Source organism: Pseudomonas sp. N40(2020) (assembly GCF_014472415.1).
GTDB lineage: Bacteria > Pseudomonadota > Gammaproteobacteria > Pseudomonadales > Pseudomonadaceae > Aquipseudomonas.
In genome coordinates this window covers 1-56,415 of the sequence record NZ_JACSZV010000039.1, presented here as the reverse complement: position 1 = coordinate 56,415, position 56,415 = coordinate 1, and the positions used below count along the sequence as shown (strand labels likewise).

The following is a 56,415-nucleotide window of genomic DNA, read 5'->3' as shown; positions in this document are numbered from 1 at the left end:
CTCCAGTTGAACGGTTCGTCCCCGGTATGCCGCACTGCTGGCTAGCATCAGCATTGATGATGCTGGCGTTCCCGAAAAAGCCTTCGGGCTGGCCTAGAAAGAGTGGAAAATCGTCTCCTATTCAAGTCAATCTGAGTTTCATTTTTGACAAGTATTTGAGTCGGAATGACGTAAAAAGCAAAATGCCGGAGTTTGATCGCAAGGTGCTGGAGGTACTGCGCGAACCGATGGAGTCCGGGCATATCGTGATTGCCCGGGCCAAGGATCGCGTGCGTTTTCCTGCGAGGTTTCAGTTGGTGGCAGCGATGAATCCGTGCCCCTGTGGATATCTTGGCGAGCCGAGCGGCAAGTGTTCCTGCACGCCGGACATGGTGCAGCGCTATCGCAACAAACTGTCGGGGCCGTTACTGGACCGAATCGACTTGCACCTGACAGTGGCGCGGGAAGCGACGGCGTTGAATCCGCAGGTGAAACCGGGAGAGGACAGCGCCAGCGCAGCGGCGTTGGTGGCCGAGGCGCGTGAAAGACAGCAAAAGCGTCAAGGCTGCGCCAATGCATTTCTTGATCTGCCGGGTCTGAAAAGACACTGCAAGTTATCCACAGCCGACGAAACCTGGCTGGAGTCCGCCTGTGAGCGACTGACGTTGTCGCTACGCTCGGCCCATCGTTTACTCAAAGTCGCCAGAACCCTAGCGGACCTTGAGCAAGTCGATGCAATCAGGCGTGAGCACTTGGCCGAAGCGCTGCAGTATCGGCCGGCGACGCCTTAATGCTCGGTCAGATCAACCAGTGGCGCCTGCCGCACTTCGGTTGCGCGCCCGGCCTGAATCTCGGTTACACGCTTCAAGGCGTTATCCACAGCATTTTTGTCGGCGAGCAGGCTGTAGCTGATCTGGAACTGTTTGTGTTCCTTCGGCGCAATGGTCGGCACCAGATTCAGCGGACGCTGATAGCGGCGGTTGTAGGAGAAACTGGTGCCCGGCTCCAGTCCCGTGACATAGCCCTGCCCTTGGGTGTCAGTGTTTTTCCACAGGGAAAACACCGGCAACTGCTGGGTGTTGAAGCCGACGGAAACACCGATGCTGCCGGCCTTGTTATGCAGAACGGTCAGGGTTTCGCCTTTGGCGTCAGCATAGGGCACGACGTTGTAGACGGTTTCGTCATAGTCCTTGGTCGGGGCGCGGTAGGTCTGCCAGTCGGGCAAATCACCCTTGGCCTTGTCGTTGAAAGGCGAGACCTGTTTCACCGGCGCAGCAAAACGGGCGCCCTGCTCAAGGAACGGCGTACTGAAGTTGCTGTGATACAGCGCCTGATATTCCTTTGGATAATCGCCGTTGTTGGTCAACTTATCGTTGAGTGCGAAACGCACGCTGCCGGGCTCGGTGACCAGTTCAGTGACGACCGTGAAGTCGACTTTCTTGAACGCCTGCTCTTTCAGTTCGCCGCGCAGACTGATGGCGTAGGGTGGTTCTTCATCGATGTGCAGCGTGACAGTGCTGGCCGGGATGTTGGCGGCGCGCCCGTGCAGGGTCAGCAGCTCACCATTGTCCATGCCGGGATGGCCGACCCATTCGTAACCGCAGCGGGTCACCAGTTCGTTGAAGCCTTCCAGCCAGCCCAGGCCACCGCGTCCGTTGAGTTCGATGAATGCCGGGTTGACCACATCCTTGACCGGCGAATCCCAGCCCATGCGCACGTTGCCAACGGAGGCGTGCAGGACATTCATGCCACGGGTCGGCACCACCGAGAGTTTCATCGTACCGTTATCGATATCCACGATGCTGACACCTTCCTGCCGCCCACCATGCAAGGTGCGCAGGCTTACCGAGAAGGGTTTGTCGGTTTTCACGCCGAGTTGCTCACTGGTGATGGTCCAGTTTTGCGCGGGCTTATTGGCATCGAGAAGGACGTAATCCCAAGCCATGGCATGGGAGGCAGCGGACAGTGCGCCGAGTGCGGCGACGAGTTTGAGCGGGGACATGGCAGCAGCCTTTATTGGAGTTGTGCCATTTTTATAGCGCTGCGGAAACGTTTCAGCAAGTGTATTAGATCGACAGATCGCATGTTCTGCCGAAGATCTTCAGTGATGCAATCGCGAGCAGGCTCGCTCCAACAGGGGATCCGGGTCTTCACAAAATCTGTGATTCGCACCGGACACTGTAGGAGCGAGCCTGCTCGCGATAGCTATTTCAGGCGCACATCAACGGAAGCGATCAACCTCGGAACGCAAGTCCGCCGCCAGTTTCTCAAGCTCCTTGGCGGTCACGGCCAGGTTGGAAACCACTTCACGCTGCTCGCTGTTGGCCAACGCAATACTTTGCAGGTTGCTGCTGAGCAACGTCGCGGTGCTGCTCTGCTCCTGCGTCGCCGTGGTGATCGCTGCAAATTGCTGCCCCGCCGAACGGCTCTGCTCGTCGATGCGCGCCAGCGCCGAAGCGACATTGGCGTTGCGCGACAGGCCTTCCTGCATCAGCACATTGCCCTGCTCCATGGTGCTGATCGCGTTGCCGGTTTCCTGCTGAATGCTCTGGATCATGCCGGAGATTTCATCGGTCGCCTGACGAGTACGCGACGCGAGGTTACGCACCTCATCCGCCACCACCGCAAAGCCGCGACCTTGCTCGCCCGCACGCGCCGCTTCGATGGCTGCGTTGAGCGCCAGCAGGTTGGTCTGCTCGGCAATCGAAGTAATTACGCTGACGATGCCACCGATTTCCTGGGAACGCTGACCAAGCGTGTTGATCACGGTGGCGGTGGTGTTCAGCGCGCCTGCAATTTGCTCCAGAGAGGACGAAGCCTCTTCCATCGAGCTGCGACCAATTTGCGTTTGCTGCGCGTTTTCCTGAGCCAATCGCTGGGTGGCGCCCATGTTGTCGGCGATGTCCAGCGAGGTAGCGCTGAATTCTTCAACCGCGCCGGCCATGCTGGTGATCTCGCCGGATTGCTGCTCCATGCCTTCGTAAGCGCCGCCGGACAAACCGGAGAGCGCCTGCGCGCGGCGGTTGACCTCTTCCGAGGAGCGGCGGATGTGCTCGACCATGGTCGACAACGCCTGGCTCATCTGGTTGAACGCGCGGGACAGTTGACCGATTTCGTCGTTGCTCGACACGTTCAGACGCACGCTCAGATCACCGGCGCCCAAGGCTTCGGCCTGACGCACCAGATCACTCAACGGTGCCAATTTGCTTCGAAGCAACCACACCACCGAACCGACCGCCAACAGCATCGCCAGCAAACTGCCGATGGCCAGTTGCGTACCCACGCTCCAGGTCACCGCACGGATTTCGGCTTTCGGCATGCTCGCCACGACCGCCCACGGCCCACCGTCGAACGGCACCGAAACGCTGTAGAAATCTTCAGCCTTGTCGCTCCAGAACTGGCCTTTGCCCGGGGTTTTGGCCAGGCCGCCAATCACCGTAACCGCCTGATCCAATGCTTGTACGCCCGCCGGGGCAACCAGCCATTTGTTTTGCTCATCCAGTAGCGCCAACGAGCCGGTCTGGCCGATACGGAAGCGCTTGAGATTGTCGAACTGGGCGTTCTGCGCGTCGGTGTAGTCGAAGCCGACAAACAGCACCGCGATCACCTTGCCGCTGCTATCACGCACCGGGGTGTATTGAGTCATGTAGGAACGATCAAACAACAGAGCGCGACCGACATAACCCTGGCCCGCCATCAATTTCGCATAGGCCGGGTGAGCGTGATCGAGCAAGGTGCCGATGGCGCGACTGCCATCCTGTTTGGTCAGGGAGGTGCTGACACGGACAAAGTCTTCGCCACTGCGCACGAACAGCGTGGCGACACCGGCAGTCATCTGCTTGAACTCGTCGACTTCCTTGAAGTTGTTGTTCAGCACTTCGCTGCCCAGGTGCAGGCCCGGTGTCTGAGTGCCTGCCACGCTCACGGGCTCACTCGGGTGAATGCTCAAACCTGCGCTGAAGCGCTTCTCGAACAGCCCGCTCAGGCGCTGGGTGCTTTCACGCAGCGTACCGTGGAAGGTGCTCAGTTGGTCGGCGAGCAGACGCGCCTCACTGGCCAAGTGCTCTTCACGGGTGGCGAGGTTGGCAGTATCCAGCGAACGTAAGGCAAAGACTGTACTGCCGCTGATGACAATCGCCAGTATCACGGCGAGCGCGAGACCCAGCTGTGAGGCGATCCGAGCGCGAGGTTGAGACATGGACAGCTCCTGGCCGAACTTGCCGATCCTCCTTGATCGCAGCTCGGATAATTTTCTAATGGGGGTGAATCCTGGATACCGGCACGACGGTTCCACATGCACGTATTCGGCGGCAAAACCGAATACTTGAGCGAACAGCAGGGTTATGGCACAAGGCCGGCATTGTGACGGCTCGATCGTTTCAGCTCAAGCGCGTAACGGCCGGCAGCGCCATGGCGCGGACTTCGCCTTGCAGGAAGTCACTGAGGCGGCGCAAACGTTCACCTCCCGGCCGGGTTTTTGGCCACACCAGGTAATAATTCAGTCCACTGGCGACGGCGGTTGGCCACGGCAGACTCAAACGTCCCTGCGCGACATCCTCGGCGACCATCAACAGATCGCCCATCGACACGCCGTAACCGCGCGCCGCTGCAATCATCCCCAACTCCAGCGTATCGAACACCTGGCCGCCCTTGAGCGAAACCTGATCAGAAAGCCCCATATGCTCCAGCCAACTGCGCCAATCACGGCGATCCGGAGTGGGATGGAGCAATTCGGCGGACGCCAGACGCGCCACGTCCCATGGCTGGTCATTCAGCAGGTTGGGCGCGCCCACCGGGATCAGCTCTTCGGGAAACAGCAGGCTGGCCTCCCAGTCCGGCGGAAAATGGCCGTCGCTCAGCAGCACGGCGCAATCGAAGGGCTCATCGTTGAAGTCCACCGAGTCCACGTCCATCCAGGCACTGGTCAATTGCACTTCGTTACCCGGCTGCAAATGACGAAAGCGACTGAGGCGCGCCAGCAGCCAGCGCATGGTCAGAGTCGACGGGGCTTTCATGCGCAGGATGTCGTCCTCTGCGCGCAAGGTGTTGCAGGCGCGCTCAAGGGCAGTGAAGCCTTCACGGATGCCCGGCAGCAGCATGCGCGCCGACTCGGTCAGTTGCAGATTGCGCCCGCTGCGGTGAAACAAGCGGCAGGCGAAATGTTCCTCTAGCGTACGAATGTGCCGGCTCACTGCGCTCTGGGTGATCGACAGCTCCTCGGCCGCGCGAGTGAACGAGCTGTGCCGCGCCGCCGCTTCAAATGCGCGCAGGGCATACAAAGGAGGAAGACGACGAGACATTCGGAAAGCTCCTATAGCGGGATGCGGCCAACTTATCAGAATCTGTTCAGGATGAGTTTTAATCATGCAACCCATCCTTTTTATCCCTTTGTGCATTCCCTGCCAAGCGTCGAGAATCGACGCTCTCCTGTTCCCTCTATTGATGAGTGGTGAAGACCATGCAGCATCCTGTGCGTACCGAACTCTGGGCCATCCTGCGGCTGTCGGGGCCGTTGATTGCTTCACAGTTGGCGCACATGTTGATGGTGCTGACCGACACCGTGATGATGGCGCGCATCAGCCCCGAAGCGCTGGCCGGCGGCGGCTTGGGCGCGGCAACTTATTCGTTCGTGTCGATTTTCTGCATCGGCGTGATTGCCGCGGTCGGCACCCTGGTGGCGATCCGTAAGGGCGCCGGCGACATCATTGGCGCCGCCCGCCTGACCCAAGCGGGATTGTGGCTGGCATGGCTGATGGCGCTGGGCGCAGGCTTGCTGTTGTGGAACCTGAAACCGGTGTTGCTGCTGTTCGGCCAGACCGAAACCAACGTCATCGCTGCCGGGCAATTTCTGATCGCCCTGCCCTTCGCCCTGCCCGGCTATCTGAGCTTCATGGCACTGCGCGGTTTCACCAGTGCGATTGGCCGGGCGACGCCAGTGATGGTGATCAGCCTTGCTGGCACGGTGGCCAACTTCCTGCTCAATTACGCGCTGATTACCGGCATGTTCGGCCTGCCGAAACTGGGTTTGATGGGCATCGGGCTGGTGACGGCGATCGTCGCCAACTGCATGGCGCTCGCGTTGGCCTGGCACATTCGCCGGCATCCCGCATATGACGCGTATCCGTTGCGCGCCGGCCTGTCGCGGCCGAACCGGCAATACCTCAAGGAACTCTGGCGGCTCGGTCTGCCGATTGGTGGCACTTACGCGGTGGAAGTCGGGTTGTTCGCCTTCGCGGCGTTGTGCATGGGCACCATGGGCAGCACGCAAATGGGCGCGCACCAGATTGCCCTGCAGATCGTTTCGGTGGCATTCATGGTGCCGGCGGGTATGTCGTACGCGATCACCATGCGTGTCGGTCAACATTACGGCGCCGGTCAGTTGCTGGATGCACGCATGTCCGGCCGGGTCGGCATCGCGTTCGGCGCGGTGCTGATGCTGGGTTTTGCGATGGTGTTCTGGCTGCTGCCGAATCAATTGGTCGGATTGTTTCTCGATCATAACGATCCGGCGTTTGCCGAAGTGATCCGCCTCGCGGTCAGTCTGTTGGCAGTGGCGGCGTGGTTCGAGTTGTTCGACGGGACACAGACGATTGCCATGGGCTGCATCCGTGGGCTCAAGGATGCCAAAACCACGTTTCTGGTCGGGCTCGGGTGCTATTGGCTGATCGGTGCACCGGCGGCGTGGTGGATGGCGTTCCACCTGAACTGGGGACCGACGGGTGTCTGGTGGGGCTTGGCGTTGGGGCTGGCGTTTGCGGCGGTGAGCCTGACGCTGGCGTTTGAATGGAAGATGAAGCGGATGATTCGGCGTGAGCCGCAATCGCAAGGCTTCAATATCCCCCAGCCTGAATGAGTTTCACCCCGTGGGAGCGAGCCTGCTCGCGAAAGCGGTGTGTCAGGCAAAAAGGATTTGCTTGATCTGGCGCCTTCGCGAGCAGGCTCGCTCCCACAGGCGTTATGTGGTCAGCTCACGACTTCCAGGGCTGGATGCTGACTCGATCCGAAGGTCAGGTACTCCACCAGCTCCGCCAACGGCAGCGGCTTGCTGATCAGGTACCCTTGAACCTGATCGCACCCGAACCCGCGCAGCAGATCCAGTTGCTCCGGGGTTTCCACCCCTTCGGCGACCACTTCCAGATGCAGGTTGTGCGCGAGGTTGATCATCGCGTGCACCAGTTTGCGGTTCTCTTCGCGCTGCTCCATGCCGCCCACGAAACTCTTGTCGATCTTCAGCAAAGTGATCGGCAAGCTATTCAAGTGCACGAACGACGAAAACCCGGTGCCGAAGTCATCCAGCGAAAAACGCACGCCGAGGCGGCCGAGGGCGTCCATGGTCTGTTTGACCAGATCACTGCGGCGCATGACAGCGGTTTCGGTCAGTTCGAATTCCAGCCACTGCGCCTCGACGCCACGCTCGGCAATCAACCGGCTGAGCGTCGGCAGCAACTGGCTGTCCTGAAACTGGCGGAACGACAGGTTGATCGCCATGTGCAACGCCGGCAGCCCGCGCTCACGCAAAGCCTGCATATCGCGCAGGGCCCGGGAAATCACCCAGTAACCCAGCGGCACGATCAAACCGCTCTGCTCGGCCAGCGGCACGAATTCGCTCGGTGGCAGCAGACCGCGTTCGCCGTGACGCCAGCGCACCAAGGCTTCGAGGCCGACGATCTGGCCGTCTTCAAGATTCAGACGTGGCTGGTAATGCAGCTCCAGCTCATCGCGACGCAAGGCCCGGCGCAGCTCGCTTTCGAGGTCGGCCATGCTCCGCGCGTTGCGGTTGATGCGTTCGTTGAAGATATGAAAGGTGCAGCCCTGGGTGCTTTTCGCCTGCTGCATGGCGATGTGCGCGTGCCACATCAGTGGGTCGGCGCCACCCTGTGCGCGGGCATGGGCGATGCCGAGGCTGGAGCCGATCAGCAGGCTTTCGCCATCGACCCAGTAAGGTTCGGCCAAGGCTTCGGTAATGCGTTCGGCCATCCACTCGGCGCGTTGCGGTGCGCGGCGGGTGTCGATCAGCAGGGCGAATTCATCGCTGCCCAGCCGCGCCAGTTGATCGCCGGCCTCGAGCTGACTCTTCAGCCGTGCGACGACTTGCAGAATCAAGCGGTCGCCGGCCTGATGACCGAGGGCGTCGTTGGCGTGGCGGAAGTTATCGAGATCAAGATGCCCGAGCGCAAGGCCCCGGCCGTCGTTTTCCGCGAGGCGCGCCGCCAGCAAGGTCTGAAAACCCTGGCGGTTGGCGATGCCGGTCAGCGGATCCTGTTCGGCGAGGCGTTGCAGGGTGTTTTCCAGCACGCCGCGCTCGCGCACATGGCGCAGGCAACGGCGGAGCATGTCGGCGTCGAGGGCGTCGAACACCAGCCAGTCGCTGACGCCAACGGGCGCGGTGGCCGGCTCGTGATCCAGCAGCAGCACCGTCGGCAAACTGCAACGGCCCGGCGCGGGTTGCAATGCGGGAAGGGTCAACAGCACCGCGTGGCGGTTGTCTTCGAACAAACTGCTGACCGACTCCCAGTTCGGCGCGCTGATCAGCACTGCCGCGCTCCCCATCGGAGCCAGACACTCGCGCAATAACGCTGTCCACGCTGGCTCTTCGGCCAGTAGCAGCAAACGCAAGGGTTCGACAGGCGTAGACAAGCTAGCTCCCTAGACTCTGCAATGATGTGGGCGGGGCATTATGCCGTTGCGCTGTTCAATGACCAAATGACAACGGTTATCAAAACGTTATTTTGTGTCACGAATGAGAACATTAGCCGCAAAATCTCCACGCATCCTGCGTGAAAGTAACAAAACCGGCAAATTTGAATCGCGTGGTGCGTCACAAGTCGGACAGAGCAGCACAAATCGCTGAGCCTGTTAAAATGCCGGCCCATTTCGTCAACGACTCCCGAATTTTCGTATGTCCCGACTCAATCCCCGGCAGCAAGAAGCCGTGAACTACGTCGGCGGCCCTCTATTGGTGCTCGCCGGTGCTGGCTCCGGCAAGACCAGCGTGATCACGCGCAAAATCGCGCACCTGATCCAGAACTGCGGCATCCGCGCCCAGTACATCGTCGCCATGACCTTTACCAACAAGGCCGCGCGCGAGATGAAGGAACGGGTCGGCACCCTGCTGCGTGCCGGCGAAGGACGCGGCCTGACGGTCTGCACCTTCCACAACCTGGGCCTGAACATCATCCGCAAGGAACACGTGCGCCTGGGCTACAAACCCGGTTTCTCGATCTTTGACGAGACGGATGTCAAGGCGCTGATGACCGACATCATGCAGAAGGAATACGCGGGCGACGACGGCGTCGACGAGATCAAGAACATGATCGGCGCCTGGAAAAACGACCTGATCCTGCCGCCTCAGGCGCTGGAGAACGCGCGTAACCCGAAGGAGCAGACCGCCGCCATCGTCTACACCCACTATCAGCGCACGCTCAAGGCGTTCAACGCGGTGGACTTCGACGACCTGATCCTGCTGCCGGTAAAACTCTTCGAAGAGCACGCCGACATTCTCGAAAAGTGGCAGAACAAGGTTCGCTATCTGCTCGTCGACGAATACCAGGACACCAACGCCAGCCAATACCTGCTGGTGAAAATGCTCATCGGCAAGCGCAATCAATTCACCGTGGTGGGCGACGACGACCAGTCGATCTACGCCTGGCGCGGCGCGCGGCCGGAAAACCTGATGCTGCTCAAGGACGACTATCCGTCCCTGAAAGTGGTGATGCTGGAGCAAAACTACCGCTCCACCAGCCGCATCCTGCGTTGCGCCAACGTGCTGATCTCGAACAATCCGCACGAATTCGAAAAGCAGCTGTGGAGTGAGATGGGCCACGGTGACGAGATCCGCGTGATCCGCTGCCGCAACGAGGACGCCGAAGCCGAGCGCGTGGCCATGGAAATCCTCAGCCTGCACTTGCGCACCGACCGGCCGTACAGCGATTTCGCGATCCTTTATCGCGGTAACTATCAGGCCAAACTGATCGAGCTGAAGTTGCAGCATCACCAGGTGCCGTATCGCCTGAGCGGCGGCAACAGCTTCTTCGGCCGTCAGGAAGTGAAGGACCTGATGGCTTACTTCCGCCTGATCGTGAACCCGGACGACGACAATGCCTTCCTGCGGGTGATCAACGTGCCGCGCCGCGAGATCGGCTCGACCACCCTGGAAAAACTCGGCAATTACGCCACCGAACGCAAGATCTCGATGTACGCCGCCACCGATGAAATCGGTCTGGGCGAACATCTGGACAGCCGTTTCACCGATCGCCTGTCGCGCTTCAAGCGCTTCATGGACAAGGTCCGCGAGCAGTGCGCCGGCGAAGACCCGATCTCGGCGCTGCGCAGCATGGTCATGGACATCGACTACGAGAACTGGCTGCGCACCAACAGCTCCAGCGACAAGGCTGCCGATTACCGGATGAGCAACGTCTGGTTCCTGATCGAGGCGTTGAAAAACACCCTCGAGAAGGACGAAGAAGGCGAAATGACCGTCGAGGATGCCATCGGCAAACTGGTCCTGCGCGACATGCTGGAACGTCAGCAGGAAGAAGAGGACGGCGCCGAAGGCGTGCAGATGATGACGCTGCATGCGTCCAAGGGGCTGGAATTCCCTTACGTGTTCATCATGGGCATGGAAGAGGAAATCCTCCCGCACCGCTCCAGCATCGAAGCCGACACCATCGAAGAGGAGCGCCGCCTGGCCTACGTGGGCATTACCCGCGCGCGTCAGACCTTGGCCTTCACCTTTGCCGCCAAGCGCAAGCAGTACGGCGAGATCATCGATTGCGCGCCGAGCCGCTTCCTTGATGAGCTGCCACCGGACGATCTGGCGTGGGAAGGCAACGACGACACACCGACCGAAGTCAAAGCCGTGCGCGGCAACAACGCATTGGCCGATATACGCGCGATGTTAAAGCGCTAGAATTGACCACTTTTTACTAGACCTTCGGCGCACAAAGCGCCAAATGAGGACAGCTTCATGGAAGCATTGCACCAGAAAATCCGCGAACAAGGCATCGTGCTTTCCGACCAGGTCCTGAAGGTCGACGCCTTCCTGAACCACCAGATCGACCCGGCCCTGATGAAGCTGATCGGCGACGAATTCGCCTCGCTGTTCAAGGATTCGGGCATCACCAAGATCGTCACCATCGAAGCCTCGGGCATTGCCCCGGCGATCATGACCGGTCTGAACCTCGGCGTGCCGGTGATCTTCGCCCGCAAGCAACAGTCCCTGACCCTGACCGAAAACCTGCTGTCGGCGACCGTTTATTCGTTCACCAAAAAGACCGAAAGCACCGTGGCCATCTCCCCGCGCCACCTGACCAGCAGCGACCGTGTGCTGATCATCGACGACTTTTTGGCCAACGGTAAGGCGTCCCAGGCGCTGATCTCAATCATCAAGCAGGCTGGCGCCACCGTTGCCGGCCTGGGCATCGTCATCGAGAAATCGTTCCAGGGCGGCCGCGCCGAGCTGGATTCGCAGGGTTACCGCGTTGAATCGCTGGCGCGCGTCAAATCGCTGAAGGATGGCGTTGTAACCTTCATCGAATAAACCCCGCATTACCCCTGTAGGAGTGAGCCTGCTCGCGATCGCTTAGTGTCAATCAACCATTTCGGTGACTGATACACCGCTATCGCGAGCAGGCTCACTCCTACAGTTGTTTTGGGGTGGGCAGTTATTGCGCGGTGGCCTTCAGGCCGGTGAGCAGCAGGCGTTGGAACAAGTCTTCCTTCAACCCTTCCGGATTCGTCAGCTGCATCCGCTCCAGATGCTCCGGATACAACGAAGCTTCCGGCGCATCCAGCGCTGCCTTGCCCAACTCCAGAATCTCGGTCAGCTTGAACTTGCTCTTCAGCCAGTTCAGCGCTCGCAACACATCCCGCTCGATCACCGTGAAATCACAGCCCAGCGGATATTCCGGAAACAGGTTCGGATGCCGCGCGGCAATCGCCTGCAAGCGTTGCGGCGTGTTCTCGGCAAAACGCGGATCGATGCGGAAATCCTTCGGCAGTTTGCCAACCTTTTGCGCCTGCTCGATCAGCCCCGACTGGAAGCGTGAGTCGCTGATATTCAACAATGCCTCGATCACCGCCGCGTCGGTTTTGCCGCGCAGATCGGCAATGCCGTACTCAGTGACAACGATGTCGCGCAGGTGCCGGGGAATGGTGCAGTGGCCGTATTCCCAGACGATGTTCGAACTGACGTCACCGCCGGATTCGCGCCAACTGCGCAGGATCAGAACCGAGCGCGCATCGTGCAGCGCATGGCCCTGGGCAACAAAGTTGTACTGCCCGCCGACACCGCTGAGCACTCGCCCGTCTTCCAGTTGGTCCGCCACGCCTGCGCCAAGCAACGTCATGGTGAACACGGTGTTGATGAAACGCGCATCGAGGCGCTGCAAGCGCTTCAACTCTTCCTGACCGTACAGCTCGTTGATGTAGCTGATGCGGGTCATGTTGAATTCGAGGCGTTTGTCCTGCGGCAGCTCACGCAGGCGCTCGTAAAAACTGCGCGGGCCGAGGAAGAAACCGCCGTGCACCGAGATGCCGTCAGTCTGCGCGGCCTCGTCGAGGGTGCCGGCGTTGGCCTGTTCCTGAGTCGGCACGTCGGGGTAAACCTTGCGCCGGATAATCCCTGCATCCGCCAGCACCAGAAGGCCGTTGACGAACATTTCGCTGCAACCGTAAAGCCCTTTGGCGAACGGCGCGGTGCCGCCCTCGCGCTCGATCAGTTGCGCCCACTGGCTGAGGTTCACGTCGGCGAGTAACGCTTGATACCCGGCATTATCGGCTTGGCGCGCCAGCAATGCGGCGGTCAGCGCATCGCCCATCGAGCCGATGCCGATCTGCAACGTACCGCCATCGCGCACCAGGGTGCTGGCGTGCAGACCGATGAAATGGTCTTGAAAACCGACCGGCATATTCGGCGTGGAAAACAGCGTGCTGCTGTCCTTTTCGTCGATCAGCAAGTCGAAGGTGTCGATATCAACCTCGGCATCGCCGGGCATGTACGGCAGATCGGTGTGCACCTGGCCGACCAGCAGAATGTTTTCCCCGGCGTCACGGCGCTTGGCGATCATCGGCAACAGGTCGAGGGTGATGTCCGGGTTGCAGCTCAGGCTCAGACGGTCGGGATGTTCGCTGCTGCTGGCGAGCAGTTGCGCCACGAGATTCAGACCGGCGGCGTTGATATCGCGGGCGGCGTGGCTGTAATTGCTGCTGACGTAATCCTGCTGGGCCGGCGCGCTGTGAAGCAGGCTGCCGGGCTGCATGAAGAACTGCTGGATGCGGATGTTGGCGGGCAGGGTGTCGCGTTGCAGGTCGGCGAGGAAATCGAACTCCGGGTAATCGCCAAAAACGCGCTCGACGAAAGGCTCGATAAAGCGTTTCTGCAAACCGTCGCCAAGATTCGGCCGGCCGAGGCACAGAGCGGTGTACATCGTCAGTTGCCGCTCAGGCAGCTCTTTGACGCGCCGGTACAGCGCGTTGACGAAGTGGTTGGGTTTGCCCAACCCCAGCGGCAAGCCCATGTGGATATGCGCCGGCAACCGCGCGAGCACGTCGTCCACTGCCTGTTCGATCGAACACAACTGCACCATCTGAAGCCTCCCGCCCGTTCCGTGAATAGAGGTAGACCGAGATTGCATCGACTTTGCTGCAATGAACAGCTTCAGAGTGAATGGTCGCTGTTCTTGAAATGTTTCCGACTCGAATTTGTTGCCCTCACCCTAGCCCTCTCCCGGAGGGAGAGGGGACTGAATGGGGGATATTGGGGAGATACGCCGACTTGAAACAGCTTTGCTGAATCCATAATCGCTAAGGTCTTTCAGGTCGATGGATAGCGAAAGACAATTCAGTCGGCCCCCTCTCCCTCCGGGAGAGGGCTGGGGTGAGGGGCTCTTGAATCGCGCCCACAAAAAAACCGTCCGAAGACGGTTTTTTTCGTCAGAAGCGCGCCTTACTTCAGGCCGGACATCTTCTCGATTGCGCCCTTCAGATCGGCGTCGGTGCAATCGGCACAGGTGCCTTTTGGCGGCATGGCGTTGATGCCGGTGATGGCCTTGGCCAGGATGCCGTCGAGGCCGCCCTGGTGATCGGCACGTTCTTTCCAGGCGGCGGTGTCACCGATTTTCGGCGCGCCCAACAGACCGGTGCCATGGCAAGCGTTGCAATGTTTGGCAATCACTTCGTCCGGGGTTTTCGCACCGCCGCCACCGCCGGCGGTCGCGACCACTTCCATCCCTTTGCATTCCTGACCCTGAACGCACACCTGGCCGACAGGCTCAAGGCGTTTGGCAATGTCGTCATTCGTCGCAGCTTGAGCGCTGACAGCCCAGAGGGCCAGTACGGTTGCTGGTGCGGCCAGCATTTTCATAATTAGGTTCACGCGTTCACCCTCAATGGTGGCTATTCACGCCTGCGGCCACGGTTCGCAGGCGGGCGCAAGTATAGCGGGTAGCCCGCCACTCTGAAACAACCCCATAGACAAAGGGGTTATACCGCGCTGTGGAAAAACGGTTCGGATGCCTTCGCCGTTATGGCTTGGCGTCTCTTTGTTTAAAAATTTGCCGGTGTTGCTGCGCTGATTAGCCGCGCCGGAGTATCGAACGGATTACGGAATCGATGCGGCTTGGTACTTTCAAAATAGTAGCTGTCGCCAGCTTCGAGAATAAAAGTTTCCACACCCACCACCAGTTCCAGACGACCTTCCACCAGAATCCCGGTTTCCTCGCCCTCATGGGTAAGCATTTCTTCGCCAGTATCGGCGCCCGGCGGGTAGATTTCGTTGAGGAACGCGATGGCCCGACTCGGGTGCGCGCGGCCGACCAGTTTCATGGTCACGGCGCCGTCGGAAATGTCGATCAGCTCGTTGGCCTTGTAGACGATCTGGGTCGGTTTTTCCTGCAGGATTTCTTCGGAAAAGAACTCGACCATGGACATGGGAATCCCGCCAAGCACCTTCCTCAGCGAACTGATCGAAGGGCTGACGCTATTCTTTTCGATCATCGAAATGGTGCTGTTGGTGACGCCCGCGCGCTTGGCGAGTTCACGCTGGGAAAGCCCTTTGAGCTTGCGGATCGATTGCAGTCGTTCACCGACGTCCAAGGCTGGAGCCTCCTGATATTGTAGAAATATTGAGCGTTATCATGGCGACAGCGTTCAGTATTTACAACACATGGGCTCCGTAGCGGCCTCAAGCCTCGGAATAGAGCCTTGGCACTCGACGCAGGTTGCAGAAAATCTGATATGGAATGGTGTCCGCCCACTTCGCCACTTCGCTGGCGAGGATGTTTTTGCCCCACAGCTCGACGGTCGAACCCAATCCGGCTTCCGGTACGTCGGTCAGGTCGATGCAGAGCATGTCCATCGACACGCGGCCGATGATGCGACTGCGTTGGCCGGCCACCAGTACGGGCGTGCCGGTCGGTGCCTGGCGCGGGTAGCCATCCGCGTAACCCATGGCAACCACGCCGATGCGCATCGGTTTGTCGGTGATGAATTTGGCACCGTAGCCAACGGGCTCACCGGCGGGCAATTCGCGTACGCAGATGACTTTCGATTCAAGCGTCATCACCGGTTGCAGGCGCTCGGCCACGGCGCTGGCTTCTTCGAACGGCGTCGCGCCGTAAAGCATGATCCCCGGACGCACCCAATCGCTATGAATTTGCGGCCAACCAAGCACGGCCGGCGAGTTGCGCAGACTGACCTCGGCGGCCAAACCTTGACGCGCCGCTTCAAATACCGCCACCTGATCGGCGCTGCTCTGCTCGTGCAATTCATCGGCACGGGCGAAGTGGCTCATCAGCACGATCTTCGCCACTTTGCCGCAGGCCAGCAGCCGTTGATACGCCGCTGGATAATCTTTCGGATGCAGACCGACGCGATGCATGCCCGAATCAAGTTTAAGCCACACGGTGATTGGCTTGCTCAGCGCCGCCTGCTCGATCGCTTCGAGCTGCCACAGCGAATGCACCACACACCAGAAATCATGCTCGACGATCAGCGCCAGCTCATCGGCCTCGAAAATCCCTTCAAGCAACAACACCGGAGCCTTGATGCCGGCAGCACGCAGTTCCAACGCTTCTTCGATGCAGGCCACGGCAAAACCGTCAGCCTCGGCTTCCAGCGCCTGGGCACAACGCACGGCACCATGGCCGTAAGCATCGGCCTTGATCACTGCCAGCGCCTTGGCACCGGTGACTTCGCGGGCAATTCGGTAGTTGTGACGCAGGGCTTGGAGGTCGATCAGGGCACTGGCAGGACGCATGGCGGCAGACTTCTAGGCGGTCATGGGAAGAAAAACCGGCGCTGGCTGACGGCGTGAACCGCCAACAGCACCGGGAGAGGGATCATTACAAAAGGTTTACGGCAGCGCGGCAACGATAGAGATTTCCACCAGAATGCTCGGCTTGGCCATCTTCGCTTCCACAGTAGCGCGGGCCGGGGCGGCGCCTTTGGGCAGCCACTGATCCCACACCGAGTTCATCCCGGCGAAGTGCGCCTCGATGTTGTTCAGGTAGATCGTCGCCGAGAGCAAATGCTGTTTGTCCGTCCCGGCCAGATCCAGCAAGCGCTCGATATTGGCGAGCACTTCGCGGGTCTGCTGCTCAACCCCGGCGTCGAAGTCGTCACCGACCTGCCCGGACAGGTACACCGTACCGTTGTGGCTGACGATCTGACTCATGCGCTCATTGGTGAGCTGGCGCTGGATTGCCATGTTTTGCGGACTCCTGTGGCTTGTTGCCGTAACGGGAAATATCGAGGCCTTCGGCGCTGATCTGCGGCTTTTTCTTCGCCATCAGGTCAGCCAGCAAACGACCGGAACCGCACGCCATGGTCCAACCGAGCGTGCCGTGACCGGTGTTGAGGAACAGGTTCTTGAAAGGCGTAGCGCCCACGATCGGCGTGCCGTCCGGGGTAGTCGGACGCAGGCCGGTCCAGAAACTCGCCTCGGCCAGATTGCCGCCCTGAGGATAAAGGTCGTTGACGATCATCTCCAGGGTTTCGCGCCGACGCGGATTAAGCGACAGGTCAAAACCGGCGATCTCGGCCATGCCGCCCACGCGAATGCGGTCGTCGAAACGGGTGATCGCGACCTTGTAGGTCTCGTCGAGAATGGTCGACGTTGGGGCCATGTCCGGGTTGGTGATCGGCACGGTCAGCGAGTAACCCTTGAGCGGATACACCGGGGCTTTGATGCCCAGCGGCTTGAGCAATTGCGGTGAGTAGCTGCCGAGGGCCAGCACGTATCGGTCGGCGGTTTCCAGCTTGCCGTCGATCCATACGCCGTTGATGCGATCACCGGCGTAATCAAGCTTCTGGATGTCCTGGCCGAAACGGAATTCAACGCCCAGTTTCACCGCCATTTCGGCGAGACGGGTGGTGAAGATCTGGCAGTCGCCGGTCTGGTCGTTCGGCAGGCGCAGGGCACCGGCGAGGATGTCGGTGACGCCAGCCAAAGCTGGCTCGACCCGGGCAATGCCGGCGCGGTCGAGGAGTTCAAATGGCACACCGGATTCTTTCAGTACGGCGATGTCTTTGGCGGCGTTATCCAGTTGCGCCTGGGTACGGAACAACTGAGTGGTACCGAGGCTGCGGCCTTCGTAGGCGATGCCGGTTTCCGCGCGCAATTCGTCGAGGCAGTCGCGGCTGTACTCGGACAGACGCACCATGCGCTCCTTGTTCACCGCGTAACGGCTGGCGGTGCAGTTGCGCAGCATCTGCGCCATCCACAGGTATTGATCAATGTCAGCGGTGGCCTTGATCGCCAGCGGGGCGTGGCGTTGCAGCAGCCACTTGATGGCCTTGAGCGGCACGCCCGGCGCGGCCCACGGCGAGGCATAGCCCGGCGAAACCTGGCCGGCGTTGGCGAAACTGGTCTCCATGGCCGCAGCGGGCTGCCGGTCGACCACCACCACTTCAAACCCGGCACGGGCCAGATAATAAGCACTGGCGGTACCGATGACGCCGCTACCCAAGACCATAACGCGCATTTTTGTATCCCTCGTCGCGGCGGATCGCCGACGTGTTGTCAGAGCAATGATGCGCGCAGTGTAAAAAATAAATGCCAGTGCTTTTCACTATATAAGCGCCTATATTTGGCGACAATTCTCGGCAAAAACCCTTTTCACGGAGGCGCATCCCCTATGCGTACCAACACTCAGACCAAACGTGAGCTGGACAAGATCGACCGCAATATCTTGCGGATCCTGCAGGCAGACGGGCGGATTTCCTTTACCGAACTCGGGGAAAAGGTCGGTCTCTCCACCACGCCGTGCACCGAGCGGGTACGCAGGCTGGAGCGCGAGGGGATCATCATGGGCTACAACGCCCGGCTCAATCCGCAGCACTTGAAGGGTAGTCTCTTGGTGTTCGTCGAGATCAGCCTCGACTACAAATCCGGCGACACTTTCGAAGAGTTCCGACGCGCGGTGCTGAAATTGCCTCACGTGCTGGAGTGTCACTTGGTATCAGGGGATTTCGACTATCTGGTGAAGGCGCGGATTTCCGAGATGGCCTCGTACCGCAAGCTGCTGGGCGACATCCTGCTCAAGCTGCCGCATGTGCGCGAGTCAAAGAGCTATATCGTGATGGAAGAGGTGAAGGAAAGCCTGAGCCTGCCGATTCCGGATTGATCACCACAATGATCGTACCCACGCTCTGCGTGGGAACGATCATGACTCGGTCCAGAATGGACGCAGAGGCTAAACCAACACCTGCCGATTCGCCGCCATGTACTCGAAGATTTGCTTTTCAGCGCGCGGATGAATCAGCTCCACCGGCCCCCGCCCATTCGGGCAAGGCAACGTCTTCGTCGTCCCGAACAACCGGCAAATCAGTGGCCGCTCGCCATACACCGTGCAGCCATTCGGTCCCAAGTGCACACAGTTCAGCGCCTCCATCGCCGCATCCTGCTCGGCGCGGGTCTTGCGCGGCAGGCGCGCCATCTCCTCGGGCGAAGTGGTTACCGGCCCGCAGCAGTCGTGGCAGCCCGGCACGCAATCGAACGTGGGGATCTGCTGGCGCAGGGTGCGGATTTTTTCGCTGTTGCAGCTCATCGAAGCGGTGACCAAGGTGAAATAGGCCGCAATTGTGCCGCAAAAGCCGTGATCCAGACACTGCAGGCCGACCAGTGTTGCCCGACCTCGCGCGAGCGGCTTATGCTCCGTCAAATTTTTTCGACACTTAGCCGTTGGATGATACTCATGCCTCACGTTGCCTCTTACTACGCCGCCAGCAGCCTGCCGCAACCGGATCATCCGCTGCTGCAAGGTGAAGTGATTGCCGACGTGTGCGTGGTCGGCGGCGGGTTTTCGGGGCTGAACACCGCGCTGGAACTGGCCGAGCGCGGCCTCAGCGTGGTGTTGCTGGAGGCGCACAAGATCGGTTGGGGCGCCAGCGGTCGCAATGGCGGACAACTGATTCGCGGGGTCGGCCATGGCCTCGATCAGTTCGCCAACGTCATCGGTGCCGATGGCGTGCGGCAGATGAAACTCATGGGCCTGGAAGCGGTGGAAATCGTACGCCAGCGGGTCGAGCGGTTTCAGATTGCCTGCGATCTGACCTGGGGCTATTGCGACCTCGCCAACAAACCTGCCGACCTTGAAGGGTTTGCCGAAGATGCCGAGGAGCTGCGCGGCCTCGGTTATCGCTATGAAACCCGCTTGCTGCAAGCCAATGAAATGCACACCGTGGTCGGTTCCAAGCGCTATGTGGGCGGCTTGATCGACATGGGTTCCGGGCATCTGCATCCACTGAATCTGGCACTGGGTGAAGCGGCCGCAGCGCAGCAACTGGGAGTCAAACTGTTCGAGCATTCAGCAGTCACCCGCATCGACTACGGCCCCGAAGTGAAGGTCCATACAGCGCAGGGTTCGGTACGCGCCAAGACGCTGGTGCTGGGCTGCAACGCTTACCTCAATGATCTCAACCCGCAACTCAGCGGCAAGGTGCTGCCAGCGGGCAGCTACATCATCGCCACCGAGCCTTTGAGCGAAGAACAGGCGCACAACCTTTTGCCCCAGAACATGGCGGTCTGTGACCAGCGGGTAGCGCTGGACTACTACCGACTCTCGGCGGATCGGCGTTTGCTGTTCGGTGGCGCCTGCCATTATTCGGGGCGCGATCCAAAGGACATCGCCGCGTACATGCAACCGAAAATGCTCGAAGTCTTTCCGCAACTGGCCGGGGTGAAGATTGATTACCAGTGGGGCGGGATGATTGGCATTGGCGCCAATCGTCTTCCGCAGATTGGCCGGCTCAATGATCAGCCGAATGTGTATTACGCCCAGGCTTATTCCGGCCATGGCGTGAATGCCACGCATCTGGCGGGCCAGTTGCTCGCCGAGGCGATCAGTGGGCAGCAAAGCGGTGGCTTTGATCTGTTTGCCAAGGTGCCGCACATCACCTTCCCGGGTGGCAAACATTTGCGCTCGCCGTTGTTGGCGTTGGGGATGTTGTGGCATCGGCTTAAAGAGCTCGTCTGATGGCATTGCTGCGACCCTGAAGCCGTCATCGCAGGCAAGCCAGCTCCCACAGAGTCTGCGGTGGACACAAATTTCGTCAACACCGCCAATCACTGTGGGAGCTGGCTTGCCAGCGATGAGGCCGGAGCAAACACCACACCCTTCAGATCCGCCAGAACGGCTTCAACCCCTCCTCCAGCGCTTGCTCACGCGTCAACCCGACATCCTTGAGCTGATCAGCCGTCAACCCCAACAACGCCTTGCGCGTGTGCAGACGATGCCAGATCAGGCCCCAGCGGCTCAGGCCGGATGGCGCGTTGCGCATGGCCGAATTCCACGCACTGTCCTCCTGCCCTGCCGCCAATTCCTGACTGTGTAACGTCAGCCGCACATCGCTCAAGCCGTTCATTTTTGTCGCTCCTGTTTACTTGGGTAGCCAGAGATTCCATGATGCGCGGGCCGGCAAAAGCATTACAGATTCAACCAATCTGTATTAACTCCATACAGATTTGCTGTTTCTGCTACTGAATTGTCGATTTACGCCGCATCTGTACTGGTTTTTCGAATCACCTGCATCGAGGCAGTGCCATGACGCTTTATGTGAACCTCGCCGAACTGCTCGGCACGCGCATCGAACAAGGCTTCTATCGTCCTGGTGACAGGCTGCCGTCGGTGCGCGCCTTGAGCGTAGAACATGGCGTAAGCCTCAGCACGGTGCAGCAGGCTTATCGCATGCTCGAGGACAGCGGCCTGGCCACGCCGAAACCCAAGTCGGGGTATTTCGTACCGGTCGGTCGCGAACTGCCAGAGCTGCCCGCCATCGGGCGTCCGGCGCAGCGGCCGGTGGAAATTTCGCAGTGGGATCAGGTGCTGGAGCTGATTCGCGCGGTGCCGCGCAAGGATGTGGTGCAACTCGGTCGCGGCATGCCCGACGTCACCTCGCCGACCATGAAACCGCTGCTGCGCGGGCTGGCGCGCATCAGTCGCCGCCAGGACATGCCCGGTCTGTATTACGACAACATTCACGGCACCCTCGAACTGCGCGAGCAGATCGCCCGGCTGATGCTCGATTCCGGCTGCCAGTTGAGCGCCGCCGACCTGGTCGTCACCACCGGCTGTCACGAAGCGCTATCGACCAGCATCCACGCGATCTGCGAGCCGGGCGACATCGTCGCGGTGGATTCGCCGAGCTTTCACGGTGCCATGCAGACGCTCAAGGGGCTGGGCATGAAAGCCCTGGAAATCCCCACTGACCCGCTCACCGGCATCAGCCTCGAAGCGCTGGAACTGGCGCTGGAGCAATGGCCAATCAAGGTCATCCAGCTCACGCCCAACTGCAACAACCCACTCGGCTACATCATGCCGGAGGCCCGCAAACGCGCCCTGCTCAACCTGGCTCAGCGTTTCGACGTGGCGATCATCGAGGACGATGTGTATGGCGAACTGGCCTACACCTACCCGCGCCCGCGCACGATCAAATCCTTCGACGAAGACGGCCGCGTGCTGCTGTGCAGTTCGTTTTCCAAGACCCTCGCGCCGGGGCTGCGCATTGGTTGGGTCGCACCGGGGCGTTATCTGGAACGGGTGCTGCACATGAAATACATCAGCACCGGCTCTACCGCGCCACAGCCGCAGATCGCCATTGCCGAATTTCTCAAGTCCGGTCATTTCGAACCTCATTTGCGGCGGATGCGCACGCAATACCAGCGCAATCGCGACATGATGATCGACTGGGTCACGCGCTACTTCCCTGCTGGCACCCGCGCCAGTCGTCCACAGGGCAGTTTCATGCTGTGGGTTGAATTGCCGGAGGGTTTCGACACCCTGAAACTCAATCGTGCGCTGCACGATCAAGGCGTACAGATTGCCGTCGGCAGCATCTTTTCCGCCTCGGGCAAGTACCGCAATTGCCTGCGGATGAACTACGCTGCCAAACCGACACCGCTGATAGAAGAGGCGGTACGCAAGGTCGGCGCGGCAGCAATCAAACTGCTGGCCGAAGCCGACTGACCTTTTTCCAGTGACCAGCATCCAAATGCCACCCCCTGCCGCCAACCGGAACGATCCTACGTGAGCCTCAGACAGCCCCTACTCGCTTTGTTGATGCTCACCGCGCTTCTGAGCGGCTGCGCCAGTCTCAATGTGCCGCGCGAACCGAGTCAGGCATTGCCCGCCTCCGACTCAAGTTTCGGCCGCTCGATCCAGGCTCAGGCCACGCCGTATCAGGGCCGTTCCGGTTTTCGCCTGCTGTCCAACAGCACCGAGGCGTTCACCGCCCGCGCCGAGCTGATCCGCAACGCGCAGAGCAGCCTCGACTTGCAGTACTACATCGTTCACGACGGCGTCAGCACGCGGATGCTGGTGGAGGAACTGCTCAAGGCTGCCGACCGTGGCGTGCGCGTGCGAATCCTGCTCGACGACACCACCAGCGACGGCCTCGACCAGATCATTGCCACGCTGGCAGCGCATCCGCAGATCCAGATTCGCCTGTTCAACCCGCTGCATCTGGGGCGCAGCACGGGCGTGACCCGGGCGGCCGGTCGCCTGTTAAACCTGTCGCTGCAACACCGGCGAATGCACAACAAGCTGTGGCTGGCGGACAACAGCGTGGCCATCGTCGGCGGGCGCAATCTGGGCGACGAGTATTTCGATGCCGAACCGAATTTGAATTTCACCGATATCGACATGCTCAGCGTGGGGCCGGTGGCCGAACAACTCGGGCACAGCTTCGACCAGTACTGGAACAGTGCCCTGAGCAAACCCATCGAAGAATTCCTCTCCAGCAAACCCTCGGCCAGGGATTTGCAGAACACCCGCACGCGCCTGGAGGAATCACTGGAAGAAACCCGCAAGCAGAATCATGCGCTGTATCAGCAGTTGATGACCTTCAAAACCGAACCGCGCATGGACATCTGGCGCAAAGAGCTGATCTGGGCCTGGAGTCAGGCGCTGTGGGATGCACCGAGCAAGGTGCTGGCCAAGGGTGAACCTGATCCGCAGTTGCTACTGACCACACAACTGGCGCCGGAACTCACGGGCGTCAGCAAAGAGCTGATCATGATCTCGGCCTATTTCGTGCCGGGCCAGCCGGGGCTGGTGTACCTGACCGGACGTGCCGATGCCGGTGTGTCGGTGAAACTGCTGACCAATTCACTGGAAGCCACCGATGTGCCAGCCGTGCACGGAGGTTATGCGCCTTATCGCAAGGCATTGCTGGAACAAGGTGTGAAACTGTTCGAACTGCGCCGCCAGCCCGGTGATGGTGGTGGTAGCGGCCCGCATATTTTTTACGGCAAGTCGTTTCGCGGGTCGGATTCCAGCCTGCACAGCAAGGCGATGATCTTTGATCGGCAGAAGTCGTTTATCGGCTCATTCAACTTCGACCCGCGTTCAGTGCTTTGGAACACCGAAGTCGGCGTGCTGGTGGACAGCCCTGAACTGGCCACGCACGTGCGCGAACTGGCCCTGCAAGGCATGGCGCCGGCGCTGAGTTACGAGGCGAAGCTTGAGAATGGGCAGATCGTCTGGGTAACCGAGGACAACGGCCAACTGCACACGCTGGCCAAAGAACCGGGGAGTTGGTGGCGACGCTTCAATGCGTGGTTCAGCACCACCGTGGGCCTGGAGCGGATGCTGTAGCCCCGGCGAGAGGTATTCAGGCAGGCTCGGCCTCCGTGCCGAACGCACCTTGACGCGACAGCAGAATCACCAGCCCGAATGCCCCGGCCGCCATCAGCCACGGCAGCGCATGCCCGCTGATCCACTGACTGCCCGCCCCCGCCGCCAAAGGCCCGACCAGACAACCCACACCCCACAACTGCGCAATATGTGCATTGGCTCGCACCAGCGCATCGTCGCGATATCGCTCACCGATGAGGATCAGTGACAAGGTGAACAAGCCACCGGCACTGGCGCCGAACAGCACCCACAACGGCCAGATCAGCAAAGTATCGATCAGCATGGGAATCGCCAGACTCGATAGCATCAACACCACCGCGCAGCCGGTAAACAGCGTGCGCCGCGACAGATAATCGGCCAGTGCGCCAATCGGTAATTGCAGCAACGCATCCCCCACGACCACGGTGCTGACCATCGCCAGGGCGATCTCTGCAGTAAAACCCTGTTGCAGGCAATACACCGGAAGCAGCGTCAGGATCATCGCCTCGAACGCGGCAAACAACGACACCGCCCAGGCAATCGCCGGAAGCTCTCGGGCAAAATTCCACAGGTCGCGGAAGGTCACGCTGCTCGCTTCACTGCTAGGTGCACCGCTGCGTCCCAGCAAGAGCAAGGGCGAAACCAGCAACAAACCGACTCCCACCCAGAAACCATAGTCATGCTCGGTGCCGAGCGCACCCAACAGCAGCGGGCCCGACAGTTGGCTCAACGCATAACTGCTGCCATACAACGCCACCAGTCGGCCGCGCCACTGCTCGACCACCAGTTGATTGATCCAGCTCTCGCCGAGGATGAAGACGATGGTCAGGATCACACCGATCATCAGCCGTAGCACCAGCCAGACCGGATAGCTCGGCAACAACGCCAGCAGCCCGATCGACAGCGCGCCGGCCCACAAGCACAGGCGCATCAGGTTCGCCGTGCCGAAACGCGCAGCCAGATGACTGGAAATCTTCGCACCCAACAGCACACCAATCGCCGGCATCGCCGCCATCACGCCAATGGCGAAGGACCCGTAACCCCAACCCTCCAGACGCAACGACACCAACGGCATGCTGACCCCCAGGGCCAGGCCGACACTCAAGACAGACGCCAACACGGCGAAATACGTCGCCCACCGCATGTTCCACGCTCCTGTGGATATTCTTGTTTTCATCTCAAAACCAATGTGGGAGCGAGCTTGCTCGCGAAAGCGGTTTCACACTCAGCAAATCTGCTGACTGTTGCACCGCCTTCGCGAGCAAGCTCGCTCCCACAGGGATCTCTGTATGGTTTGAGAGCCTGACAGGGCAGGCTCCCGCTAACGACTTACAGCTTGATCCACGTCGCCTTCAGCTCGGTGTATTTGTCGAACGCGTGCAGCGACTTGTCGCGACCGTTACCCGACTGCTTGAAGCCGCCGAAGGGTGCAGTCATGTCACCGCCATCGTACTGATTGACCCACACGCTGCCGGCGCGCAGTGCCTTGGCAGTCAGATGCGCCTTGGAAATGTCCTGCGTCCACACTGCTGCGGCCAAGCCATAAGGCGTGTCGTTGGCGATCTGGATCGCCTCTTCGGCGGTATCGAAAGCGATAACCGACAGCACCGGGCCGAAGATCTCTTCCTGAGCGATCTTCATCGCGTTACTCACGCCGTCGAAAATCGTTGGCTCAACGTAAGTGCCGCCGGTTTCCTGAAGAATGCGCTTGCCCCCGGCGACCAGTTTGGCGCCATCGGTATGCCCGGATTCGATGTACGACAGCACGGTGTTCATCTGCTGGGTATCGACCAGCGCACCGACGTTGGTTGCCGGATCGAGCGGATTGCCCGGTTTCCAGGATTTCAGCGCCTCGATGACCATCGGCAGGAATTTGTCCTTGATCGAACGCTCGACCAGAAGACGCGAACCGGCGGTGCACACTTCGCCCTGGTTGAAGGCGATGGCGCTGGCAGCGGATTCGGCGGCGGCTTGCAGATCCGGCGCATCGGCAAAGACGATGTTCGGGCTCTTGCCACCGGCCTCCAGCCACACGCGTTTCATGTTCGATTCGCCGGAGTAGATCATCAGTTGCTTGGCAATCTTGGTCGAACCGGTGAACACCAGGGTATCGACATCGTTGTGCAGGGCCAACGCCTTGCCGACGGTGTGGCCGTAGCCCGGCAGCACGTTGAGAACGCCTTTCGGGATACCGGCTTCAACGGCCAGTGCCGCGATACGGATGGCGGTCAGCGGGGATTTTTCCGATGGCTTGAGGATCACCGAGTTACCGGTCGACAGTGCCGGGCCGAGTTTCCAGCAAGCCATCATCAGCGGGAAGTTCCACGGCACGATGGCGCCAACCACGCCCACTGGCTCGCGAGTCACCAGACCCAATTGATCGTGCGGGGTGGCCGCGACTTCATCGTAGATCTTGTCGATTGCCTCACCGCTCCAGCTCAGCGCTTGTGCCGCGCCCGGAACGTCGATGTACAGCGAATCGCTGATCGGCTTGCCCATGTCGAGGGTTTCAAGCAGGGCCAGTTCTTCGGCGTGCTGCTTGAGCAGGCTGGCGAAGCGAATCATGGTGGCTTTGCGCTTGGTCGGCGCCAGGCGCGACCAGACGCCGGAATTGAAGGTGGCGCGGGCGTTTTCCACGGCGCGCTGGGCGTCGGCGGCATCACAGCTGGCAATCTTGCCCAGCAGACGGCCATCGACCGGGCTGATGCACTCGAAGGTCTCACCGGAGACGGCGTCGGTGTATTCGCCATTGAGGTAGGCGCGGCCTTCGATCTTCAAATCGCGGGCGCGTTGTTCCCAGTCGGCACGAGTCAGGGTGGTCATTTAAGTGTCCTCCTCTTGTTGAATACGAGCGCCGCGCGATCGTCGCCAGCGTCCTCAGGAATTCTGCCTGGCCAGCCTGCTTTTCGGCCCAAGGCACCCGCCACCCTAAACCAGCGGCCGGGGTTGTTTCAATATATTTGACATAAGCGCGCTATACGGCCTTGCGGTGTTCAATTTAATAAACATAGACTTTGGCCCTTTCCAACATCGCGCCGTCATTACGGGAGAAAACAACAATGAACATCCAGAACGTCGTCGACATCAGCCTGACCACCAGCGAAGCCGAGCGCTATCGCCCGGACCCGACCAAAGTGCTCAAGGGGGATCCCGAGCAAGCGGTGTTCAACCAATACGACAGCCCTTGTGGGCAGATGAACGTCGGCGTGTGGGAAGGTGCGGTAGGCCAGTGGACCGTGAATTACACCGAGCATGAATACTGCGAAATTCTGCAGGGTGTTTCGGTGCTGCGCGATGGTGATGGCAATGCCAAGACGTTGCGTGCTGGCGACCGCTTTGTGATTCCGGCGGGCTTCCGTGGGACTTGGGAGGTGTTGGAAGCTTGCCGCAAAATTTATGTGATCTTTGAGAAAAAATAACTGTATACCGCACGGTTTGGCGAAACTGATCAGAGAATCGAGTGGCCCAAAAAATGGGCACTCAACTCACGCATAAGGAAATGCGATATGACCAATGAAGAAGCACTGCAACAGATACGACACCTGATCGGCACCCGCTACGTACCAAGCGTCGAGGCTTACATCAGCGAGCTGACGGGTTTTAAAAATATCCGTACCGGGCTGACTCGCACTACCGATATGAGGACTGATCGCCTGAACATCGATGAGGATCCAGCAGGCAATATCCAAGCATTCAGCTTTTACTGAGATCAGCCCACACCCCAAGCCTGAGGATTAAATCCACGGCAACTCCAACAAAAAAGGCCCGTATCGTGAGATACGGGCCTTTTTTGTAAGTCGGGAAAAATCAATTACTTGATTTTGCCTTCCTTGTACATCACGTGCTTGCGAACAACCGGATCATATTTCTTGATCTCGATTTTGTCCGGAGTAGTACGCTTGTTCTTGTCGGTAGTGTAGAAGTGACCAGTACCGGCGCTCGAGATCAAACGAATCAATTCACGCATGATTAGCTCCCTTAAATCTTGCCATCGCGGCGAAGTTCGGCCAGCACGACAGTGATGCCGCGCTTGTCGATGATACGCATGCCTTTGGCAGATACGCGCAGACGCACGAAACGTTTCTCTTCTTCAACCCAGAAGCGGTGATGCTGCAGGTTCGGCAGGAAACGACGACGGGTTTTGTTGTTTGCGTGGGAAATGTTATTCCCAGTCACCGGACCCTTACCGGTAACTTGACATACTCTCGACATGCCTCAGCCCTCTAAAACCACATGCCCAACCCGGCATGGGTTGGCCGCTTAATCTCTCAGTCATTTGGCGCCAGGCGCCGCGTTTCTTTAGAGGTCTTACCGGCTACACCTACAGTGAAGGAACCGGGCCCCTAGAAAAGAGCGCTGCTTTATACCAGAAAGACCGGGGTGCAACAACATTCAGTGTGCAATCAATCGATAAAAGCGCGCAAATTCTGCCTGCAAGGGCTTTGGATAAAGGCCGGCGCCGGTTTTTACCGCTCGTCGCAGAAAACCGCTGATACACGCGATTCGCCCTCGTCGTCGCGCCGCCAGTCACACATAACTGCCTACGGCCGCCCCCAAAAATGCAAAAAGGGGATAGTCATTTGCAATCGCGCCCTCTAGGGTAGGACTTTTCCAGACTGCACTTGCAGATGGGCCTTCGATCTGTAAAAGGAAACCGACCATGCGCCTCGCTGCCCTACCCCTGTTGCTCGCCCCGCTCCTGCTGAGCCCCTTGGCCCAGGCCGCCGCGCTGAGCGTCTGCACCGAGGCCAGCCCTGAAGGGTTCGACGTGGTGCAATACAACTCGCTGACCACCACCAATGCCTCGGCCGACGTACTGATGAATCGCCTGGTGGACTTCGACACCGCCAGCGGCAAGGTAGTCCCGAGCCTGGCCGACAGCTGGGAAGTCAGCACTGACGGCCTGACTTATATCTTCAAACTGCACCCGCAGGTGAAGTTTCACACCACCGATTACTTCAAGCCGAGCCGCGAGCTGACCGCAGAAGACGTCAAATTCAGCTTTGACCGCATGCTCGACCCAGCCAATCCTTGGCACAAAGTCGCCCAGAGCGGCTTCCCGCACGCGCAGTCAATGCAACTGCCGGCACTGATCAAGAAGATCGATGCCCTGGACCCGCTGACCGTACGCTTCACCCTCGATCACCCGGACTCGACCTTCCTCGCCACCCTGAGCATGGGTTTCGCCTCGGTCTATTCCGCGGAATACGCCGACAAGCTGCTCAAGGCCAACGCGACAGAGAAGCTCAACAGCCAGCCGATCGGCACCGGCCCGTTCGTCTTCACCCGCTTCCAGAAAGACGCCGCGATTCGCTACAAGGCCAACCCGGATTACTTCGGCGGCAAGCCGTCTGTTGACCCGCTGATCTTCGCTATTACCCCGGACGCCAACGTGCGCCTGCAAAAGTTGCGGCGTAACGAATGCCAGATCGCCCTGTCGCCAAAACCCCTGGACGTACAGGCAGCGCTGAAAGAACCGACGCTGAAAGTCGAAAAGACTGACGCATTCATGACCGCATTCGTTGGCATCAACAGCCAGCATCCGCCATTGGACAAGCCAGAAGTGCGGCAGGCCATCAACCTGGCTTTCGATAAGACCAACTACATCAAAGCCGTGTTCGAAGACACTGCCGAAGCGGCCAACGGGGTGTATCCGCCGAACACCTGGGGCTACGCGAAGAACCTCGCGGGCTACCCTCACGACGTGGCGAAAGCCAAGGCACTGCTGGCCAAGGCCGGTTTGAAGGACGGCTTCCAGACCACCATCTGGACTCGTCCGTCCGGCAGCCTGCTCAACCCGAACCCGAGCCTCGGCGCACAGATGTTGCAGTCTGATCTCGCCGAAATCGGCATTCAGGCGGAGATCCGCGTGATCGAGTGGGGCGAGCTGATCCGCCGCGCCAAGGCGGGCGAGCATGACTTGCTGTTCATGGGCTGGGCCGGCGACAACGGCGATCCGGACAACTTCCTCACGCCGCAGTTTTCCTGCGCGGCGGTCAAGTCCGGCACCAACTTCGCTCGCTATTGCAACGCCGATCTGGACAAGCTGATCAGCGCTGGCAAGACCACCAGCGAGCAAGGGGTGCGCACCAAGCTCTATGAGCAGGCGCAGGCGCAGATTCAGCAGCAGGCGCTGTGGCTGCCGCTGGCGCATCCGACCGCTTACGCACTGACCCGCAAGGATGTGCAGGGCTATTCGGTGAGCCCGTTCGGCCGGCAGGACTATTCGAAGGTCAGCCTCAAATAACCGCAACAACACAAAACCTGTGGGAGCTGGCTTGCCAGCGATGACGGCGGCACATTCAGCACAACTGCGGCCTGTCAGTCCGCTATCGCTGGCAAGCCAGCTCCCACAGGGAGTAGCGTTTTCCTGAGATTTACATCCAGCCGTATTCCGCCATCGACAGTGGCTCGCCATCACCAACGATGAAGTGGTCCAGCACCCGCACGTCTATCAGTTCGAGCGCCTTCTGCAATTGCTTGGTCAGGAGTCGATCCGCTTGGCTGGGATCGGTATTGCCCGACGGGTGGTTGTGGCACAGGATCACCGCCGCTGCGTTGTTTGCCAGTGCACGTTTTACGACTTCCCGGGGATGCACGCTGGTATTGTCGATTGAACCGCGAAACAGCGCCTCGAACACCAAAACCTGATGCTTGGAATCGAGAAACAGGCAGCCAAACACCTCGTGCGGCTCGTGGCGCAGCATCGATTTCAGGTAATCCCGGACTGCTTGCGGATTCTCCAGCGCAGGTTTTTTACGCATGCGCTCGGCCAGATGCCGACGGCTCATCTCCAGCACCGCCTGCAACTGGGCAAACTTTGCCGGTCCCAATCCCAATTGCTTGCTGAACGCCACGAGATCGGCCTCCAGTAGCGCGCGCAGGCTGCCGAACTGATTCAACAGGTGTCGCGCCAGATCCACCGCGCTTTTTCCAGTGACCCCGGTTCGAAGAAAGATCGCCAGCAATTCAGCGTCGGACAGACTGCCCGAGCCCTGTTCAAGCAGCTTCTCCCGCGGCCGTTCCGCCGCAGGCCAATCGCGAATACTCATACACATTCCTTGTCTGTGGGCGCCGCTGTTCCGTAGCGGTCGCTGTGATATCGTAGCCCATCTTTTTTGCGGTCGATTTATCCCTGGGGAGGGGGCATCGCACCGCAGTCATCAACGAAATGAAAGGCAGACCTATGCAGCGGCTGTATCGGAAACGCATCGTTCTGGGCGTCGGCGGCGGCATCGCGGCCTACAAGAGCGCTGATCTGGTTCGTCGCCTGATCGACCAGGGTGCCGAAGTGCGCGTGGTCATGACCCACGGCGGCGCCGAGTTCATCACTCCGCTGACCATGCAGGCCCTGTCAGGCCACCCGGTTCACCTGGATTTGCTCGACCCGGCCGCCGAAGCGGCGATGGGCCACATCGAGCTGGCCAAATGGGCCGATCTGGTGCTGATCGCCCCGGCCACCGCCGACCTGCTCGCCCGTCTGGCGCAGGGTATCGCCAACGATTTGCTGACCACGCTGGTGCTGGCCACCGACGCCGTAGTGGCAGTCGCTCCGGCGATGAACCAGGCAATGTGGCGCGACCCGGCGACCCAGGCCAACCTGCAACTCCTTGAAAGCCGTGGCCTGAAGACTTTCGGCCCGGCCTCCGGCAGCCAGGCCTGCGGCGACGTCGGCATGGGCCGCATGATGGAAGCCACCGATCTGGCGCAGTGCGCAGCGGACTGCTTCCAGCGTCAGGCATTGACCGGCAAGCACGTGGTGATCACCGCCGGCCCGACCCAGGAGAACATCGACCCGGTGCGCTACATCACCAACCATAGCTCCGGAAAAATGGGCTTTGCCCTGGCCGAAGCAGCGGTTGAGGCCGGTGCCCGCGTGACCCTGATCAGCGGCCCGGTGCACCTGCCGACCCCGGATCGCGTCACGCGCATCGACGTGGTCAGCGCCCGCGACATGCTCGCGGCGTGCGAAGCCGCAATCCCTTGCGACGTGTTCATCTCCTCGGCAGCGGTCGCGGATTACCGCCCGGAAGTCATCGCCCCGCAAAAACTCAAGAAAGATCCTACGAGCGGCGACGGTTTTGTCCTGCAAATGGTGCGTAACCCGGACATCCTGGCCACCATCGCGACCCGTCCCGACCGTCCATTCAGTGTCGGCTTCGCCGCCGAGACCGAACACCTGCTCGACTACGCTGCACGCAAGCTGAAGGACAAGAATCTCGATTTGATCGTCGCCAACGACGTCGCCAACCCGAGCATCGGTTTCAACAGCGAAGAAAACGCCTGCAGCGTGATTGACCGTGAGCTGCACGCCACGGTTTTCGCCCAGACCAGCAAGAGCAAGATCGCTCGCCAACTGGTCACTTTTATCGCCGAACGTCTGAACCAGGTTTAATTTACATGCACGCTTTGCAAGCCAAGATCCTCGACCCACGCATCGGTACCGAATTCCCGCTGCCGCAATACGCCACCCCGGGCTCCGCCGGCCTCGACCTGCGCGCCATGCTGGAACAGGACATCGTGATCAAACCGGGTGAAACCGTGCTGATTCCTACCGGTCTGTCGGTCTACATCGGCGACCCGAACCTCGCAGCGCTGATCCTGCCGCGCTCAGGCATGGGCCACAAACACGGCATCGTGCTGGGCAACCTCGTTGGCCTGATCGACTCCGATTATCAAGGCCCGCTGATGGTGTCCTGCTGGAACCGCGGCCAGACCGACTTCACCATGACCGTCGGCGAGCGCTTGGCGCAACTGGTGCTGGTGCCAGTGGTACAGGCGCACTTCGAAATGGTTGAAGAATTTGTCGAAACCGAACGCGGCACGGGCGGTTTCGGGCATACCGGCACCAAATAAGCCGATACCCCTGTAGGAGTAGCTTCTACAGGGGAAATTTGTGCGGATTCATCTGAAAGATTTACCGCCGCAAATCAAGGTTTTGCCGGGCCAAAGCCACGCCAGCCGAGGCGTCATGGCCCTTTCATACCACGAACTCTCTGTGGAAAACGCCGTCATACCCTTCAGTTTGAGCCTGCCGTCGAGTGAATCGTCGGTGTGACCCACCACTTTCGAGATGGAGCATTTCCGCAGATGAGCACCCCAGCCAAGATTGCCCCGAAGCTGCCCGACAGCATCTTTCGCGCCTATGACATTCGCGGCACCGTGCCGGAATTCCTCAATGCCGAAACCGCTTACTGGATCGGCCGCGCCATCGGCTCGCAGAGCCTGGCCCAAGGCGAGCCTAATGTTTCCGTCGGCCGCGACGGCCGTTTGTCCGGCCCGGAGCTGGTCGCAGAACTGATCCGCGGTATTGCCGAGAGCGGTTGCCACGTCAGCGATGTCGGTCTGGTGCCAACGCCTGCGTTGTACTACGCCGCCAACGTACTGGCCGGCAAGTCCGGCGTGATGCTCACCGGCAGCCACAACCCGTCGAACTACAACGGCTTCAAGATCGTGATCGCCGGCGACACCCTCGCCAACGAACAGATCCAGGTTCTGCACGAGCGCATCAAGACCAACAATCTGAGCAGCGGCCAAGGCAGCGTGACTCAAGTCGAAATTCTCGATCGCTATAACACCGAAATCGTCCAGGACATCAAACTGGCCCGCCGCCTGAAAGTCGTGGTCGACTGCGGCAACGGCGCAGCCGGCGTGATTGCTCCGCAACTGATCGAAGCGCTGAACTGCGAAGTCATCCCGCTGTTCTGCGAAGTTGACGGCAATTTCCCGAATCACCACCCGGATCCGGGCAAACCGGAAAACCTTGTCGACCTGATCGCCAAGGTCAAGGAAACCAACGCAGACCTCGGCCTGGCTTTTGACGGCGACGGTGACCGCGTCGGCGTAGTGACCAACACCGGCAGCATCGTCTATCCAGATCGACTGCTGATGCTGTTCGCCCGCGACGTGGTGGCGCGCAACCCGGACGCGGAAATCATCTTCGACGTCAAATGCACCCGTCGCCTCGTACCGCTGATCAAGGAATACGGTGGCCGGCCGCTAATGTGGAAGACGGGTCATTCGTTGATCAAAAAGAAGATGAAACAATCCGGCGCGCTGTTGGCTGGTGAAATGAGCGGGCACATCTTCTTCAAGGAACGCTGGTTCGGTTTCGACGACGGTATCTACAGCGCCGCCCGGCTGCTGGAGATCCTCAGCAAGGAAAAATCCACGGCAGAAGAGTTGTTTGCGACCTTCCCGAACGATATTTCTACGCCGGAAATCAATATCCATGTGACCGAAGAGAGCAAATTCAGCATCATTGATGCACTGCACGACGCACAGTGGGGCGCAGGCGCTGACCTGACCACCATCGACGGCGTGCGAGTCGATTACGCCAAAGGCTGGGGCCTGGTGCGCGCGTCCAACACCACTCCGGTGCTGGTACTGCGCTTCGAGGCCGATGACGAGGCTGAATTGCAGCGCATCAAGGATGTGTTCCACGCCCAATTGAAACGCGTTGCACCTGATCTCCAACTACCGTTCTGATCCACCCGGAGCCCTGAATGACCCTCGAACGCGAAGCCGCCGCCCATACCGCCCAGGTCCTGTCCGAAGCGTTGCCTTACATCCGACGTTATGTCGGCAAGACCCTGGTGATCAAATACGGCGGCAACGCGATGGAAAGCGAGGAGCTGAAAACCGGCTTCGCCCGCGACATCGTGTTGATGAAAGCCGTAGGCATCAACCCGGTCGTGGTTCATGGTGGTGGCCCGCAGATCGGTGATCTGCTCAAGCGCCTGTCGATCGAGAGCCACTTCGTCGATGGCATGCGCGTCACCGACGCCGCGACCATGGATGTGGTGGAAATGGTTCTCGGCGGTCAGGTCAACAAAAGCATCGTCAACCTGATCAACCGTCACGGCGGCAGCGCCATCGGCCTGACCGGTAAAGACGCCGGGCTGATTCGCGCGAAGAAGCTCACCGTCACCCGCCAGACCCCGGAGATGACTCAACCGGAAATCATCGACATCGGTCAGGTAGGCGAAGTGGTCGGGATCAACACCGAGCTGCTGAACCTGCTGGTCAAAGGCAATTTCATCCCGGTGATCGCGCCGATCGGCGTGGGTGAAAATGGCGAGTCGTACAACATCAACGCGGATCTGGTGGCCGGTAAAGTCGCTGAAGCGCTGAAAGCCGAAAAGCTGATGCTGCTGACCAACATCGCGGGCCTGATGGACAAATCGGGCACGGTGTTGACTGGTCTAAGCACCCAACAGGTCGACGACCTGATCGCCGACGGCACCATCTACGGCGGTATGTTGCCGAAGATCCGCTGCGCACTGGAAGCGGTTCAGGGTGGCGTAGGCAGCTCGCTGATCATCGACGGTCGCGTGCCGAACGCGATCCTGCTGGAAATCTTCACCGACACCGGTGTGGGCACGCTGATCAGCAATCGCAAGCGCCACTCATAGCTGAAACACAACAGATCGCAGACTGCGTCAGCCCCTGCAACACAGTACGAAAGTGCTGTAGGAACTGACGAAGCCTGCGATTTTTTATGCGCGCAAGAAGTGTCCGACAAGAACCAGCGAAACGTCCGACATCTCTACAGAACAAATCTCCCTAGGATCTTCCCCTCATCCACCGGAGATTTACCCATGCAAAAAGACCACGTTGCTTACGGCAGTGATGTTTCCCCCGGCACCTACGAGTGCGTGGATTGCGGCCACCAGTATTCCAATCAAGCCAAAACCTCGATGCCACCCTGCCCGCAATTTCGCAAGACCGCGCACGTTCTGAACGGCTGGAAGATCCTGACCGGACAAGGTGACGCGCCTAATGATCCCTATCCACAGAAAACCGATAAGCCTTCCGGCATCAAGAGCGCCGAGGTCATTACGCCCTCGCACAAAAAATAACCTCGGAGCGCCTGAGCCATGCAGATATCGTTCACCATCGACGCCGACGCTTTCGAGCAGGAGCAAAAGGAACCGGTCAAAAAGACCCTGCGCATCGGCGACGCGGAAATCGCCCACGCCCTCCAGCGCATTGCCAAGGCCAGCCTGACCGAATACCTGAAAATGCTGGTCGAGGGCGGCATGCCCAGCCGGGCTGACGAGGCCAAACAGGATCGCCTGCTCTATCTGATTCAAAGCTACTTCGGGCAGACCTTGCCGACCGAATCGCAGATATCGACGATTTTTCAGTTGACCCAGAGCCAGAGCAAAACCCTGCTGAAAAACACTGTCTCGCGCTTTCGCAATCAGCTCGACGACATCCTGAAGCACAGCATGCGCGCGGTCGTCGAGTCTGCGGAACACGCAAAAGATGTCTATCTGGTGGTCATCAGTTCAGATGTGATCCGCGATGAACTGAATATGCTGATCACGCAAAACGAGCCGACATTCAAGCCCATCACCAAACGCAAAGGCAGCGCCGGACAGTTTGAGATCAGCGAGGATTCCCACGAGTTGCTGTGCGCAACGCTGGGGCTCAATGCCGTTCAGTGACATCGTCGCGGTCAGCGGCTTACTGCTGACCCTGACAACTTTCCTATTCAATCTCGCTTGGCCAAAGCTCAATGAAGCCTTGGCTCTGGATGAACATCAACAAGGCCTTCAGGCGAGAAAACGCAGCAGGGGAAAGGTCGTGGGGATTTTCTTGAGCTGTGCGTTGCCGCTGACAGGCGCCTTTACAGCGCTGTTTTACGTCAACCTGCCAGCCGCCGTGCGCATTATTAGTAGCAGCACGCTGGATCTGTGGGATTTTGATGTTGATCGCACGCTGTATGTGATGGTGGTCACGGCGCTACTGGCATTTGCGCTGATTAATGCAGGATTGACGCTGAAATTGCTCAAAAAATGGCGAAACCTGCGTTGAACGCAAAAAAACCCCGCTCAGCCTAACTGAATGGGGTCTTTTTTTAACCTGCGATCCCTACACGGGCATTGCGTTAAACGCCGAACTGGGCGCGGTACGCTTCGACGGCCGGCAAATGCTGCTTGAGCTGCGGATCATCAGCGAGGAACTCCAGCACCTGATTCAGCGAAACAATGCTGATCACCGGAATGCCGAAATCGCGTTCCACTTCCTGGATCGCCGACAATTCACCATTGCCGCGCTCCTGGCGGTTCAGGGCGATCAGCACGCCGGCAGCCTTGGCGCCGTCCTGGGAAGCGATGATCTGCATCACTTCGCGGATCGCGGTGCCGGCGGTGATCACGTCGTCGATGATCAGCACTTCACCGGTCAGCGGTGCGCCGACCAGGCTGCCGCCTTCGCCGTGGGCCTTGGCTTCCTTGCGGTTGAAGCACCATGGCAGGTCACGGTCGTGATGCTCGGCCAGCGCAACGGCAGTGGTCGCCGCCAGCGGGATGCCTTTGTAGGCTGGGCCAAAGAGCACGTCGAAGGCAATGCCGCTTTCGACAATGGCCGCCGCGTAGAAACGACCCAGTTGCGCCAGGGCGGAACCCGAGTTGAACAGGCCGGCATTGAAGAAGTAAGGACTGGTACGCCCGGACTTCAGGGTGAACTCACCGAAGCGCAAAACGCCGCGATCGATGGCAAAACGAATGAAATCGCGCTGATACGCTTGCATGAAAAAAACCCCAAATACCACGGATTTAGCTAATTAGCTTGACGCCGTGTATCATACACGCACGCGATTTTTGGGGCCATTTATGCGGATCATCAGTGTGAACGTCAATGGTATTCAGGCTGCAGTCGAGCGTGGTTTGCTCAGTTGGCTGCAAGCACAGAATGCCGACGTCATCTGCCTGCAGGACACCCGTGCCTCCGCCTTTGAACTGGATGACCCAGCCTTCCAACTGGATGGCTACTTCCTTTATGCCTGCGATGCTGAAGTCCCTGCCCAAGGTGGCGTGGCTTTGTATTCGCGGTTGCAACCGAAGGCTGTCATCAGCGGTCTCGGCTTCGAGACGGCCGACCGCTACGGGCGCTACCTGCAAGCAGATTTCGACAAAGTCAGTATTGCCACCTTGCTGCTTCCTTCTGGGATGAACGGCGATGAGGACTTGAACCAGAAGTTCAAGCTCATGGACGACTTCGGCAAGTACCTGGACAAACAGCGACGCAAACGTCGCGAGTACATTTATTGTGGCTCGCTGTACGTGGCGCAGCAGAAGCTCGACATCAAAAACTGGCGCGACAGCCAGCAATCCCCGGGCTTCCTGGCGCCAGAGCGCGCCTGGATGGACGAGATTGTCGGCAACATGGGCTACGTCGATGCCCTGCGCGAAGTCAGCCGCGAAGGCGACCAGTACAGCTGGTGGCCGGACAACGAGCAGGCCGAGATGCTCAATCTGGGCTGGCGCTTTGACTACCAGATCCTGACGCCGGGCCTGCGGCGCTTCGTGCGCAGCGCACGCCTGCCACGTCAGCCACGGTTCTCGCAGCACGCACCGCTGATCGTCGACTACGACTGGACGCTGACCATCTAAGCGTCGATTCGCAGACACAAAAAATGCCCGTATCGAAAGAGACGGGCATTTTTTATGCGTCAGACCACGGTGAAAGAGGCTTGACGCTTAATGCTCAAACAGCGGCGAAAAACGGCAGGGCCAGGTACAGCTTGATCACGATGACGTTAATGAGGTCGATAAAGAACGCCCCCACCATCGGCACCACGAGAAACGCAATCTGCGAAGGCCCGAAGCGTTGCGTCACTGCCTGCATGTTGGCAATGGCCGTAGGCGTCGCGCCCAGCCCAAAACCGCAGTGCCCTGCCGCCAATACCGCCGCATCGTAGTTGCTGCCCATCATTCGGAACGTCACGAAAATCGCAAACAGCGCCATGACCAAGGCCTGCGTAGCCAGGATGATGAAGATCGGCAATGCCAGAGCGGCCAGATCCCACAATTTCAGAGACATCAAGGCAATCGCCAGAAACAGCGACAAGCTGACATTGCCCAGTACCGAGACTTCACGCTCGAACACCTGATACAGGCCCAGCGCCGACAGCCCATTACGCAGCACCACACCCACGAACAAAACGCAGACAAACGTCGGCAATTCGAAAGCGGTTCCTTGTAACAGGCCATTGAGAACATTGCCGGCCAATAGACTGACGGCGATCAGCGCCAGTGTCTCGATAAACGAAAAGGGGGTAATCGAGCGCTCTTTGTTCGGCTGCTCGAAACCCTTTGGCAAGCGTGGCGTTTCTTGAGGCTGGCAACCCGGCACTTGCACGCGCTTGATGAGCAGCCGGGCCACCGGCCCACCAATCAGGCCACCCAGGACCAGGCCGAATGTCGCCGAGGCAATCGCAAGCTCGGAGGCCGATGCCAGACCGTACTTCTCGCTGAACACAGCTCCCCACGCAGCACCCGTACCGTGGCCACCCGACAAGGTAATCGAGCCCGTCAGCAGCCCCATCAACGGATCCAGTCCCAGCATTGTCGCAAGACCGATACCCATGGCGTTCTGAACGACCAGAAGCCCGGTAACCGCCAGTAGAAAGATGCCGACTACGCGACCACCCTTCTTCAGGCTGGCAAAGTCTGCGCTCAAACCGATTGTGGCGAAGAATGCCAACATCAAAGGTGTTTGTAGTGACGTATCGAATCTGATTTCTATATCAAACGTTCGCAACATCAATAAACCCAGCGCAACCACCAAGCCACCGGCGACGGGTTCAGGAATATTGTAATTACGTAGAAAACCGACTCGTGCAACAAGTCCGCGACCCAGTAAAAGCACCAGAGAGGCGGCCACGAGCGTTCCATAAAAATCGAGCTGAATCATTGGGATTATTCTTGGCTATATATTCACCAGGCGTACTTTTTACCCGCGCACGCCTATTGAATCGGCTGATTGTCTCAACACTGATTAATTTGGAATTCAAAGACCTTCGATGGCTTGAATATATCGAGATGTTTCTGAAGCAACGTTGCGCGGAGTAACCTTAACAATCGCCAAGTCTTATTGCCAAGGACTCAGATCGCTCTAAAGCATTGCAGTTGTGACTAGAAGTGTAAGAGCTGAATATATATAAAAATATCGCCTACCGATTGTCGCGCGTAGAACCAGTCCTACACGAAAGAGTAATTAGTAGGGTTGCAAGAACACAAATGCCCTGACAAGTCAGGGCATTTGTATTAAAACTTTACGGGTCACGGAGGCTTCGTATTGATCGTTATTTGATCAGTCGCCAAGTGAACGGATATCGATAAGGGAATCCCTCATTGGCTTTCACCCCCGCGATGATCGTCAAGACCAGCGCACCGATGGCCAGCAGGCCCAACAGGAAGAAGCCGATAATCAGCAACATCAGCAAAATGCAGATGGCCGAGGCAATCGCCACGGTGATCTGAAAATTCAGCGCCTCTTTACCCTGCGCATCGATGAACGGATCCGTCTCGCGCTTCATCTGCCACAGAATCAGCGGCCCTATCAGGTTGCCAAACGGAATCCAGATCCCCAACAAGGCGGACAAGTGACAAAACATCGCCCATTGGCGAACCTGTTGGCTCGGTTTGGGTAGCAGCTCTTGCTCGTCACTCATCGCGTCCTCCTTGCGGGTTTGAACCTGCTCAGTCGGCCAGTGCAGCCTTCTGCAGTTCGAAGATTTCGTTCATGCCTTTCTTGGCCAGTTCCAGCATGGCGTTCAGGTCTTCAGGCTGGAACGGCGCGCCTTCAGCAGTACCCTGCACTTCGATGAAGCCACCGGAGCTGGTCATCACCACGTTGAGATCAGTCTCGGCGGCGGAGTCTTCAAGATAGTCCAGATCCAGTACTGGCTCGCCCTGGTACATGCCAACCGATACGGCGCCGATCATTTGCTTGAGCGGGTCGCCGCCTTTCAGGCCGCCACGCTTCTTGATCACTTTCAGCGCATCGACCAAGGCAACCATGGCGCCAGTGATGGACGCCGTGCGGGTGCCACCGTCGGCCTGGATCACATCGCAATCGACGTAAAGGGTCACGTCCCCCAGCTTGGACATGTCCAGAGCAGCACGCAGAGAGCGGCCGATCAGGCGCTGGATTTCCAGGGTGCGACCGCCCTGCTTGCCACGGCTCGCTTCACGCTGGTTACGCTCGCCGGTGGCGCGCGGCAGCATGCCGTATTCAGCGGTCAACCAGCCTTGGCCCTGACCCTTGAGGAAGCGCGGCACGCCGTTTTCGACGCTGACGGTGCAGATGACTTTGGTATCACCGAATTCGACCAGTACCGATCCTTCGGCGTGCTTGGTGTAGTTGCGGGTAATGCGGATCGAGCGGAGCTGATCGGCAGCGCGACCACTTGGACGTTTCATAGGAGATACCTGTACTGGGGACGGAAAACTGCGGAGCATTATAGAGCGCTGCACCGCCACTGGGCACTCGTTAAAAAAACAGGCCGACGACCGAAAGCCCTGAAACACGCATTACCGACGGGCTGCAGCCCTTTGTCACACCGTGTGTTTGGGCGCCTTCGCCGCACTGCGCTACAATCCTGCGCCTTTGCTGCCAGTCGGCTTAAATTCATTCATATCGCGCCTGCGGGACACATGTTCTGCGCCGATCTGCATTGCGAGGTCACCGCCATGGTGCACAGCATGACCGCCTTCGCCCGCGTCGAAAAAGCCGGCGCCCAAGGCACCCTGAGCTGGGAACTGCGCTCGGTCAACAGCCGCTATCTGGAGCCGCATCTGCGCCTGCCGGAGTCTTTTCGCGAGCTCGAGGGCGCCGTACGTGAAGCGCTGCGTCAGGGCCTGTCGCGGGGCAAACTGGAATGCACCCTGCGGTTCACAGAAGAAAGCACCGGCAAGCCGCTGCAAGTCGATCGTGAGCGCGCCGCACAATTGGTCGCCGCCGCAGAGACCGTTGCCGGCCTGATCAAGAACCCTGCCGCCCTCAACCCTCTCGAAGTGCTGGCTTGGCCCGGGGTTCTGGTCGCTGACGCAAGTGACCCGCAAGCCTTGAATGCCGAAGCCTTGGCTCTGTTCAATCAAGGGCTGAAAGAACTCAAAGCCGGTCGCGAGCGTGAAGGCGCAGAACTGGCGCGACTGATCAATGATCGCCTGACTTCCATCGAAGAAGACGTTGTGACCCTGCGCGAACTGGTTCCGCAGATGCTCGCCACACAGCGCCAGAAGGTTCTCGACCGCTTCGCCGACATGAAGGCCGAGCTGGATCCGCAGCGCCTTGAACAGGAAATGGTCATGCTCGCGCAAAAAAGCGATGTGGCCGAAGAACTGGATCGCCTGAGCACCCACATCATTGAAGTTCGCCGGGTGCTCAAGTCCGGTGGTGCGGCCGGACGTCGCCTGGACTTCCTGATGCAGGAACTCAACCGCGAAGCCAACACACTGGGCTCCAAGGCCTTTGACCCGCGCAGTACCCAAGCCGCCGTCAACCTCAAGGTGTTGATCGAGCAGATGCGCGAACAAGTGCAGAATATTGAGTAAGGCTACCCCGACATGACCCACAGCACCGGCACCCTGTACATCATTTCCGCGCCATCGGGCGCGGGCAAAAGCAGTCTGGTCAAGGCTTTGACCGACGCGAACCCGGAGATCCGCGTGTCGATCTCCCACACCACCCGCGCCATGCGCCCGGGTGAGGTGAACGGCGTGAACTATCACTTCGTCGAGCGCAACGAGTTCGTGAAGATGATCGAGCACGGTGATTTCCTCGAGCGCGCCGAAGTCTTCGGCAACCTCTACGGCACCTCGCAAAGCCACCTGCAACAAACCCTGGACGAAGGCCACGACCTGATTCTGGAAATCGATTGGCAAGGCGCCGAGCAAGTGCGCAAGCTGATGCCGCAGGCACGTTCGATCTTCATCCTGCCGCCGTCGTTGCAGGCTCTGCATCAGCGCCTGACCAATCGCGGCCAGGACAGCGACGAAATCATTGATGGCCGCATGCGCGAAGCCGTCAGCGAGATGAGCCACTACGTCGACTATGACTACCTGATCATCAACGACGATTTCGCCCACGCGCTGGACGATCTGCAGGCGATTTTCCGCGCCAATCAGCTGATCCAGAAGCGTCAGCAACAGCGTCACGGTAAATTACTGGCCGAATTGCTCGGCTAATCAGCACTTCCCAAAACCGCTGCAAGCGCTTTACATTGGCACTTGCAGCGCGTTGAAGAGTCTGGTTAAAAAATCAGCGCTTCCCTAATCGCTGGTGATTTTTTAAACTGTTGAGTCCGCTCGCCCAACCGGGCAGCGCGCATATTGCATTCGCTCCGAGGAATACCATGGCCCGCGTAACCGTTGAAGACTGCCTGAACCACGTGGAAAACCGTTTTGAGCTGGTCATGCTCTCTACCAAACGTGCCCGTCAACTGGCCACCGGCGGCAAAGAGCCTCTGGTTCAGTGGGAAAACGACAAGCCTACCGTTGTAGCGCTGCGTGAAATCGCGGAAGGCCTGATGAGCTATGAGTTCATCGCCAACGCTGAAATCGTCGAAGACGAACCGCTGTTCGCAGCGTTCGAGGACGAGTCCAACGAGGCCGTCTAAGCCTATGCCTGGTCGACGTAGCACGGCGCGGGGTCACAGCGAACGGCAGGAGTCATCATGCCGAGCATAGACGCCCTCGCCGATCGCTTATCGACCTACCTCGGCAATGACCAGGTCAACCTGGTCCGCCGAGCGTATTTCTACGCCGAACAAGCCCATGACGGTCAACGCCGTCGCAGCGGCGAGGCGTACGTCACGCATCCTCTTGCGGTGGCGAATATTCTTGCCGACATGCACATGGACCATCAGAGCCTGATGGCGGCGATGCTGCATGACGTGATCGAAGACACCGGTATCGCCAAAGAAGCGCTGCAAGCGCAGTTCGGTGAAACCGTGGCCGAACTGGTCGACGGGGTCAGCAAACTGACCCAGATGAATTTCGAGACCAAGGCCGAAGCCCAGGCTGAAAACTTCCAGAAAATGGCCATGGCCATGGCACGCGACATTCGTGTGATCCTGGTCAAGCTTGCCGACCGCCTGCACAACATGCGCACGCTGGAAGTGCTGTCCGGCGAAAAGCGCCGGCGCATCGCCAAGGAAACCCTCGAAATCTACGCGCCCATCGCCAACCGGCTGGGCATGCACGCCATTCGTATCGAATTCGAAGACCTCGGTTTCAAGGCGATGCACCCGATGCGTTCCGCGCGGATCTACCAGGCAGTCAAACGCGCCCGGGGCAACCGCAAGGAAATCGTCAACAAGATCGAAGAATCCCTGGGTCATTGCCTCGCCATCGACGGCATTCAGGGCGAAGTCAGCGGTCGCCAGAAACACCTCTACGGCATCTACAAGAAAATGCGCGGCAAGCGTCGGGCCTTCAACGAGATCATGGACGTCTACGCGTTCCGGATCATCGTCGACAAGGTCGATACCTGCTACCGCGTGCTGGGCGCTGTACATAATTTGTACAAACCGTTGCCGGGACGCTTCAAGGATTACATCGCGATTCCCAAGGCCAACGGCTATCAGTCGCTGCACACCACGCTGTTCGGCATGCACGGTGTGCCGATCGAGATCCAGATCCGCACCCGCGAAATGGAAGAGATGGCCAACAACGGCATCGCCGCTCATTGGCTGTACAAATCCAGTGGTGATGAGCAACCGAAAGGCACTCATGCCCGCGCCCGTCAGTGGGTCAAGGGCGTGCTGGAAATGCAGCAACGTGCTGGCAACTCGCTGGAATTCATCGAAAGCGTGAAGATCGACCTGTTCCCGGACGAGGTCTACGTGTTCACGCCCAAAGGCCGGATCATGGAGCTGCCCAAAGGCTCCACGGCGGTCGACTTCGCCTACGCGGTGCACACCGATGTTGGCAACAGTTGCATCGCCTGCCGGATCAACCGCCGTCTCGCACCGCTGTCCGAGCCGCTGCAAAGCGGCTCCACGGTCGAGATCGTCAGCGCTCCCGGCGCACGGCCGAACCCGGCGTGGCTCAACTTTGTGGTCACCGGCAAGGCGCGCACGCACATTCGCCATGCGCTGAAACTGCAACGCCGCTCCGAGTCGATCAGCCTCGGCGAACGCCTGCTGAACAAAGTGCTCAACGGCTTCGACAGCGCGCTGGAAAAAATTCCGGCCGAACGCGTCGCGGCGATGCTCGCCGAATATCGCCTCGAACTGATCGAAGACCTGTTGGAAGACATTGGCCTGGGCAATCGCATGGCTTACGTGGTCGCCCGTCGTCTGCTTGGCGAAGGCGAACAGTTGCCAAGCCCTGAGGGCCCACTGGCCATTCGCGGCACCGAAGGCCTGGTACTCAGCTACGCCAAATGCTGCACGCCGATCCCGGGCGACCCGATTGTCGGGCACCTGTCGGCGGGCAAAGGCATGGTCGTGCACCTGGACAACTGCCGCAACATCAGCGAAATCCGGCACAACCCGGAAAAATGCATCCAGCTCTCTTGGGCCAAGGATGTCACCGGCGAATTCAACGTCGAGCTGCGCGTCGAGCTGGAACATCAGCGCGGCCTGATTGCGCTGCTCGCCAGCAGCGTCAACGCAGCCGACGGCAATATCGAGAAAATCAGCATGGACGAACGCGATGGTCGCATCAGCGTCGTCCAGTTGGTGGTCAGCGTCCACGACCGTGTGCACCTGGCCCGTGTGATCAAGAAACTGCGCGCCCTGACCGGAGTGATCCGCATCACCCGCATGCGTGCCTGAGCCCACCATTACAAGGAGTCATACATGACCAAGACTGTTATCACCAGCGACAAGGCCCCGGCTGCCATCGGCACCTACTCCCAGGCAATCAAGGCTGGCAACACCGTTTACATGTCGGGCCAGATTCCTCTGGACCCAAAAACCATGGAACTGGTGGAAGGCTTCGAAGCCCAGACCGTCCAGGTGTTCGAGAACCTCAAAGCCGTGGCCGAAGCCGCCGGCGGTTCGTTCAAGGACATCGTCAAACTGAACATTTTCCTCACCGACCTGAGCCACTTCGCCAAGGTCAACGAGATCATGGGCAAGTACTTCGACCAGCCATACCCGGCGCGCGCCGCCATCGGCGTGGCGGCACTGCCAAAGGGTTCGCAGGTTGAAATGGATGCCATTCTGGTCATCGAGTGATGCGCACGGCGCGGCCTTAAGACGCCGCGCCGACTGCTCAGCAAGAAAAGGTTTTGAAAGGATTCCACCATGCGCAAAGCGCTAGCTCTCCCGCTGCTCGCCATTTTCCTCGGCGGCTGCGCCAGCAACCCTGCCGACCGTGACATCAGCGGCACCTGGATCAACCAGGTGGCGATCGATGCTGCAGCCAAGGGCGGCCCCCTGCGCGAAGCGCTTCAGGCCTACGGCCCGAACCTGGAGTGGGACGTCAACACCAAGGCCGGTCAGGCCCGCTATACCAACGGTTTTGAGAACGTCGAAGGACGGCTGCTGGGCGAACAGTCCGGCGCCTGGAAAGTCGACTTCTATGGCAGCTCCGCCAGCGAGCTGAAACGCGACGGCGGGCAACTGCAGCAAGCCGCCAGCGAAAACGAACCGGAACAGGCCTTCGACCGCGCACAGATTCCGGTGCCGGAAGGCGCACCGATCGGGGCCAGTTTCGAACGGGCACTGTATTCGGCCTACATGGGCGGCAGCTGGACAATTGCCAGTGGTCAAGGCGAAGGCGGCACCGTGCAGTTCCAGGCCGATGGCCAGGTCTCCGGTTTGCCGGGTGCCGATCGCTATGCGTTGTGTCTGGCGGGCGATTGCGCGTCGATGAGCAGCACCAATGACAACATGTGGCTGCAACTCAACGGTCAGGGCAATGCCTATATCTTTGCGCGCAAGGGCAAGGAACTGGAGATCTTCCAGGCCGTGAACACGGCGTTGGCGGATGAAATGCCGCAGTACACGCCAGGCGAACGCAAGTGGTTGCTTGAGAAGCAGTAAACGTACCTGAGACCAACACATAACACTGTGGGAGCGAGCTTGCTCGCGAAGGCGGCTTAACAGTCAACGATGATGTTGGATGTGCCGGCCCCTTCGCGAGCAAGCTCGCTCCCACAGGTGTTTTCGGCGTCTTTAAGTCAGCATTTTCCTTCAAGGATCGCCGCGTAACCTTCGCGGTAACTCGGGTATTTCGGCGTCCAACCCAAGGCCTTCGCCCGGGCATTGCTGCACCGCTTGCTACCGGTACGCCGCACACTGGCATCCTCCGCCCACTCGGTCACACCGAGGTACTCACGCAACCAGCCCACCACTTCGGCCAACGGTGCCGGTGCATCATCGACGCCAATATAGAACTGCTCCAGCGCCACACCTCGATGATCAGCATCCAGCAGGAACGCCAGCAATCCCGCCGCGTCATCGGCATGTATGCGATTGCCATACAGCGGCGGATCAACTGCAACCCGATAACCACGACGTACCTGAGTCAGCAGCCATTCACGGCCCGGCCCATAGATACCGGTCAGACGCAGGACGCTCGCCGGGATACCGCTGTTAAGTGCCACCTGCTCGGCTTCGAGCATCAATCGACCTGAGTAACCGGTGGCGACGGTCTCGCAAGTCTCATCCACCCACTCGCCGTCCAGTTGCCCGTAGACACTGCTACTGGACACGAAGATCAGGCGCTCGGGCACTTGCCCATAGTCGTCCAGCCAGCTCAGCACGTTCTGCAAACCCTGCACATAAGCCGCGCGATAGCCGGCCTCGTCGTGATCGGTCGCCGCTGCGCAATACACCAGGTAATCCACGGCACCGACGGGCCAGGTCGCCGGACAGTCTTCGTTGAACAGGTCGCCGGCAACACCGATGACACCCTCAGGCAAACGCGAGACATCACGGCGCAGGCCATGAACTTCCCACCCGGCGGTCAACAATTGCTTGGCCAGACGACTGCCAACATCACCACAACCGGCAATCAAAACAGAAGGCGCGGACATCAAAAAACTCCCATCGGAAAGGGACAGACTAGCCTTGGCAGGAGACGTGCGGCTAGCAATCAAGGAAAAAAAGATACTCTATTACTTTTGTTAACAAGAATTACTTGCAATAATGCAGGCCACTTTTGTTCTCGGCCTCACGAGGCCTGGAAGAGCATCATCGTTTTTCTATCTCAGGTCCGGCCAGCATGACACGTAATCAAATCCCCGCTTCGCCAACCAACCGACCTCGCGCCTGGAGCGCGGTGGCAGCTCTGCTGCTCAGCCTGATGCTGGCACCGACCGCCGCCTTCGCCGACGCCCAAGCGCCTGCGACGCCAGCCGCCACCGAGCAGAGCGCTCCCGCGGCTGCCGCACCTGACGCAACAGCCCCTGTTCAGACCCTCGATGCCACACCGGCCGAAGTCCCTCAAGCCCTCGAAGCCGACAACAGCCTGGGCATGGCTCACGACCTGTCGCCATGGGGCATGTACCAGAACGCCGACATCATCGTGAAAATCGTGATGATCGGTCTGGCCATCGCGTCGATCATCACCTGGACCATCTGGATCGCCAAAGGCTTTGAGCTGATGGGTGCCAAGCGTCGTCTGCGGGGTGAAATCGCCGCGCTGAAGAAAGCCACCACCCTTAAAGAAGCCAGTTCCACTGCGGGCAAGGAAGGCACTCTCGCCAACCTGCTGGTGCACGACGCGCTCGAAGAGATGCGCCTGTCGGCCAACAGCCGCGAGAAAGAAGGCATCAAGGAACGCGTCAGCTTCCGTCTCGAGCGTCTGGTTGCCGCTTGTGGTCGCAACATGAGCAGCGGCACCGGTGTGCTGGCTACCATCGGTTCCACCGCACCGTTCGTCGGCCTGTTCGGCACCGTGTGGGGCATCATGAACTCCTTCATCGGCATTGCCAAAACCCAGACCACCAACCTCGCCGTCGTGGCCCCAGGCATTGCTGAAGCACTGCTGGCCACCGCACTGGGCCTGGTTGCTGCGATTCCTGCGGTTGTGATCTACAACGTGTTCGCCCGCTCCATCGCCGGTTACAAGGCGCAGGTGTCCGACGCTTCGGCAGAAGTCCTGCTGCTGGTCAGCCGCGACCTCGATCACCAGCCTGAGCGCAGCTCGCAACCGCACATGGTGAAAGTGGGGTAATCGGCCATGGGCCTGCATTTGAAAGAAGGCGCAGACGACGATCTGGCCGAGAACCACGAAATCAACGTCACGCCGTTCATCGACGTGATGCTGGTGCTGTTGATCATCTTCATGGTGGCCGCTCCATTGGCCACGGTGGACATCAAAGTCGACCTGCCTGCCTCGACCGCCAAACCAGCGCCGCGGCCGGAGAAACCGGTGTTCCTCAGCGTCAAGGCTGACCAGCGCCTGTTCCTCGGCGAAGACGAAGTGAAGCCTGAAGCACTGGGCGCCACCCTCGACGCACGCACCAAAGGCAAGAAAGACACCACCATCTTCTTCCAGGCTGACAAAGGCGTGGATTACGGCGACCTGATGAGCGTGATGGATAACCTGCGCGCAGCAGGCTACCTGAAGGTCGGTCTGGTCGGACTCGAGAGCGCAGTCAAGAAATGATCACGACGCGCCATAAGCTGACGCGTTACAGCGGTAGCCTGGCCGTGGTGCTGGGCGTTCACGCGCTGGCCATCGCGCTGGCGCTGAACTGGACGACCCGCCCGCCCATCGAATTGCCGCCTCAGGCAATGATGGTCGAGCTGGCACCGGTTCCGGCCCCGCCACCGCCTGCACCGCCGAAAGTCGTCACGCCACCGCAGCCACCGGCGCCGGTCGAAGAGCTGCCGATTCCGAAATTGGCCGAAGCGCCGAAAGCCGAAATCGCAGTGCAGAAACCCAAACCGAAGCCAAAGCCTAAACCGCCGAAGCCGATCGAGAAAAAGCTGCCCGATCCGCCGAAGGAAAAACCTTCCGAGGAAAAACCGGCCGACACGCCACCGACTCCGGCTCCGACGGAGAAATCCGCGGCACCGGCACCGGGCCCGTCGCCGGCACAAATGGCCGCCAAGGCCAGTTGGCAAGGCACCCTGCTCGCGCATCTGGCCAAGTACAAAAAGTACCCGGCCAGTGCTCAGGCACGGGGCAAGGAAGGTTTGAACCGACTGCGTTTCGTGGTCGATGGCGAAGGCAACGTGCTGTCGTTCGAACTGGTGGGCCGCTCCGGCAACGCCGATCTGGACCGGGCCACCCTGGAAATGATCCGCCGCGCGCAGCCGCTACCCAAGCCACCGGCCGACATGTTGACCAATGGCTCGATCGAAATTGTTGCGCCGTTTGTTTACTCGCTCGAACGCCGCCGCTAAGAAACACCGCAAGACCTGTGGGAGCTGGCAAGCCAGCTCCCACAAGGTTCTCCGCCAGCCGAGAGAGCCAAGTCAAAAAGGCACCGAAAGGTGCCTTTTGCATATCTAGCAACGGCAAACCCACATTGCCCGGTGTCGCACTACTCCCCCAGTCTGATAACGTGCGTCTATCGATCGCAGCCGGTATGCTTGGCCCGCATCTTCATGGACGCTTGCTATGACTCTCACAGAATTACGCTACATCGTTACCCTCGCCCAAGAGCAGCATTTCGGCCACGCCGCCGAAAAATGCCACGTCAGCCAGCCGACCCTGTCGGTGGGCGTGAAGAAACTTGAAGACGAACTCGGTGTGCTGATTTTCGAGCGCAGCAAGAGTGCCGTGCGTGTGACGCCGGTCGGCGAAGGTATCGTCGCCCAGGCGCAGAAAGTACTGGAACAGGCCCAAGGCATTCGCGAGCTAGCCCAGGCCGGCAAGAACCAGCTGACCGCTCCGCTGAAAGTCGGCGCGATCTACACCGTCGGCCCGTACTTGTTCCCGCACCTGATTCCACAACTGCACCGGGTCGCTCCGCAGATGCCGTTGTACATCGAAGAAAACTTCACCCATGTGCTGCGCGACAAACTGCGCAACGGCGAGCTCGACGCGGTCATCATCGCCCTGCCGTTCAACGAAGCCGACGTGCTGACCCTGCCGCTCTACGACGAGCCGTTCTACGTCCTGATGCCGGCCCAGCACCCGTGGACGCAAAAAGAAACCATCGACGCCGGCCTGCTCAACGACAAGAGCCTGCTGCTGCTCGGCGAAGGGCACTGCTTCCGTGATCAAGTGCTCGAAGCCTGCCCGACCCTCACCAAGGGCAACGACGGCGCCAAGCACACCACCGTCGAATCCAGTTCGCTGGAAACCATTCGCCACATGGTTGCCTCTGGCTTGGGCATCTCGATCCTGCCGCTGTCGGCCGTCGACAGCCATCACTATGCCCCGGGCGTGATCGAAGTACGGCCCTTGTCGCCGCCGGTACCATTCCGCACCGTGGCGATTGCCTGGCGCGCGAGCTTCCCGCGACCGAAAGCCATCGAGATCCTCGCCGACTCCATTCGCCTGTGCTCGGTGGCCAAGCCAGCGGCACCGGTTACAGCCGGTTAAGCGAGCGTCATGACGGAGCTGTCGCAAGTGTCGGTGACGGCACTCAAGGGTGTCGGCGAAGCCATGGCCGAGAAATTGGCCAAGGTCGGTCTGGAGAATCTCCAGGACGTGCTGTTCCACCTTCCGCTGCGCTACCAGGATCGCACCCGCGTGGTGCCTATCGGCCACTTGCGACCGGGACAGGACGCCGTGGTCGAAGGCACCGTCAGCGGCGCCGACGTGGTCATGGGCCGACGTCGCAGCCTCGTCGTGCGCCTGCAGGACGGCACCGGCGGCCTGAGTCTGCGCTTCTACCATTTCAGCAACGCACAGAAAGAAGGCCTCAAGCGCGGCACGCGGATTCGCTGCTACGGCGAAGCCAGGCCCGGCGCGTCTGGACTGGAAATCTACCACCCGGAATACCGCGCCATCACCGGCGACGAGCCGCCGCCAGTGGATGAAACCCTGACTCCGGTCTACCCGCTCACCGAAGGCCTGACCCAGGCGCGTCTGCGCCAGCTGTGCATGCAAACGCTAACGATGCTCAAGCCTGACACCCTGCCCGACTGGCTGCCGACCGAACTGGCTCGCGACTATCAACTGGCGCCACTGGCCGATGCGATCCGCTACCTGCACAACCCGCCCGCCGACGCTGACGTCGACGAGCTCGCCCTCGGCCACCACTGGGCGCAGCACCGCCTTGCCTTTGAAGAACTGCTGACACATCAACTGTCTCAGCAACGTCTGCGCGAAAGCATGCGCTCGCTACGCGCGCCAGCGATGCCGAAAGCGAAAAAGCTGCCACCGAAATATCTGGCCAACCTTGGCTTCAACCCGACTGGCGCGCAACAACGCGTCGGCAACGAAATCGCCTACGACCTGAGCCAGCACGAACCGATGCTGCGGCTGATTCAGGGCGACGTTGGCGCGGGTAAAACCGTGGTCGCCGCCCTCGCTGCGCTGCAAGCGCTGGAGGCCGGCTATCAAGTTGCACTGATGGCGCCGACCGAGATCCTCGCCGAACAACACTTCATCACCTTCAAGCGCTGGCTCGAACCGCTGGGCATTGAAGTCGCGTGGCTGGCCGGCAAGCTCAAGGGCAAGAATCGCGTCGCCGCGCTGGAACAGATCGCCAGCGGCGCGCCGATGGTGGTCGGTACCCACGCGCTGTTCCAGGACGAAGTGCAGTTCAAGAATCTCGCGCTGGTGATCATCGACGAACAGCACCGATTCGGCGTACAGCAACGTCTGGCGCTGCGCCAGAAAGGCGTCGGCGGGCGCATGTGCCCGCATCAACTGATCATGACTGCCACACCGATTCCCCGGACGCTGGCGATGAGCGCCTACGCCGACCTCGACACCTCGATCCTCGACGAACTGCCGCCCGGTCGAACCCCGGTCAACACCGTACTGGTCACCGATACCCGCCGCGTCGAAGTCATCGAACGGGTGCGCGGTGCTTGCGCCGAAGGGCGTCAGGCCTATTGGGTGTGCACGCTGATTGAAGAGTCGGAAGAGCTGACCTGTCAGGCCGCCGAGACCACGTTCGAAGACCTCACCGCCGCACTCGGCGAGCTGAAAGTCGGGCTGATCCACGGTCGCATGAAACCCGTCGAAAAAGCCGCGGTGATGGCCGAGTTCAAGGCCGGCAACTTGCAACTGCTGGTCGCCACCACGGTGATCGAAGTCGGTGTCGACGTGCCCAACGCCAGCCTGATGATCATCGAAAACCCCGAACGCCTCGGCCTCGCGCAGTTGCACCAATTGCGCGGCCGCGTGGGTCGAGGCAGCGCCGCCAGCCATTGCGTGCTGCTCTACCACCCGCCGCTGTCACAGATCGGTCGCCAGCGCCTGGGCATCATGCGCGAGACCAACGACGGTTTCGTCATCGCCGAAAAAGACCTCGAACTGCGCGGCCCCGGCGAAATGCTCGGCACCCGCCAGACCGGCCTGCTGCAATTCAAGGTCGCCGACCTGATGCGCGACGCCGACCTTCTGCCCGCCGTGCGCGATGCAGCGCAAGCTTTGCTGGAACGCTGGCCGACGCACGTCAGCCCCTTGCTCGACCGCTGGCTGCGCCATGGGCAGCAATACGGCCAAGTGTGAGCACCGTCGCAGTTTCTGAACCCTCGTTCCAACCAAGCTGGTTATACTCGTGCAATTGTTTCAAAAACGGATACAGACCATGACCGAAGCTGCTCTCGCCCCCGAATCTCCGCACGCTCCGTCTGTTATTCGGCTGCTGCTCAACAAGCTGGGCATTGCCTACGAAGAAGTGCTCGACCACCACGGCCTTAATGCTTCGCGCAAAGTGCAAGCCGTGTTGCTGGACGACGCGGTCGGTGCGCTGATGGTGCTGTTTCCCCAGAGCCAGTTGCTGGATCTCAACCGCCTCGCCGAACTGACGGGCCGTCGCCTGACCGCCGTCTCCACCGAGCGCCTGGAAAAGATGCTCGGCAAACACAGCCTGAGCCTGCTGCCGGGTCTGCCGGCACTGACCAGTTCGCCGTGCCTCTACGAAGAAAGCCTGCTACGTGAGCCGAAGCTGCTGATCAACTCCGGCGAGCCGGGCGTGCTGCTGGAAATTGCCAGCGAAGCCTTCAAGACCATGCTGACCAAGGCCAGCGCCGCCAACTTCGGCGAAGCCCTGAGCAGCATCCGTCCTAACCTTGATCGCCCGGACGATGACCGCGAGGAAATCACCCAGGCCGTGCAAGCGTTCACCGCGCGCCGCATTCAGCAACGCCTGGAAGCGACCATCGAGATTCCGCCGCTGGCCGAAACCGCGCAAAAAATCATCAAACTGCGCGTCGACCCTAACGCGACCATCGACGACATCACCGGTGTGGTCGAAACCGACCCGGCACTGGCAGCACAAGTGGTGAGCTGGGCGGCGTCGCCGTACTACGCTTCGCCGGGCAAGATTCGTTCGGTGGAAGACGCGATCGTCCGTGTGCTCGGTTTCGATCTGGTGATCAACCTCGCGCTGGGTCTGGCCCTCGGCAAGACCCTAAGCCTGCCGAAGGATCATCCACAACAAACCACACCATACTGGCAGCAGTCGATCTACACCGCCGCCGTCATCGAAGGCCTGACCCGTGCCATGCCACGCGCCCAGCGCCCGGAAGCCGGCCTGACGTATCTGGCCGGCCTGCTGCACAACTTCGGTTACCTGCTGCTGGCGCACGTCTTCCCGCCGCATTTCTCGCTGATCTGTCGTCACCTGGAGGTCAACCCGCACCTGTGCCACAGCTTTGTGGAGCAGCACCTGCTGGGTATCAGCCGCGAACAGATCGGCTCGTGGCTGATGCGCTACTGGGACATGCCGGACGAACTGGCCACCGCCCTGCGCTTCCAGCACGACCCAAGCTACGACGGCGCCTACGCCGAATACCCGAACCTCGTCTGCCTGGCCGTGCGCCTGCTGCGCAGCCGTGGCATCGGCTCCGGCCCGGATGAAGACATCCCCGACGCCCTGCTCGAACGTGTCGGCCTGACCCGAGACAAAGCCAACGACGTCGTCAGCAAAGTCCTTGAGGCTGAAGTCCTGCTGCGCGAACTGGCCTCGCAGTTCAGCCAGGCCTAAACGCAAACAGGCCCGCTCCCCCCAGGATTACCAAAATCCCTGTAGGAGCGAGCCTGCTCGCGATGAATCCACCTCGGTCCAACTGCCCGCCCCTGATCGTTCACACGCTCCGCGTGGGAATGCATCCCGTGACGCTTCGCGTCACCAAAGGCTCAAGCCTTAGGCTTGGCCTTCCTCGGCTTCAAATACTTCATCAATCCCTGAAACCACATCACCAGCGCCGGATTGCCCTTGATCTGGATCGACTTGTCCTGAATGCCCTGCATAAACGCCAACTGCTTGTTCTTCGCCTGCATCGTGGCAAAGCCATAACCCGCATCTTTAAAGGCAATCGCAAGCGCCGGCTCTGCCACTACGCCAGACTTGCTGGTAATCCGCTGATTCTTCACTACGAAATGCCGCGCCACCTTCCCGTCCAGCGTCTGCATCTGAAACACCAGATCCTTGTCACCCAACTGCTGCTGGAACGCAGGATTTGTCCGACTGGCCTTACCCATCAACAGACCTAGCATCCACAGGAGAAAACGAAATTTCATGCGCACAGCCTCAAAAGGAAAATGAACGGCCGGCGCAGTGTAAGGGATTCGAACGATAACGCCACTATCTGCCTCTATTGGAAGAGGATGCAGACCATTTCACGCAAGATGACTACCAAATCACGATTCAGCGTTCAGCCGCTGATCGTTCCCATGCTCCGCGTGGGAATGCATCCCGAGACGCTCCGCGTCTCACCACTCACCTTTCCTACACCTGCTGAAACACATCCCTGTAGGAGCTGGCGAAGCCTGCGATCTTTTGATCTTCCGCCCTGCAAATCCATGGGAAATTTCCTGCAAAGTGCCGGGCTGTCCATGAACTAGGCGAGTTGGTGCGATGTGGATAGGCTCTGTGGGTCGCCGCAAAATCGGTGGCCGGATGTGCAAGTCCGAACTCGGGGAAATCAATTAACTGCTCAGGATTTACACCGATGACCGATGAAACATTCAGCACTGAAGCAACCTCGCCCTACGAATCCCCCAATTCGAAGAAATTCCACGAAGCCGCCGAGCGCGCCCTCGACCACCATTTCAAACCGCCCCTCGAACCACGCGCCAAACGCGAAACCGGCCTCTTCAGCCTCTCCCCCGGCACCGACGCCGAAGCCCTCATGGCCAACGCCTCGGAAGACCTGCTGTCCATCAGCGTCATCGCCTGCGACCTGGCCGACGACCTCCACGGCTCCCGCCGCTCGGTTGCACTGGCACTGAGCAGAATGGCGGATGGGGTGCGGTTGATGGTCGAAGGGATGCTCGATCACATTGAAGTGCGGAGTGTGAGGGCCAAGCCGTAACGGGATTTGGGGATGGAAAAAAGGGGACGTTGAGTCCCCTTTCTGCAGTCTGTCCCGTCCTGAATAAGGTTTACACCTTCTGACCCATTCTCAGGAGGGAGTAATGAATACGGGAGAAAGGCGCAGTCAGCGTGATTACACGCTGACCTTTAAATTGTCGGTCGTCGATCAGGTCGA

At 59.8% G+C, this 56,415-nt stretch carries 53 protein-coding genes and 2 pseudogenes; 32 read left to right on the top strand and 23 right to left on the bottom strand.

The window, feature by feature from the left end; translation table 11 throughout:
• Window positions 1–182: 182 nt before the first annotated feature.
• Window positions 183–770: pseudogene (locus IAI51_RS22010) on the top strand (ATP-binding protein); the annotation flags it as partial.
• Here the strand turns inward: IAI51_RS22010 and IAI51_RS22005 are convergent.
• The 3 genes from IAI51_RS22005 to IAI51_RS21995 form a co-directional block, all read right to left on the bottom strand.
• Entirely contained in the window at window positions 767–1,981 is a 1,215-nt protein-coding gene (locus IAI51_RS22005) for an aldose 1-epimerase family protein (RefSeq protein ID WP_187680368.1), read from the bottom strand. The pseudogene IAI51_RS22010 and the gene IAI51_RS22005 sit on opposite strands and share 4 nt — an antisense overlap.
• A 219-nt stretch (window positions 1,982–2,200) precedes the next feature.
• Entirely contained in the window at window positions 2,201–4,177 is a 1,977-nt protein-coding gene (locus IAI51_RS22000) for a methyl-accepting chemotaxis protein (RefSeq protein ID WP_187680367.1), read from the bottom strand.
• A gap of 181 nt (window positions 4,178–4,358) precedes the next feature.
• Window positions 4,359–5,279, bottom strand: coding sequence for a LysR substrate-binding domain-containing protein (locus tag IAI51_RS21995; RefSeq protein WP_187680366.1), 921 nt, complete (start codon window positions 5,277–5,279; stop codon window positions 4,359–4,361).
• 158 nt (window positions 5,280–5,437) lie between these two features.
• On the opposite strand from IAI51_RS21995, the gene IAI51_RS21990 reads away from it, so the two are divergent.
• Window positions 5,438–6,832, top strand: a complete 1,395-nt coding sequence (locus tag IAI51_RS21990; protein WP_187680365.1) for a NorM family multidrug efflux MATE transporter — start codon at window positions 5,438–5,440, stop codon at window positions 6,830–6,832.
• 110 nt (window positions 6,833–6,942) lie between these two features.
• On the opposite strand, the gene IAI51_RS21985 is transcribed toward IAI51_RS21990, so the two are convergent.
• A complete protein-coding gene (locus IAI51_RS21985; protein ID WP_187680364.1) occupies window positions 6,943–8,616 on the bottom strand; it encodes a putative bifunctional diguanylate cyclase/phosphodiesterase in 1,674 nt (557 codons plus the stop codon).
• Between the two features lie 262 nt (window positions 8,617–8,878).
• On the opposite strand from IAI51_RS21985, the gene rep reads away from it, so the two are divergent.
• The gene (gene rep, locus IAI51_RS21980) at window positions 8,879–10,888 is read left to right on the top strand and encodes a DNA helicase Rep (RefSeq protein ID WP_038359196.1); all 2,010 of its coding nucleotides are present in this window, start codon (window positions 8,879–8,881) and stop codon (window positions 10,886–10,888) included.
• Window positions 10,889–10,945: 57 nt separating this feature from the next.
• Entirely contained in the window at window positions 10,946–11,518 is a 573-nt protein-coding gene (locus tag IAI51_RS21975) for a xanthine phosphoribosyltransferase (RefSeq protein WP_007920398.1), read from the top strand.
• Window positions 11,519–11,642: 124 nt separating this feature from the next.
• Here IAI51_RS21975 and IAI51_RS21970 read toward each other — a convergent pair whose 3' ends face one another.
• From IAI51_RS21970 to dadA, 6 genes are all read right to left on the bottom strand, one after another.
• Complete coding sequence (locus IAI51_RS21970) at window positions 11,643–13,565, bottom strand: acetyl-CoA hydrolase/transferase family protein (RefSeq protein WP_187680363.1); 1,923 nt, start codon at window positions 13,563–13,565, stop codon at window positions 11,643–11,645.
• Window positions 13,566–13,924: 359 nt separating this feature from the next.
• Window positions 13,925–14,341: a c-type cytochrome gene (locus tag IAI51_RS21965; protein ID WP_187680380.1), complete on the bottom strand. Its 417-nt coding sequence runs from the start codon at window positions 14,339–14,341 to the stop codon at window positions 13,925–13,927.
• Between the two features lie 182 nt (window positions 14,342–14,523).
• On the bottom strand, window positions 14,524–15,072 hold the full coding sequence (locus IAI51_RS21960) for a cupin domain-containing protein (RefSeq protein WP_187680362.1): 549 nt from the start codon (window positions 15,070–15,072) through the stop codon (window positions 14,524–14,526).
• 88 nt (window positions 15,073–15,160) lie between these two features.
• Window positions 15,161–16,234 (bottom strand): alanine racemase, encoded by a 1,074-nt coding sequence (gene alr, locus IAI51_RS21955; protein WP_187680361.1) that lies wholly within the window; start codon window positions 16,232–16,234, stop codon window positions 15,161–15,163.
• A 96-nt stretch (window positions 16,235–16,330) separates the two neighbouring features.
• Window positions 16,331–16,684 (bottom strand): RidA family protein, encoded by a 354-nt coding sequence (locus IAI51_RS21950; RefSeq protein ID WP_187680360.1) that lies wholly within the window; start codon window positions 16,682–16,684, stop codon window positions 16,331–16,333.
• Window positions 16,656–17,960 (bottom strand): D-amino acid dehydrogenase, encoded by a 1,305-nt coding sequence (dadA, locus tag IAI51_RS21945; RefSeq protein WP_187680359.1) that lies wholly within the window; start codon window positions 17,958–17,960, stop codon window positions 16,656–16,658. Before dadA ends, IAI51_RS21950 begins: the two co-directional genes overlap by 29 nt.
• A 153-nt stretch (window positions 17,961–18,113) precedes the next feature.
• Between dadA and IAI51_RS21940 the strand changes: the two genes are divergently transcribed.
• The gene (locus IAI51_RS21940; RefSeq protein ID WP_003177284.1) at window positions 18,114–18,602 is read left to right on the top strand and encodes an Lrp/AsnC ligand binding domain-containing protein; all 489 of its coding nucleotides are present in this window, start codon (window positions 18,114–18,116) and stop codon (window positions 18,600–18,602) included.
• Between the two features lie 69 nt (window positions 18,603–18,671).
• Here IAI51_RS21940 and IAI51_RS21935 read toward each other — a convergent pair whose 3' ends face one another.
• Window positions 18,672–19,025: a YkgJ family cysteine cluster protein gene (locus IAI51_RS21935; RefSeq protein ID WP_187680379.1), complete on the bottom strand. Its 354-nt coding sequence runs from the start codon at window positions 19,023–19,025 to the stop codon at window positions 18,672–18,674.
• A 147-nt stretch (window positions 19,026–19,172) separates the two neighbouring features.
• On the opposite strand from IAI51_RS21935, the gene IAI51_RS21930 reads away from it, so the two are divergent.
• Window positions 19,173–20,453: an NAD(P)/FAD-dependent oxidoreductase gene (locus tag IAI51_RS21930; RefSeq protein WP_410458017.1), complete on the top strand. Its 1,281-nt coding sequence runs from the start codon at window positions 19,173–19,175 to the stop codon at window positions 20,451–20,453.
• 142 nt (window positions 20,454–20,595) lie between these two features.
• On the opposite strand, the gene IAI51_RS21925 is transcribed toward IAI51_RS21930, so the two are convergent.
• Window positions 20,596–20,841, bottom strand: a complete 246-nt coding sequence (locus IAI51_RS21925; protein ID WP_187680358.1) for a DUF1127 domain-containing protein — start codon at window positions 20,839–20,841, stop codon at window positions 20,596–20,598.
• 179 nt (window positions 20,842–21,020) lie between these two features.
• On the opposite strand from IAI51_RS21925, the gene IAI51_RS21920 reads away from it, so the two are divergent.
• Both IAI51_RS21920 and IAI51_RS21915 read left to right on the top strand, forming a co-directional pair.
• Window positions 21,021–22,442 (top strand): PLP-dependent aminotransferase family protein, encoded by a 1,422-nt coding sequence (locus IAI51_RS21920; protein WP_187680357.1) that lies wholly within the window; start codon window positions 21,021–21,023, stop codon window positions 22,440–22,442.
• Between the two features lie 60 nt (window positions 22,443–22,502).
• A complete protein-coding gene (locus IAI51_RS21915; RefSeq protein WP_187680356.1) occupies window positions 22,503–24,071 on the top strand; it encodes a phospholipase D family protein in 1,569 nt (522 codons plus the stop codon).
• A 16-nt stretch (window positions 24,072–24,087) separates the two neighbouring features.
• Here IAI51_RS21915 and IAI51_RS21910 read toward each other — a convergent pair whose 3' ends face one another.
• Together IAI51_RS21910 and IAI51_RS21905 are read right to left on the bottom strand one after the other, a co-directional pair.
• Window positions 24,088–25,233, bottom strand: coding sequence for an MFS transporter (locus IAI51_RS21910; protein ID WP_187680355.1), 1,146 nt, complete (start codon window positions 25,231–25,233; stop codon window positions 24,088–24,090).
• Between the two features lie 185 nt (window positions 25,234–25,418).
• Window positions 25,419–26,912 carry an aldehyde dehydrogenase gene (locus tag IAI51_RS21905; RefSeq protein WP_187680354.1) on the bottom strand — a complete coding sequence of 498 codons (1,494 nt, stop codon included), beginning with the start codon at window positions 26,910–26,912 and terminating at the stop codon, window positions 25,419–25,421.
• A gap of 236 nt (window positions 26,913–27,148) precedes the next feature.
• On the opposite strand from IAI51_RS21905, the gene IAI51_RS21900 reads away from it, so the two are divergent.
• Window positions 27,149–27,508, top strand: a complete 360-nt coding sequence (locus tag IAI51_RS21900) for a cupin domain-containing protein (RefSeq protein WP_187680353.1) — start codon at window positions 27,149–27,151, stop codon at window positions 27,506–27,508.
• Between the two features lie 87 nt (window positions 27,509–27,595).
• Complete coding sequence (locus tag IAI51_RS21895; RefSeq protein ID WP_187680352.1) at window positions 27,596–27,796, top strand: hypothetical protein; 201 nt, start codon at window positions 27,596–27,598, stop codon at window positions 27,794–27,796.
• Window positions 27,797–27,900: 104 nt separating this feature from the next.
• Here the strand turns inward: IAI51_RS21895 and rpmG are convergent, their stop codons facing one another.
• Both rpmG and rpmB read right to left on the bottom strand, forming a co-directional pair.
• Window positions 27,901–28,056, bottom strand: a complete 156-nt coding sequence (gene rpmG, locus IAI51_RS21890) for a 50S ribosomal protein L33 (RefSeq protein WP_016772554.1) — start codon at window positions 28,054–28,056, stop codon at window positions 27,901–27,903.
• An 11-nt stretch (window positions 28,057–28,067) separates the two neighbouring features.
• Window positions 28,068–28,301, bottom strand: a complete 234-nt coding sequence (gene rpmB / locus IAI51_RS21885; RefSeq protein WP_007920377.1) for a 50S ribosomal protein L28 — start codon at window positions 28,299–28,301, stop codon at window positions 28,068–28,070.
• Window positions 28,302–28,749: 448 nt separating this feature from the next.
• Here rpmB and IAI51_RS21880 point away from each other — a divergent pair, with 448 nt between their 5' ends.
• Window positions 28,750–30,336, top strand: coding sequence for an ABC transporter substrate-binding protein (locus IAI51_RS21880; RefSeq protein WP_187680351.1), 1,587 nt, complete (start codon window positions 28,750–28,752; stop codon window positions 30,334–30,336).
• Window positions 30,337–30,466: 130 nt separating this feature from the next.
• Here the strand turns inward: IAI51_RS21880 and radC are convergent, their stop codons facing one another.
• Window positions 30,467–31,141 (bottom strand): RadC family protein, encoded by a 675-nt coding sequence (radC, locus tag IAI51_RS21875; RefSeq protein WP_187680350.1) that lies wholly within the window; start codon window positions 31,139–31,141, stop codon window positions 30,467–30,469.
• A gap of 134 nt (window positions 31,142–31,275) precedes the next feature.
• Between radC and coaBC the strand changes: the two genes are divergently transcribed.
• From coaBC to IAI51_RS21840, 7 genes and pseudogenes are all read left to right on the top strand, one after another.
• Window positions 31,276–32,484: a bifunctional phosphopantothenoylcysteine decarboxylase/phosphopantothenate--cysteine ligase CoaBC gene (gene coaBC / locus IAI51_RS21870; protein ID WP_187680377.1), complete on the top strand. Its 1,209-nt coding sequence runs from the start codon at window positions 31,276–31,278 to the stop codon at window positions 32,482–32,484.
• Between the two features lie 5 nt (window positions 32,485–32,489).
• Complete coding sequence (gene dut / locus IAI51_RS21865) at window positions 32,490–32,945, top strand: dUTP diphosphatase (protein WP_016985816.1); 456 nt, start codon at window positions 32,490–32,492, stop codon at window positions 32,943–32,945.
• Window positions 32,946–33,173: 228 nt separating this feature from the next.
• Window positions 33,174–34,577, top strand: a pseudogene (locus IAI51_RS21860) (phosphomannomutase/phosphoglucomutase); the annotation flags it as partial.
• Between the two features lie 17 nt (window positions 34,578–34,594).
• The gene (gene argB, locus IAI51_RS21855; protein WP_187680348.1) at window positions 34,595–35,503 is read left to right on the top strand and encodes an acetylglutamate kinase; all 909 of its coding nucleotides are present in this window, start codon (window positions 34,595–34,597) and stop codon (window positions 35,501–35,503) included.
• Window positions 35,504–35,689: 186 nt separating this feature from the next.
• Window positions 35,690–35,950: a hypothetical protein gene (locus IAI51_RS21850; protein WP_187680347.1), complete on the top strand. Its 261-nt coding sequence runs from the start codon at window positions 35,690–35,692 to the stop codon at window positions 35,948–35,950.
• 18 nt (window positions 35,951–35,968) lie between these two features.
• The gene (locus IAI51_RS21845; RefSeq protein ID WP_187680346.1) at window positions 35,969–36,541 is read left to right on the top strand and encodes a hypothetical protein; all 573 of its coding nucleotides are present in this window, start codon (window positions 35,969–35,971) and stop codon (window positions 36,539–36,541) included.
• Complete coding sequence (locus tag IAI51_RS21840; protein WP_187680345.1) at window positions 36,528–36,911, top strand: hypothetical protein; 384 nt, start codon at window positions 36,528–36,530, stop codon at window positions 36,909–36,911. The genes IAI51_RS21845 and IAI51_RS21840 overlap by 14 nt, the downstream gene beginning before the upstream one ends.
• Window positions 36,912–36,984: 73 nt before the next feature.
• Here IAI51_RS21840 and pyrE read toward each other — a convergent pair whose 3' ends face one another.
• Complete coding sequence (gene pyrE, locus IAI51_RS21835) at window positions 36,985–37,629, bottom strand: orotate phosphoribosyltransferase (protein WP_187680344.1); 645 nt, start codon at window positions 37,627–37,629, stop codon at window positions 36,985–36,987.
• An 82-nt stretch (window positions 37,630–37,711) separates the two neighbouring features.
• On the opposite strand from pyrE, the gene IAI51_RS21830 reads away from it, so the two are divergent.
• Window positions 37,712–38,491, top strand: coding sequence for an exodeoxyribonuclease III (locus tag IAI51_RS21830; protein WP_007920349.1), 780 nt, complete (start codon window positions 37,712–37,714; stop codon window positions 38,489–38,491).
• A gap of 94 nt (window positions 38,492–38,585) precedes the next feature.
• On the opposite strand, the gene gltS is transcribed toward IAI51_RS21830, so the two are convergent.
• The 3 genes from gltS to rph form a co-directional block, all read right to left on the bottom strand.
• Entirely contained in the window at window positions 38,586–39,794 is a 1,209-nt protein-coding gene (gltS, locus tag IAI51_RS21825; RefSeq protein WP_187680343.1) for a sodium/glutamate symporter, read from the bottom strand.
• Between the two features lie 391 nt (window positions 39,795–40,185).
• A complete protein-coding gene (locus tag IAI51_RS21820; protein WP_187680342.1) occupies window positions 40,186–40,554 on the bottom strand; it encodes a DUF4870 domain-containing protein in 369 nt (122 codons plus the stop codon).
• A 28-nt stretch (window positions 40,555–40,582) separates the two neighbouring features.
• A complete protein-coding gene (gene rph / locus IAI51_RS21815; RefSeq protein ID WP_095187917.1) occupies window positions 40,583–41,305 on the bottom strand; it encodes a ribonuclease PH in 723 nt (240 codons plus the stop codon).
• Window positions 41,306–41,575: 270 nt separating this feature from the next.
• On the opposite strand from rph, the gene IAI51_RS21810 reads away from it, so the two are divergent.
• From IAI51_RS21810 to IAI51_RS21785, 6 genes are all read left to right on the top strand, one after another.
• The gene (locus IAI51_RS21810; protein WP_187680376.1) at window positions 41,576–42,439 is read left to right on the top strand and encodes a YicC/YloC family endoribonuclease; all 864 of its coding nucleotides are present in this window, start codon (window positions 41,576–41,578) and stop codon (window positions 42,437–42,439) included.
• Window positions 42,440–42,451: 12 nt separating this feature from the next.
• The gene (gene gmk / locus IAI51_RS21805; RefSeq protein ID WP_187680341.1) at window positions 42,452–43,072 is read left to right on the top strand and encodes a guanylate kinase; all 621 of its coding nucleotides are present in this window, start codon (window positions 42,452–42,454) and stop codon (window positions 43,070–43,072) included.
• Window positions 43,073–43,239: 167 nt separating this feature from the next.
• Window positions 43,240–43,503: a DNA-directed RNA polymerase subunit omega gene (rpoZ, locus tag IAI51_RS21800; protein WP_007894670.1), complete on the top strand. Its 264-nt coding sequence runs from the start codon at window positions 43,240–43,242 to the stop codon at window positions 43,501–43,503.
• 57 nt (window positions 43,504–43,560) lie between these two features.
• Window positions 43,561–45,666 carry a bifunctional GTP diphosphokinase/guanosine-3',5'-bis pyrophosphate 3'-pyrophosphohydrolase gene (gene spoT, locus IAI51_RS21795; protein ID WP_187680340.1) on the top strand — a complete coding sequence of 702 codons (2,106 nt, stop codon included), beginning with the start codon at window positions 43,561–43,563 and terminating at the stop codon, window positions 45,664–45,666.
• Between the two features lie 24 nt (window positions 45,667–45,690).
• Window positions 45,691–46,071, top strand: coding sequence for a RidA family protein (locus tag IAI51_RS21790; protein WP_003229509.1), 381 nt, complete (start codon window positions 45,691–45,693; stop codon window positions 46,069–46,071).
• 69 nt (window positions 46,072–46,140) lie between these two features.
• Window positions 46,141–46,881: a hypothetical protein gene (locus IAI51_RS21785; protein ID WP_187680339.1), complete on the top strand. Its 741-nt coding sequence runs from the start codon at window positions 46,141–46,143 to the stop codon at window positions 46,879–46,881.
• A gap of 137 nt (window positions 46,882–47,018) precedes the next feature.
• Here the strand turns inward: IAI51_RS21785 and IAI51_RS21780 are convergent, their stop codons facing one another.
• Complete coding sequence (locus IAI51_RS21780; RefSeq protein WP_187680338.1) at window positions 47,019–47,876, bottom strand: SDR family oxidoreductase; 858 nt, start codon at window positions 47,874–47,876, stop codon at window positions 47,019–47,021.
• 188 nt (window positions 47,877–48,064) lie between these two features.
• On the opposite strand from IAI51_RS21780, the gene exbB reads away from it, so the two are divergent.
• The 6 genes from exbB to IAI51_RS21750 all read left to right on the top strand — a co-directional run bounded on the left by exbB (window position 48,065) and on the right by IAI51_RS21750 (window position 54,908).
• Complete coding sequence (exbB, locus tag IAI51_RS21775) at window positions 48,065–49,018, top strand: tonB-system energizer ExbB (RefSeq protein WP_187680337.1); 954 nt, start codon at window positions 48,065–48,067, stop codon at window positions 49,016–49,018.
• A gap of 6 nt (window positions 49,019–49,024) precedes the next feature.
• A complete protein-coding gene (gene exbD / locus IAI51_RS21770) occupies window positions 49,025–49,453 on the top strand; it encodes a TonB system transport protein ExbD (RefSeq protein WP_095187912.1) in 429 nt (142 codons plus the stop codon).
• A complete protein-coding gene (locus tag IAI51_RS21765) occupies window positions 49,450–50,196 on the top strand; it encodes an energy transducer TonB (protein WP_187680336.1) in 747 nt (248 codons plus the stop codon). Before exbD ends, IAI51_RS21765 begins: the two co-directional genes overlap by 4 nt.
• A 217-nt stretch (window positions 50,197–50,413) precedes the next feature.
• Window positions 50,414–51,343: a hydrogen peroxide-inducible genes activator gene (locus IAI51_RS21760; RefSeq protein ID WP_187680335.1), complete on the top strand. Its 930-nt coding sequence runs from the start codon at window positions 50,414–50,416 to the stop codon at window positions 51,341–51,343.
• A gap of 9 nt (window positions 51,344–51,352) precedes the next feature.
• Entirely contained in the window at window positions 51,353–53,428 is a 2,076-nt protein-coding gene (recG, locus tag IAI51_RS21755) for an ATP-dependent DNA helicase RecG (RefSeq protein ID WP_187680334.1), read from the top strand.
• A 79-nt stretch (window positions 53,429–53,507) separates the two neighbouring features.
• Window positions 53,508–54,908 carry an aminoacyl-tRNA deacylase and HDOD domain-containing protein gene (locus IAI51_RS21750; protein ID WP_187680333.1) on the top strand — a complete coding sequence of 467 codons (1,401 nt, stop codon included), beginning with the start codon at window positions 53,508–53,510 and terminating at the stop codon, window positions 54,906–54,908.
• Window positions 54,909–55,060: 152 nt separating this feature from the next.
• Here the strand turns inward: IAI51_RS21750 and IAI51_RS21745 are convergent, their stop codons facing one another.
• Complete coding sequence (locus tag IAI51_RS21745; protein WP_187680332.1) at window positions 55,061–55,444, bottom strand: helicase; 384 nt, start codon at window positions 55,442–55,444, stop codon at window positions 55,061–55,063.
• 431 nt (window positions 55,445–55,875) lie between these two features.
• Here IAI51_RS21745 and IAI51_RS21740 point away from each other — a divergent pair, with 431 nt between their 5' ends.
• The gene (locus IAI51_RS21740) at window positions 55,876–56,238 is read left to right on the top strand and encodes a DUF6124 family protein (RefSeq protein ID WP_187680331.1); all 363 of its coding nucleotides are present in this window, start codon (window positions 55,876–55,878) and stop codon (window positions 56,236–56,238) included.
• The last annotated feature ends 177 nt before the right edge of the window (window positions 56,239–56,415 follow it).

What these genes read in the sequence shown, in the direction of transcription:
- IAI51_RS22005 (WP_187680368.1), bottom strand. Translation starts at nt 1,981, where the DNA reads ATGTCCCCGCTCAAACTCGTCGCCGCACTCGGCGCACTGTCCGCTGCC.
- IAI51_RS22000 (WP_187680367.1), bottom strand. Translation starts at nt 4,177, where the DNA reads ATGTCTCAACCTCGCGCTCGGATCGCCTCACAGCTGGGTCTCGCGCTC.
- IAI51_RS21995 (WP_187680366.1), bottom strand. Translation starts at nt 5,279, where the DNA reads ATGTCTCGTCGTCTTCCTCCTTTGTATGCCCTGCGCGCATTTGAAGCG.
- IAI51_RS21990 (WP_187680365.1), top strand. Translation starts at nt 5,438, where the DNA reads ATGCAGCATCCTGTGCGTACCGAACTCTGGGCCATCCTGCGGCTGTCG.
- rep (WP_038359196.1), top strand. Translation starts at nt 8,879, where the DNA reads ATGTCCCGACTCAATCCCCGGCAGCAAGAAGCCGTGAACTACGTCGGC.
- IAI51_RS21975 (WP_007920398.1), top strand. Translation starts at nt 10,946, where the DNA reads ATGGAAGCATTGCACCAGAAAATCCGCGAACAAGGCATCGTGCTTTCC.
- IAI51_RS21970 (WP_187680363.1), bottom strand. Translation starts at nt 13,565, where the DNA reads ATGGTGCAGTTGTGTTCGATCGAACAGGCAGTGGACGACGTGCTCGCG.
- IAI51_RS21965 (WP_187680380.1), bottom strand. Translation starts at nt 14,341, where the DNA reads ATGAAAATGCTGGCCGCACCAGCAACCGTACTGGCCCTCTGGGCTGTC.
- alr (WP_187680361.1), bottom strand. Translation starts at nt 16,234, where the DNA reads ATGCGTCCTGCCAGTGCCCTGATCGACCTCCAAGCCCTGCGTCACAAC.
- IAI51_RS21950 (WP_187680360.1), bottom strand. Translation starts at nt 16,684, where the DNA reads ATGGCAATCCAGCGCCAGCTCACCAATGAGCGCATGAGTCAGATCGTC.
- dadA (WP_187680359.1), bottom strand. Translation starts at nt 17,960, where the DNA reads ATGCGCGTTATGGTCTTGGGTAGCGGCGTCATCGGTACCGCCAGTGCT.
- IAI51_RS21940 (WP_003177284.1), top strand. Translation starts at nt 18,114, where the DNA reads ATGCGTACCAACACTCAGACCAAACGTGAGCTGGACAAGATCGACCGC.
- IAI51_RS21935 (WP_187680379.1), bottom strand. Translation starts at nt 19,025, where the DNA reads ATGAGCTGCAACAGCGAAAAAATCCGCACCCTGCGCCAGCAGATCCCC.
- IAI51_RS21930 (WP_410458017.1), top strand. Translation starts at nt 19,173, where the DNA reads ATGCCTCACGTTGCCTCTTACTACGCCGCCAGCAGCCTGCCGCAACCG.
- IAI51_RS21925 (WP_187680358.1), bottom strand. Translation starts at nt 20,841, where the DNA reads ATGAACGGCTTGAGCGATGTGCGGCTGACGTTACACAGTCAGGAATTG.
- IAI51_RS21920 (WP_187680357.1), top strand. Translation starts at nt 21,021, where the DNA reads ATGACGCTTTATGTGAACCTCGCCGAACTGCTCGGCACGCGCATCGAA.
- IAI51_RS21910 (WP_187680355.1), bottom strand. Translation starts at nt 25,233, where the DNA reads ATGCGGTGGGCGACGTATTTCGCCGTGTTGGCGTCTGTCTTGAGTGTC.
- IAI51_RS21905 (WP_187680354.1), bottom strand. Translation starts at nt 26,912, where the DNA reads ATGACCACCCTGACTCGTGCCGACTGGGAACAACGCGCCCGCGATTTG.
- IAI51_RS21900 (WP_187680353.1), top strand. Translation starts at nt 27,149, where the DNA reads ATGAACATCCAGAACGTCGTCGACATCAGCCTGACCACCAGCGAAGCC.
- IAI51_RS21895 (WP_187680352.1), top strand. Translation starts at nt 27,596, where the DNA reads ATGACCAATGAAGAAGCACTGCAACAGATACGACACCTGATCGGCACC.
- rpmG (WP_016772554.1), bottom strand. Translation starts at nt 28,056, where the DNA reads ATGCGTGAATTGATTCGTTTGATCTCGAGCGCCGGTACTGGTCACTTC.
- rpmB (WP_007920377.1), bottom strand. Translation starts at nt 28,301, where the DNA reads ATGTCGAGAGTATGTCAAGTTACCGGTAAGGGTCCGGTGACTGGGAAT.
- IAI51_RS21880 (WP_187680351.1), top strand. Translation starts at nt 28,750, where the DNA reads ATGCGCCTCGCTGCCCTACCCCTGTTGCTCGCCCCGCTCCTGCTGAGC.
- radC (WP_187680350.1), bottom strand. Translation starts at nt 31,141, where the DNA reads ATGAGTATTCGCGATTGGCCTGCGGCGGAACGGCCGCGGGAGAAGCTG.
- coaBC (WP_187680377.1), top strand. Translation starts at nt 31,276, where the DNA reads ATGCAGCGGCTGTATCGGAAACGCATCGTTCTGGGCGTCGGCGGCGGC.
- dut (WP_016985816.1), top strand. Translation starts at nt 32,490, where the DNA reads ATGCACGCTTTGCAAGCCAAGATCCTCGACCCACGCATCGGTACCGAA.
- argB (WP_187680348.1), top strand. Translation starts at nt 34,595, where the DNA reads ATGACCCTCGAACGCGAAGCCGCCGCCCATACCGCCCAGGTCCTGTCC.
- IAI51_RS21850 (WP_187680347.1), top strand. Translation starts at nt 35,690, where the DNA reads ATGCAAAAAGACCACGTTGCTTACGGCAGTGATGTTTCCCCCGGCACC.
- IAI51_RS21845 (WP_187680346.1), top strand. Translation starts at nt 35,969, where the DNA reads ATGCAGATATCGTTCACCATCGACGCCGACGCTTTCGAGCAGGAGCAA.
- IAI51_RS21840 (WP_187680345.1), top strand. Translation starts at nt 36,528, where the DNA reads ATGCCGTTCAGTGACATCGTCGCGGTCAGCGGCTTACTGCTGACCCTG.
- pyrE (WP_187680344.1), bottom strand. Translation starts at nt 37,629, where the DNA reads ATGCAAGCGTATCAGCGCGATTTCATTCGTTTTGCCATCGATCGCGGC.
- IAI51_RS21830 (WP_007920349.1), top strand. Translation starts at nt 37,712, where the DNA reads ATGCGGATCATCAGTGTGAACGTCAATGGTATTCAGGCTGCAGTCGAG.
- gltS (WP_187680343.1), bottom strand. Translation starts at nt 39,794, where the DNA reads ATGATTCAGCTCGATTTTTATGGAACGCTCGTGGCCGCCTCTCTGGTG.
- IAI51_RS21820 (WP_187680342.1), bottom strand. Translation starts at nt 40,554, where the DNA reads ATGAGTGACGAGCAAGAGCTGCTACCCAAACCGAGCCAACAGGTTCGC.
- rph (WP_095187917.1), bottom strand. Translation starts at nt 41,305, where the DNA reads ATGAAACGTCCAAGTGGTCGCGCTGCCGATCAGCTCCGCTCGATCCGC.
- IAI51_RS21810 (WP_187680376.1), top strand. Translation starts at nt 41,576, where the DNA reads ATGGTGCACAGCATGACCGCCTTCGCCCGCGTCGAAAAAGCCGGCGCC.
- gmk (WP_187680341.1), top strand. Translation starts at nt 42,452, where the DNA reads ATGACCCACAGCACCGGCACCCTGTACATCATTTCCGCGCCATCGGGC.
- rpoZ (WP_007894670.1), top strand. Translation starts at nt 43,240, where the DNA reads ATGGCCCGCGTAACCGTTGAAGACTGCCTGAACCACGTGGAAAACCGT.
- spoT (WP_187680340.1), top strand. Translation starts at nt 43,561, where the DNA reads ATGCCGAGCATAGACGCCCTCGCCGATCGCTTATCGACCTACCTCGGC.
- IAI51_RS21790 (WP_003229509.1), top strand. Translation starts at nt 45,691, where the DNA reads ATGACCAAGACTGTTATCACCAGCGACAAGGCCCCGGCTGCCATCGGC.
- IAI51_RS21785 (WP_187680339.1), top strand. Translation starts at nt 46,141, where the DNA reads ATGCGCAAAGCGCTAGCTCTCCCGCTGCTCGCCATTTTCCTCGGCGGC.
- IAI51_RS21780 (WP_187680338.1), bottom strand. Translation starts at nt 47,876, where the DNA reads ATGTCCGCGCCTTCTGTTTTGATTGCCGGTTGTGGTGATGTTGGCAGT.
- exbB (WP_187680337.1), top strand. Translation starts at nt 48,065, where the DNA reads ATGACACGTAATCAAATCCCCGCTTCGCCAACCAACCGACCTCGCGCC.
- exbD (WP_095187912.1), top strand. Translation starts at nt 49,025, where the DNA reads ATGGGCCTGCATTTGAAAGAAGGCGCAGACGACGATCTGGCCGAGAAC.
- IAI51_RS21765 (WP_187680336.1), top strand. Translation starts at nt 49,450, where the DNA reads ATGATCACGACGCGCCATAAGCTGACGCGTTACAGCGGTAGCCTGGCC.
- IAI51_RS21760 (WP_187680335.1), top strand. Translation starts at nt 50,414, where the DNA reads ATGACTCTCACAGAATTACGCTACATCGTTACCCTCGCCCAAGAGCAG.
- recG (WP_187680334.1), top strand. Translation starts at nt 51,353, where the DNA reads ATGACGGAGCTGTCGCAAGTGTCGGTGACGGCACTCAAGGGTGTCGGC.
- IAI51_RS21750 (WP_187680333.1), top strand. Translation starts at nt 53,508, where the DNA reads ATGACCGAAGCTGCTCTCGCCCCCGAATCTCCGCACGCTCCGTCTGTT.
- IAI51_RS21745 (WP_187680332.1), bottom strand. Translation starts at nt 55,444, where the DNA reads ATGAAATTTCGTTTTCTCCTGTGGATGCTAGGTCTGTTGATGGGTAAG.
- IAI51_RS21740 (WP_187680331.1), top strand. Translation starts at nt 55,876, where the DNA reads ATGACCGATGAAACATTCAGCACTGAAGCAACCTCGCCCTACGAATCC.